The 57,671-nt window shown below is 52.1% G+C and carries 47 protein-coding genes and 1 riboswitch (1 of these 48 running past the window's edge); of the genes, 15 read left to right on the top strand and 32 right to left on the bottom strand.

From position 1 onward, the window contains the following. The 7 genes from ACQ4M4_RS21370 to ACQ4M4_RS21340 all read right to left on the bottom strand — a co-directional run. On the bottom strand, positions 1 to 699 hold the 5' portion of the coding sequence (locus ACQ4M4_RS21370) for a GldG family protein (RefSeq protein ID WP_430686494.1). The gene continues 879 nt to the left of window position 1, outside the view; only the first 699 of its 1,578 coding nucleotides appear in the window; the start codon lies at positions 697 to 699; its stop codon lies off the left edge, out of view. Between the two features lie 88 nt (positions 700 to 787). After that, positions 788 to 1,588 carry an ABC transporter permease gene (locus tag ACQ4M4_RS21365; RefSeq protein WP_430686493.1) on the bottom strand — a complete coding sequence of 267 codons (801 nt, stop codon included), beginning with the start codon at positions 1,586 to 1,588 and terminating at the stop codon, positions 788 to 790. Continuing rightward, positions 1,589 to 2,653, bottom strand: coding sequence for an ABC transporter ATP-binding protein (locus ACQ4M4_RS21360; RefSeq protein WP_430686492.1), 1,065 nt, complete (start codon positions 2,651 to 2,653; stop codon positions 1,589 to 1,591). 901 nt (positions 2,654 to 3,554) lie between these two features. Next, a complete protein-coding gene (locus tag ACQ4M4_RS21355; protein WP_430686491.1) occupies positions 3,555 to 3,848 on the bottom strand; it encodes a WGxxGxxG family protein in 294 nt (97 codons plus the stop codon). A 483-nt stretch (positions 3,849 to 4,331) separates the two neighbouring features. Then, entirely contained in the window at positions 4,332 to 5,099 is a 768-nt protein-coding gene (locus ACQ4M4_RS21350; RefSeq protein ID WP_430686490.1) for a pentapeptide repeat-containing protein, read from the bottom strand. 254 nt (positions 5,100 to 5,353) lie between these two features. Beyond that, positions 5,354 to 5,596, bottom strand: coding sequence for a DUF1049 domain-containing protein (locus ACQ4M4_RS21345; protein ID WP_430686489.1), 243 nt, complete (start codon positions 5,594 to 5,596; stop codon positions 5,354 to 5,356). Positions 5,597 to 5,609: 13 nt separating this feature from the next. Next, positions 5,610 to 6,404: a TerC family protein gene (locus ACQ4M4_RS21340; RefSeq protein WP_430686488.1), complete on the bottom strand. Its 795-nt coding sequence runs from the start codon at positions 6,402 to 6,404 to the stop codon at positions 5,610 to 5,612. Positions 6,405 to 6,741: 337 nt separating this feature from the next. On the opposite strand from ACQ4M4_RS21340, the gene ACQ4M4_RS21335 reads away from it, so the two are divergent. Then, positions 6,742 to 7,776 (top strand): hypothetical protein, encoded by a 1,035-nt coding sequence (locus ACQ4M4_RS21335; protein WP_430686487.1) that lies wholly within the window; start codon positions 6,742 to 6,744, stop codon positions 7,774 to 7,776. Between the two features lie 90 nt (positions 7,777 to 7,866). Here the strand turns inward: ACQ4M4_RS21335 and ACQ4M4_RS21330 are convergent, their stop codons facing one another. Continuing rightward, on the bottom strand, positions 7,867 to 8,691 hold the full coding sequence (locus ACQ4M4_RS21330; protein WP_430686486.1) for a YaaW family protein: 825 nt from the start codon (positions 8,689 to 8,691) through the stop codon (positions 7,867 to 7,869). Between the two features lie 566 nt (positions 8,692 to 9,257). Here ACQ4M4_RS21330 and ACQ4M4_RS21325 point away from each other — a divergent pair. Then, positions 9,258 to 9,404, top strand: a complete 147-nt coding sequence (locus tag ACQ4M4_RS21325) for a hypothetical protein (RefSeq protein ID WP_430686485.1) — start codon at positions 9,258 to 9,260, stop codon at positions 9,402 to 9,404. Between the two features lie 73 nt (positions 9,405 to 9,477). Here ACQ4M4_RS21325 and ACQ4M4_RS21320 read toward each other — a convergent pair whose 3' ends face one another. From ACQ4M4_RS21320 to ACQ4M4_RS21310, 3 genes are all read right to left on the bottom strand, one after another. Continuing rightward, positions 9,478 to 10,812 carry a CO2 hydration protein gene (locus ACQ4M4_RS21320; RefSeq protein ID WP_430686484.1) on the bottom strand — a complete coding sequence of 445 codons (1,335 nt, stop codon included), beginning with the start codon at positions 10,810 to 10,812 and terminating at the stop codon, positions 9,478 to 9,480. Between the two features lie 26 nt (positions 10,813 to 10,838). After that, entirely contained in the window at positions 10,839 to 12,404 is a 1,566-nt protein-coding gene (locus ACQ4M4_RS21315) for an NADH-quinone oxidoreductase subunit M (RefSeq protein WP_430686483.1), read from the bottom strand. A 111-nt stretch (positions 12,405 to 12,515) separates the two neighbouring features. Next, entirely contained in the window at positions 12,516 to 14,351 is a 1,836-nt protein-coding gene (locus tag ACQ4M4_RS21310) for an NAD(P)H-quinone oxidoreductase subunit F (RefSeq protein WP_430686482.1), read from the bottom strand. Between the two features lie 803 nt (positions 14,352 to 15,154). On the opposite strand from ACQ4M4_RS21310, the gene ACQ4M4_RS21305 reads away from it, so the two are divergent. Together ACQ4M4_RS21305 and ACQ4M4_RS21300 are read left to right on the top strand one after the other, a co-directional pair. Then, the gene (locus tag ACQ4M4_RS21305) at positions 15,155 to 16,066 is read left to right on the top strand and encodes a DNA-formamidopyrimidine glycosylase (RefSeq protein WP_430686481.1); all 912 of its coding nucleotides are present in this window, start codon (positions 15,155 to 15,157) and stop codon (positions 16,064 to 16,066) included. A 347-nt stretch (positions 16,067 to 16,413) separates the two neighbouring features. Continuing rightward, positions 16,414 to 18,300 (top strand): hypothetical protein, encoded by a 1,887-nt coding sequence (locus ACQ4M4_RS21300; protein ID WP_430686480.1) that lies wholly within the window; start codon positions 16,414 to 16,416, stop codon positions 18,298 to 18,300. Between the two features lie 216 nt (positions 18,301 to 18,516). On the opposite strand, the gene ACQ4M4_RS21295 is transcribed toward ACQ4M4_RS21300, so the two are convergent. The 6 genes from ACQ4M4_RS21295 to ACQ4M4_RS21270 all read right to left on the bottom strand — a co-directional run bounded on the left by ACQ4M4_RS21295 (position 18,517) and on the right by ACQ4M4_RS21270 (position 23,214). Then, complete coding sequence (locus ACQ4M4_RS21295; RefSeq protein ID WP_430686479.1) at positions 18,517 to 18,711, bottom strand: hypothetical protein; 195 nt, start codon at positions 18,709 to 18,711, stop codon at positions 18,517 to 18,519. 144 nt (positions 18,712 to 18,855) lie between these two features. Next, positions 18,856 to 19,674, bottom strand: coding sequence for a hypothetical protein (locus ACQ4M4_RS21290; RefSeq protein WP_430686478.1), 819 nt, complete (start codon positions 19,672 to 19,674; stop codon positions 18,856 to 18,858). Positions 19,675 to 19,881: 207 nt separating this feature from the next. After that, complete coding sequence (locus tag ACQ4M4_RS21285; protein ID WP_430686477.1) at positions 19,882 to 20,397, bottom strand: hypothetical protein; 516 nt, start codon at positions 20,395 to 20,397, stop codon at positions 19,882 to 19,884. A gap of 294 nt (positions 20,398 to 20,691) precedes the next feature. After that, complete coding sequence (locus ACQ4M4_RS21280) at positions 20,692 to 21,417, bottom strand: hypothetical protein (protein ID WP_430686476.1); 726 nt, start codon at positions 21,415 to 21,417, stop codon at positions 20,692 to 20,694. Positions 21,418 to 21,545: 128 nt separating this feature from the next. Continuing rightward, on the bottom strand, positions 21,546 to 22,370 hold the full coding sequence (locus tag ACQ4M4_RS21275) for a DUF1350 family protein (protein WP_430686475.1): 825 nt from the start codon (positions 22,368 to 22,370) through the stop codon (positions 21,546 to 21,548). A 220-nt stretch (positions 22,371 to 22,590) separates the two neighbouring features. Beyond that, on the bottom strand, positions 22,591 to 23,214 hold the full coding sequence (locus ACQ4M4_RS21270) for a HupE/UreJ family protein (RefSeq protein WP_430686474.1): 624 nt from the start codon (positions 23,212 to 23,214) through the stop codon (positions 22,591 to 22,593). 28 nt (positions 23,215 to 23,242) lie between these two features. Continuing rightward, a riboswitch (cobalamin riboswitch) is annotated at positions 23,243 to 23,393 on the bottom strand. Positions 23,394 to 23,542: 149 nt separating this feature from the next. Between ACQ4M4_RS21270 and ACQ4M4_RS21265 the strand changes: the two genes are divergently transcribed. Next, positions 23,543 to 24,232, top strand: coding sequence for an HNH endonuclease (locus tag ACQ4M4_RS21265; protein WP_430686473.1), 690 nt, complete (start codon positions 23,543 to 23,545; stop codon positions 24,230 to 24,232). A 121-nt stretch (positions 24,233 to 24,353) separates the two neighbouring features. Here ACQ4M4_RS21265 and ACQ4M4_RS21260 read toward each other — a convergent pair whose 3' ends face one another. The 3 genes from ACQ4M4_RS21260 to ACQ4M4_RS21250 form a co-directional block, all read right to left on the bottom strand. Beyond that, a complete protein-coding gene (locus ACQ4M4_RS21260; RefSeq protein WP_430686472.1) occupies positions 24,354 to 26,102 on the bottom strand; it encodes an ABC transporter ATP-binding protein in 1,749 nt (582 codons plus the stop codon). Positions 26,103 to 26,400: 298 nt separating this feature from the next. Beyond that, positions 26,401 to 27,417, bottom strand: coding sequence for a YdcF family protein (locus ACQ4M4_RS21255; protein ID WP_430686471.1), 1,017 nt, complete (start codon positions 27,415 to 27,417; stop codon positions 26,401 to 26,403). Between the two features lie 187 nt (positions 27,418 to 27,604). After that, a complete protein-coding gene (locus tag ACQ4M4_RS21250) occupies positions 27,605 to 28,423 on the bottom strand; it encodes a photosystem II manganese-stabilizing polypeptide (RefSeq protein WP_430686470.1) in 819 nt (272 codons plus the stop codon). 429 nt (positions 28,424 to 28,852) lie between these two features. Between ACQ4M4_RS21250 and ACQ4M4_RS21245 the strand changes: the two genes are divergently transcribed. Both ACQ4M4_RS21245 and clpP read left to right on the top strand, forming a co-directional pair. Beyond that, positions 28,853 to 29,161: a hypothetical protein gene (locus ACQ4M4_RS21245; RefSeq protein WP_430686469.1), complete on the top strand. Its 309-nt coding sequence runs from the start codon at positions 28,853 to 28,855 to the stop codon at positions 29,159 to 29,161. Between the two features lie 347 nt (positions 29,162 to 29,508). Further along, positions 29,509 to 30,123: an ATP-dependent Clp endopeptidase proteolytic subunit ClpP gene (gene clpP, locus ACQ4M4_RS21240; RefSeq protein ID WP_430686468.1), complete on the top strand. Its 615-nt coding sequence runs from the start codon at positions 29,509 to 29,511 to the stop codon at positions 30,121 to 30,123. A 266-nt stretch (positions 30,124 to 30,389) separates the two neighbouring features. Here the strand turns inward: clpP and ACQ4M4_RS21235 are convergent, their stop codons facing one another. From ACQ4M4_RS21235 to ACQ4M4_RS21215, 5 genes are all read right to left on the bottom strand, one after another. After that, positions 30,390 to 31,145 carry a metallophosphoesterase family protein gene (locus ACQ4M4_RS21235; RefSeq protein WP_430686467.1) on the bottom strand — a complete coding sequence of 252 codons (756 nt, stop codon included), beginning with the start codon at positions 31,143 to 31,145 and terminating at the stop codon, positions 30,390 to 30,392. A gap of 588 nt (positions 31,146 to 31,733) precedes the next feature. Further along, the gene (locus tag ACQ4M4_RS21230; RefSeq protein WP_430686466.1) at positions 31,734 to 32,453 is read right to left on the bottom strand and encodes a DUF1995 family protein; all 720 of its coding nucleotides are present in this window, start codon (positions 32,451 to 32,453) and stop codon (positions 31,734 to 31,736) included. Between the two features lie 116 nt (positions 32,454 to 32,569). After that, entirely contained in the window at positions 32,570 to 33,088 is a 519-nt protein-coding gene (locus ACQ4M4_RS21225; protein ID WP_430686465.1) for a hypothetical protein, read from the bottom strand. A 137-nt stretch (positions 33,089 to 33,225) separates the two neighbouring features. After that, the gene (gene nei / locus ACQ4M4_RS21220) at positions 33,226 to 34,071 is read right to left on the bottom strand and encodes an endonuclease VIII (protein WP_430686464.1); all 846 of its coding nucleotides are present in this window, start codon (positions 34,069 to 34,071) and stop codon (positions 33,226 to 33,228) included. Positions 34,072 to 34,096: 25 nt separating this feature from the next. Next, on the bottom strand, positions 34,097 to 34,867 hold the full coding sequence (locus ACQ4M4_RS21215; RefSeq protein ID WP_430686463.1) for an ABC transporter permease: 771 nt from the start codon (positions 34,865 to 34,867) through the stop codon (positions 34,097 to 34,099). Between the two features lie 354 nt (positions 34,868 to 35,221). On the opposite strand from ACQ4M4_RS21215, the gene ACQ4M4_RS21210 reads away from it, so the two are divergent. Together ACQ4M4_RS21210 and ACQ4M4_RS21205 are read left to right on the top strand one after the other, a co-directional pair. Then, complete coding sequence (locus tag ACQ4M4_RS21210; protein ID WP_430686462.1) at positions 35,222 to 36,880, top strand: alpha-amylase family glycosyl hydrolase; 1,659 nt, start codon at positions 35,222 to 35,224, stop codon at positions 36,878 to 36,880. Positions 36,881 to 37,167: 287 nt separating this feature from the next. Beyond that, positions 37,168 to 38,358 carry a PQQ-binding-like beta-propeller repeat protein gene (locus tag ACQ4M4_RS21205; RefSeq protein ID WP_430686461.1) on the top strand — a complete coding sequence of 397 codons (1,191 nt, stop codon included), beginning with the start codon at positions 37,168 to 37,170 and terminating at the stop codon, positions 38,356 to 38,358. 110 nt (positions 38,359 to 38,468) lie between these two features. Here the strand turns inward: ACQ4M4_RS21205 and ACQ4M4_RS21200 are convergent, their stop codons facing one another. After that, the gene (locus ACQ4M4_RS21200; RefSeq protein ID WP_430686460.1) at positions 38,469 to 39,425 is read right to left on the bottom strand and encodes an AEC family transporter; all 957 of its coding nucleotides are present in this window, start codon (positions 39,423 to 39,425) and stop codon (positions 38,469 to 38,471) included. Between the two features lie 462 nt (positions 39,426 to 39,887). Here ACQ4M4_RS21200 and ACQ4M4_RS21195 point away from each other — a divergent pair, with 462 nt between their 5' ends. The 3 genes from ACQ4M4_RS21195 to ACQ4M4_RS21185 all read left to right on the top strand — a co-directional run bounded on the left by ACQ4M4_RS21195 (position 39,888) and on the right by ACQ4M4_RS21185 (position 42,296). Further along, the gene (locus ACQ4M4_RS21195) at positions 39,888 to 40,688 is read left to right on the top strand and encodes a M15 family metallopeptidase (RefSeq protein WP_430686459.1); all 801 of its coding nucleotides are present in this window, start codon (positions 39,888 to 39,890) and stop codon (positions 40,686 to 40,688) included. A gap of 62 nt (positions 40,689 to 40,750) precedes the next feature. Then, the gene (locus ACQ4M4_RS21190) at positions 40,751 to 41,491 is read left to right on the top strand and encodes a hypothetical protein (protein WP_430686458.1); all 741 of its coding nucleotides are present in this window, start codon (positions 40,751 to 40,753) and stop codon (positions 41,489 to 41,491) included. A 118-nt stretch (positions 41,492 to 41,609) separates the two neighbouring features. Continuing rightward, the gene (locus ACQ4M4_RS21185; protein ID WP_430686457.1) at positions 41,610 to 42,296 is read left to right on the top strand and encodes an ATP-dependent Zn protease; all 687 of its coding nucleotides are present in this window, start codon (positions 41,610 to 41,612) and stop codon (positions 42,294 to 42,296) included. 239 nt (positions 42,297 to 42,535) lie between these two features. On the opposite strand, the gene ACQ4M4_RS21180 is transcribed toward ACQ4M4_RS21185, so the two are convergent. Both ACQ4M4_RS21180 and ACQ4M4_RS21175 read right to left on the bottom strand, forming a co-directional pair. Next, positions 42,536 to 42,907 (bottom strand): hypothetical protein, encoded by a 372-nt coding sequence (locus tag ACQ4M4_RS21180; RefSeq protein ID WP_430686456.1) that lies wholly within the window; start codon positions 42,905 to 42,907, stop codon positions 42,536 to 42,538. A 237-nt stretch (positions 42,908 to 43,144) separates the two neighbouring features. Next, positions 43,145 to 43,717, bottom strand: coding sequence for an N-acetyltransferase family protein (locus tag ACQ4M4_RS21175; protein WP_430686455.1), 573 nt, complete (start codon positions 43,715 to 43,717; stop codon positions 43,145 to 43,147). 472 nt (positions 43,718 to 44,189) lie between these two features. Between ACQ4M4_RS21175 and ACQ4M4_RS21170 the strand changes: the two genes are divergently transcribed. After that, a complete protein-coding gene (locus ACQ4M4_RS21170; RefSeq protein WP_430686454.1) occupies positions 44,190 to 44,642 on the top strand; it encodes a DUF1269 domain-containing protein in 453 nt (150 codons plus the stop codon). Between the two features lie 90 nt (positions 44,643 to 44,732). Further along, complete coding sequence (gene polA, locus ACQ4M4_RS21165) at positions 44,733 to 47,642, top strand: DNA polymerase I (RefSeq protein ID WP_430686453.1); 2,910 nt, start codon at positions 44,733 to 44,735, stop codon at positions 47,640 to 47,642. Between the two features lie 300 nt (positions 47,643 to 47,942). Here the strand turns inward: polA and ACQ4M4_RS21160 are convergent, their stop codons facing one another. The 3 genes from ACQ4M4_RS21160 to ACQ4M4_RS21150 form a co-directional block, all read right to left on the bottom strand. Next, positions 47,943 to 49,163 carry a cation:proton antiporter gene (locus ACQ4M4_RS21160; RefSeq protein WP_430686452.1) on the bottom strand — a complete coding sequence of 407 codons (1,221 nt, stop codon included), beginning with the start codon at positions 49,161 to 49,163 and terminating at the stop codon, positions 47,943 to 47,945. A 332-nt stretch (positions 49,164 to 49,495) separates the two neighbouring features. Further along, positions 49,496 to 50,407, bottom strand: coding sequence for an EamA family transporter (locus tag ACQ4M4_RS21155; RefSeq protein ID WP_430686451.1), 912 nt, complete (start codon positions 50,405 to 50,407; stop codon positions 49,496 to 49,498). Positions 50,408 to 51,152: 745 nt separating this feature from the next. Beyond that, the gene (locus tag ACQ4M4_RS21150) at positions 51,153 to 51,401 is read right to left on the bottom strand and encodes a hypothetical protein (RefSeq protein ID WP_430686450.1); all 249 of its coding nucleotides are present in this window, start codon (positions 51,399 to 51,401) and stop codon (positions 51,153 to 51,155) included. A 15-nt stretch (positions 51,402 to 51,416) separates the two neighbouring features. Between ACQ4M4_RS21150 and ACQ4M4_RS21145 the strand changes: the two genes are divergently transcribed. After that, positions 51,417 to 54,137 carry a PAS domain S-box protein gene (locus tag ACQ4M4_RS21145; RefSeq protein WP_430686449.1) on the top strand — a complete coding sequence of 907 codons (2,721 nt, stop codon included), beginning with the start codon at positions 51,417 to 51,419 and terminating at the stop codon, positions 54,135 to 54,137. Here the strand turns inward: ACQ4M4_RS21145 and ACQ4M4_RS21140 are convergent. Further along, positions 54,134 to 57,601 carry a HEAT repeat domain-containing protein gene (locus tag ACQ4M4_RS21140; protein WP_430686448.1) on the bottom strand — a complete coding sequence of 1,156 codons (3,468 nt, stop codon included), beginning with the start codon at positions 57,599 to 57,601 and terminating at the stop codon, positions 54,134 to 54,136. The two genes, ACQ4M4_RS21145 and ACQ4M4_RS21140, sit on opposite strands and share 4 nt — an antisense overlap. Positions 57,602 to 57,671 lie beyond the last annotated feature (70 nt).

Below are 57,671 nucleotides of genomic sequence, written 5' to 3'. Positions count from 1 at the left end.
TTGCCCTGGATCTAGCTGCCGTTCGCCATGCCCCTGAATAAAGTAGACCGCTGCTTGGCGATCGCTCGTAATGTTGGCCAGTGCATTGGTCAGCCGTCGCTCCGACAGGCGCTCCTCCGGCGAGACAGATTGCACCAATTGGCGGCGATCGCCCAATTCCAAATGCACTTCACCAAAGTTTTGCACCCCAAACCGTTGAGCAATGCCAGGTTCTACCTGGGGATCGATATAGCGATAGCGGAACTGTTGCGGATTCCGACGGCGATAGTTCTCCAACAAATCGCGATCCTGATTGTTTGGCGCCGCATCAAACACGTAGAACGTCACAGGCTGCTCCAGCGACTGCACCACTTCCACCGTTTGCGGGGCCAGGGTAAAGACGCGGTTCTCGGTCAGGTCAAACCGATGGTTGAGGCGATCGCCCAACGCATTCGCCAGCAAAAAAATTGCCAGCACCGCAACCGTCGTGATGATGGCATTGGTACGATCCTGTGCCGATCGCTGAGACAGCACCGACTTCAAGCCTTGAGTTTGAGTAAACAGCCACGCCAGCACAATCAGTAAGCCCAAGCCCAGCAGGCTCAGTGGTAGCCAGTTCCATCGACCTAGCACCAACCCCGACGAAATGCCCATCACCAATAGAAATGGGCCTACCCAGTAGAGTGTCTTCCAGGATTTCCAGTGTTGTAGCGCTTTCATAAACAGGGCGAAGGGTACAAAGTGGGGGGCAAGAAAAAAGAGTTCAGCCGTAGACAATGATGAGGTTGGGTCAACCTCAGCTCAACAGTTAAGACCGCTGATAGCGAAACGTCTCAATCGATTGAGCCGTGAGAAAAATGCCGAGGACAATGTAGCTGGCAAACAGCAGCAGAGCGCTGGTATCCAGCTTGCCCTGAATCAAGTTGGTGTAGTGGCGAATTAAGGAAAGGTGGCCAATGGTGGCACCAATCGGCCCTCCAATGCTGTTGACCAGTAGGTCGGCAACCCACAGCAGCAACATCAGCGCAAAGGTCAAAATGGCAGCAAGAATGGTGCTATCCGTGAGCGAGGAAATGAACATGCCGATGGACAGAACACTGGCCGCCATCAACACAAGGCCCAAGTGCCCCAAAAACAAGACTGTATAGGCGGCTGGCGGGGTAGAAGCACTAAAAGCGATCGCCTCGAATGCGATAAATGGCAGGGTAAGCGTGAGAAAGAAAATCACCACTCCCAGCAATTTACCGATGGCTACAGCCCAATTGGTGACAGGCGAGGTCGCAAGGAGTTCTAATGTGCCACGCTTGCGCTCTTCGGCATACAGCCCCATCGATAACATCGGCAGCAAAAACAAAGACAACGAGCCGATTAAATTCAAAAAAATGCTGATGAATTGATAGGGCACATCAATCGGTGGATTGGTAATACCCAACTGGTCACGGGCTGCTACTTGGCTAATGATGCCCTCTGGCCCCAGCAACACCACCACAAAAAAGAAACCACTCAGCAGCCAAAAAATGCCAGCGATCGCATAAGCAAACGGTGAGGCAAAGTAGCTTTGAAGTTCACGGCGAGCGATCGCCACAATGTTATTCCAGACAACCCACATTTACGCTGCTTCTCCCTCAGAATCGGTGGTTTCATTTGGTGGTTCAGATAGTTCGGATAGGGTCGCTTCAGTCTCGGGATGAGATGGGTTGAGCGCTTGACTGGCTTCAGCCTCGACGGGCTTTTCTTCGGTGGTCAACTCTAAAAACACATCTTCCAGGCTAATTTTAATGCGCCGCATTTCGTACAGGCCCAAGCCCGCATTCACCACACATTCGGCGATCGCCTGTCCCGGTTCAGCTCCCGTATCCGACATTACTCGCAGTCGTGTATGGGATTCAGCGCGCTCTGCGGTAGCGACCAGCGGTTCAACCGACTTCACCCCCGAAATGTGTTGCAACAATGGCTCAAGCTGGGTCACATCTCCCCGCACTTCTAGCTCATAACCCGCACCACCAATCAACTGCTCCATCAGCTGGTCGGGCGTATTCGTCGCAACCACTGCCCCTCGGTTGATGATCGCGACTCGGTTACAGGTCATGCTGACCTCGGGCAGGATGTGGGTTGAAAGAATAATTGTGTGATCACCAGCCAAGCTTTTGATTAGGTTGCGAACGTCAATAATTTGTCGGGGATCAAGCCCAACCGTGGGTTCATCCAGAATAATAACTGGCGGATCATGCACAATGGCTTGGGCAATGCCGACTCGCTGTCGAAATCCTTTGGATAGCTTGCGAATCAGCACATTGCGCTTTTCTTGCAGGTTACAACGCTCCATGGCAGAGTTGACCTGGGTTGCGCGATCGCCCGGTGCCACTCCCTTCAGCCGCGCCACAAAATGCAGAAACCCTTCCACCGTCATATCGGTATAGAGCGGTGGGGTTTCGGGCAGGTAGCCAATTCGTTTGCGCACCTCCATAGACTGCTCATGCACATCAAATCCGGCAATGCGGGCCGTACCTTCTGTTGCAGGCAGGTACCCCGTCAAAATGCGCATCGTTGTGGTTTTGCCTGCGCCGTTTGGCCCCAAAAAGCCAAGAATTTCGCCCGGCTCAACCGAAAAGGTCACATCCTTGATGGCAGGTGTGGTGCCATAGGTCTTGCTGAGATGTTCGACTTCAATCATGAGAGCGGTAAGAGGTAAGGAAGATCAAGGGCGATCGCAAACGGGCAGTGCTAGCCAGTAGACCCACAATAGGCTTTTCCAGGCTGTATTTTAGCCAAACCTGCCGATGCTTACCTTACCAATTCTGTGACGTTGATGCGAAATTTGAGTGACAGTTGCTACCCAAAATCAATCACAAAGCCATAAGTCACAACGTTTTCAGCAACTTTCAAAACATGCAGCTCCATGCTCAAGCTCCCAATGTTTTATCTAAAAAATTGCAAAAAAAGAGACGCAAATAGCGTCTCAGGTAGCTCTTCTTGCGAGGAAACATGGAGGTCAATGCGCAGAATGGGGCGATCGCGCAACAACAAAATCAAACTTCATACAAAATGTTCACAAAAAATGAAAGCCCACCGATTGAAAAGTCATGGTCTCAAATCTACTTCAACCGCTAGAAAACAAGCTCATAACCATCCATGAAAATAGAACTGACATAAAGCTAATAGCAGGCTCATCTATTAACATCTACCAAGGCAGTATAGGCAACCATTGAAGATCATCAACAAACCGTGATTGCCCAATCAAAAAGAGAGCGAACCAAGCAAGACTTTGAGCTAAATAAGGATTGGCCTAAGACAAACTCGGCAGACATAAAACACAGATAAATGAACTGATTACAAAAAGACTGTACGCCTTTACCCCAGGAAGATGCAGTAAAAGCGCACAACTCGATCAGTACGTGGGGATACCAAACTCGTTCTAGACAGTCGGTAGCAAAGCAGTCCACGAGTAGCATGTCACCCAACTCACACACAGGTTAGGACTTACGCAGTTGAATGATTTCGAATGATTTTTGGAGCACTTAGTGCTCCAAAAATCATTCAACCCTCTGATTTTCGAAGGTTTGGGCTTGGTGCAATTATCGCAGGGGGCCACTTCCCGTACCTGTGCGAGAAGCACCTTCAGGATCGCGGTAAGCAACTGTTCTACGGTCATCATCATCCCGACCGCGCAAACCAGCCAAGCCCAATAGACCCAGCAAACCTAACCAACCCCAATCAAATCCATCATCGTCTGTTTCAACTTCAGTTTCAGTTACGGTGCCGCCAGGTACGGTGTCCTGAGCTTGAGCCGCAATTCCACCCGACAAAACTGTTAGCGAAAGAGCAAGTGCGCTGGTTCCAACAATTTTTTTCAAGCTTGCATTTTTCATGATTCAATACCTCTTAAAGGACTCTCAGTTCGCATTATTCAAGGATGATGTAGACTGCTCTATCTAAAGGACTAGAAATGGTCTACAAAATCGTTTATGGCTTCACTATATCTACAGTCCGCCATGTCTGAAATCACCCATTAGAAATGGGCAATTATTATGTTTTATGAATAGTTCTCAGAATCAGAAAATCATTTTGAAAAAGGGTTTTTTATAAATCGATTTTCATTGTAAAAGCAGCCTAAAAAGTCCAGGTTTTGTTTCGCCTGATTCAGCGTTGCAGTCTATATTTTTTATTTGGCTTAATCCATAGAAATGGCTCAACCAATATCGATATACCGCTTTGAGGTTCAAACTGAGCATGCAGCTTCGGCATTGAGCTCCTAGTTCTCCACAACTCCGCCCAATCTACAACCTCCAAAAGACAGTTCTTGAACAATTAAGAGTTCATGTCTGTCAAAAGGTAGCGTTGCCAAAGACAGGTTAAATCGATTGGGTGCCCTTCATGCTGCTGGATGGATTGAGAGTACCATCGGGCATAATTGCATCTTTGAGAATGCATTTGCTGAAGTCAGCCCCTTTTACCAAAGCGCCAGCCAGGTTGGCATTGGTCAGGTTGGCACGGCTAAAGTCTACTCCGCTGAGATCGGCTCCTTGTAGGCGTGCACCAACTAGAACGGCGCTCCAGGCGATCGCCCCACTAAGATTGGCCCCGCTGAGGTCGGCACGGGTAAGGTCAGCAGCACTCATATCAGCCCCCCGTAGAGAGGCAGCATTGAGCTTGCTGTGGCGCATTTGACTGCGGCATAGCATGGCTCCATCGAGGGTAGCCCCACCAAACAATGAATGGCTGAGGTTGGCCTGGTGCAAGTCGGCTCCTACCAATACGGCCCCTGTAAGATTGGCATCATCAATTAGGGCTCCGGTTAGGTTCGCTCCGCTCAAGTTAGCAGCAATGAGCTGAGCCCGACTGAGCTTTGCAAGGCACAAGTTGGCACGGCACAGGCTAGAACGAGTGAGGTTGGCCTGATTTAGCTCGGCTTCAAACAGGTTGACGCGATCCAGCACAACTTGCATGAGGCGAGCGTTGTTAAGGATTGCTTTGGCAAATTGGGTTTCGCCGGCGGTCAATCGGCTCAAAAGAGCATCAACCGTGGTGACAACCCCAGCGGGAACGAGAGCATTTTGCTGGGATAGCGGCGCAGAGGAAGCACTAAAAGTTGAAAAATTGTGAGTGCTGCCGTAAGACATTGTCACTGGCTCCTGATGATTCGATTGTCTTCACCATACTGGAGACAGGCGATCGCCCTCATCCTGTAACTGGGTCATCTCAATGGATGATTGTGCAGAGTTACAGGGGATGCAGGTTGTCGTTTAGCGTTCAAGCTTGCGGCTCTTTGCCAGCTTGGGTAATGTTCTAGACATGTGGATGTGTGTGGTAGAAGGGCGGTGAAGCCGCCCTTCTACCACACACATCCAAAACTGTGAAACGCAACCCAGCTTAGTTAAAAGTCGTCTTGGGAGTCGGGTTCATCTAGCTGAGTGGTAGGACGGCGATCGCCCGGTAGAAGAACCGCAGTTCCCACCATGCCCACAGCAGCACTAAAGCCTAACAGCACCCCTACTGGAATGTTAACCGTTTGAACGGTGAGAAATCGCAGGGAAACGGGCCTCGCATTTTGGACAGACACGAGGGCGATCGCACTAACCCAGGTTGCAACAATAAGGGAAGTCAGAAGCCTGATCATAAATTCGGTCGGGTTAATCGGCAGAAATTTCCTGGGTTTGCTTTCCAGCGTCACTGGCGATCGCCGCAGAGTTTTCGGTGGCGTCGCCCATCGCGTCTGCAACCCCAGTGGCGGGTACGGGCTCATCCAGTTCGTTTCGCTTGGAAAAGCCCCACGTAAACAGAATGGCGATCGCGCTAATCATAATCCACTCGGGAGGCACAAACTCGGGCTGAACAACGCGCAGCAACAGCCGCAAGCCCACCAGCCCCACCGTGACATATCCCGCATCTTCGAGATGGGTGTACTCCTTGAGCCAGCGAATAAACAGACCCGCCATCAGCCGTAGGGTAATAATGCCAATCGTGCCACCTGTCAAAATTAGCCATAGCTCATCTGATAGAGCGATTGCCGTGGTGACACTATCTAACGAAAATGCCAGATCGGTAAATGCAATGACCGGAATCGACTGCCACAACGAGGTAAACCGAGGCCCATGGTGGTGGCCTTCGCCATCATTGGAGTCGTCAGAGGTAAAATACTTAAACACCAGCCATAGCAAATAGAACGCGCCTGCTAGTTCAAATTGCCAGTACTTGATCACCCAGGTTGCTGTCACAATCAGCAGCATCCGCAGCAAAAAGGCCACCAGCAATCCCAGGTTTAACGCTTGCTGCTGTTGTTTTGGGGTTTCTAGCCCGCGGGCAATCGCTGCAAGGGCGATCGCATTATCCGCCGACAGCACGGCCTCAAGTGCAATCAACACCAGTAGCAACAACAGCGTATCAACCCCAAGATTGGGTGACCAATCTAGTAATGCATCTAACATGAATCGCCCAGCAAACAGTTGAAAGTGGCATGCAAGCCGCTTTTGTATCAAGCACTTGCAAAATCCTCTCACTCACTTTAACGTGTAATGCTTGTACATGACCCTCGATTGCTCCACAGCATTCCATCGTGGTTGGGGTATGGGTTGCGGCAGGATAGAGATAGAACCTGCGCTAAGCATGACTCAACCGCTGGAACCAAGCTGGTGTGCAGAGCGATCGCAACTCCCTTTTGGCATTGCATCTCTCTGGTTATGACTGGGTTTCTACAGCTTCTCCCTTTCTACAGTTTCTCCAAGCAGCTCCCAACCGCCTAACTGCTATCTCTACATCTTTAATATGGCCTCATTTTCTTCTTTGCTGGCTCAGTTTCGGGCTCAATATCCCGGTGGTTCGCTGGTGTCAGAGCTATCTACCGTACACAATCAGCTGTTTGTGGTGCGAGCCATGGTGCAATTTGGCGGCGTAACGCTGGCTAGTGGCCTCGCCGCAGAAGCCTCTATAGAAGCGGCAGAAGACCACGCTAAAACCCGCGCCCTAGAAGCATTCGGGCTGCATCTGCCTTCCACCCCCACATCGGCTCCTACGGCATCTACGGGCACATCACTGGTCGCAACACCGCTATGGACTCCAGCCCAACCAGCCCCGGCAATTGCCCCTCTCTCTCCACCACCCGCTCCTGAGATGGATGTCAAGCTAGGTGCAACTCGGGTTCCGGTGGAGGTGTCGTTGCCGCCTTTGCCTCACTCATCGGCGATCGCCCCCTTACCAGAACCTCTACCAGAATCCCTGCCAGAGCCAGGGCCAGAGCCAGAGCCAGAGCCCCAAGCCTCCAGCGTTGAATTAACGGCTGACCCCAGTTGGGATGAGCCACTACCCGAGCCCCCTCCCGAACTGGATGATGGGCCAGACTTCCCCGATGAGGAAGATGCACCGATTGTGGCCGACTTCTACAGCCACATTGCCGCTAGCAGTGAGCTGGATGAGTCAGAGCCAGTGGAGGATTTGTCGGCGATCGCCAGCTTAAAGCGAGCCAGCGATTTGCTCCCGGAAGGCACAGCCAACAGCGAAGCCCCAGCAGCCAAAAAGCCCCGGCGCAAGTCCACTGAGTTGGCAAATTCGGCTCCTCTGCCATCCCCTGTGTCAGAGCCCATCGTTGCCGACAGCTTTTCCCCCGCAACGGTTGATTTGTCTAACATCATTGCCGAAACGAGCGTCGAGCTAAAGCGGCTAGGATGGAGCAACAGTCGAGGCCGCGAACACCTGAAGCAAACCTACGGCAAGCGATCGCGCCAGGAACTCAACGAAGCCGAACTCATCGAGTTTTTGGATTATTTGAAGGCGCAACCCTCGCCCGGTGGCTCGCCAATTTAGCACGCTGGCCTGATTGGGAGGTTATCAGAGCTAGCCAACCAGCATCTTGAGTGCGCTGATTGGATCGAGAACTAATTGGATGGTTGTGGATTAAGCCAGTTGGTACATGCCTGCGCGGGTTAGGCGAATTTGCGCGAGGGTGAACACCACCGGAATCACACGGGCGTAGTTTGTGGCGATCGCTCGCCAGCCCAAATCCACAAATAGCCACATCCACAGGGCAGGGCCAACCACCGCAAACACCGATCGCACGGCACCGTATCGAGCAGCACTCACGGCCATGCTGCGCTGCGCTGTTTGCAAGGCAACCTGACTGGCGATCGCCCCCGTTTGTACGGCTTGTCTGGCAACCTGATACTTCGCCGCATGCAGCATAAACTGTCTGGCCATTTGTTGCAGCAGCCAGGGCCGCACTAGCGAGTTAATCGCAACAACACTGCCCCCCTTAAGCAATAGGGCTGCTGGGTCAGTTTGAAACGAGGGGGGCAACTGCTTGGCCAGTTCCGACTGGGAAACAGCCCGCTGTAGCTCTCCGCTAAAGGTTTGCTGCTCGCGAGGCGATAGCTTGCACCAAGCGCGATGCAGCATGTGCAGAAAAATTTCGGCCTCAATGTCGGGCGTGGATAGGCTTTGGGAATAGGGAATTTTGAGGTATCGGCAAACCTGAATCAGCACGTGGCGATAGCTGATTTCGGCGGACTTGCCCCGCAGCACGGTCATGCCATCGGCGGCTAAAAAGCGGAAGCGATCTTCTAAGGCGTCAATCCAGTCGTCGCGGTCTTGGCTTTGCACATCCAAAGGATCGGGAGTACACACGTAATCGAGCGGATTTAACTTACGACGAAACAGTATTTCGGTTAGTAACTCTAGTTCGTCATAGGTCGCGAGTTCCAACGCCGCTCTTAGCTCGTCCACGTTTCAATCCCTCCGTTTTTTATCGCCTAACTGCTTAAAAATCCCTTGAGCACCCTGTGATATCAGTTCGCTATGGGGCAATTTTTAACAAATCAAATCAAAACAAATTATGAAAGCAGTCTACTGCAAAGCCTCCCTATTGATAGCAATTCTTTGGGCAAATCGACACGAGATTTTTCTGCGGCACCAATCCTTGTCGCGCCAATTGCACCGAACGATGGGCGATCGCCGCCATTACTCTCACGAAAAATTTATAGGAATTACGCACTTCATATGAAAACCAGGGGGTTGAATGATTTTTCGGACGCTAAGTGCCCCAAAAATCATTCAACTGCATAAGCCCTGGCTCATTCAACGTCTCTGCACCATAGCAGCTGAACCAACAGGTGCAGCCGTTGATTAAGCCTTCTGCACGAATGGCTGTTTAAAGCATAAATTGTTGCGCATTGGAGCCGCGCAACAATTTATACATGAGGACTATTGCATCAACAAACTTCCTCAATAAAAACCTCAATAAAAAAGAGTAGAGAAGCCTCCATGGTGTTGGGTTTCTCTACTCCGTGGGGATGATGAGTGTGAAAAATATGGAAACGGCTGATGCCAATTCGGAAGCCAATTCGATGGATACCATTCAACCTGAATTAGGCTCTACAAGAGCGTATCTCAGGTGGCAAACCTATGCGGCGATCGCACTGGTTGAAGATTGGCGCTGAAGATTGATACAGTTCGCGTACCAATCACATGTCGTTGTTGAATAGACAACCATAGAATGACGACAAATTAAGATTAGCGATAATCCTGAGATTGAATTTCGCGAATCCGAGACTCAGTCCGCTTGAACCGATCAAGCTGCGATTCAAAAAACTGACGGTTAGCGAGCAAATGTTGCGGATTTGGATCATCTAGGGGATACAGAAGCGCCGTTCGCAAGGCCTGGATCACGGCGGAGGTAACGCAATACATCGACCGCTGGAATGTCACAGCTAGCTGCACCAGCATGTCATCTTCACCCCGGCAGTACTGTTGGTAGTACTCTTCCAGGTAAGGCGGCAAGAAGCGCAGCATATCTTGAGCTAGCAGCGTGGGCGGAATCCCCGCCGTGCCGACAGGAAATTTATCTGCATACAGCACCCCATAGTGAAAATCCTTTTGATCTTCGGGCACTTGCTTGGCCTGAGCATTGTAAGACTTGGTGCCTCGGAAGGGAGCGGTGCGGTAAAACACAGCTTCCACATAGGGCAGAGCAGCCTCGTATAGCCAGGTAAAGCCCTTGGATTTGGGAATCAGCTCAAAACACTCGTCGCCAACGTATACATGGTGATAAATGGGCCGTCCGGCGATCGCAAAAATGCCATTCACCAGGAAATTCATGGCCTCGGGAACGCTGGTAAGTTTGCCCTCATCGTACAGATCCGACATCTCGAAGAAGACCGGAGCCATCACTTCCCAGAACAAGCCCAGGTTGGCGTAGTAGGAGGATTGGCGGCACTGCTCGTAGAACATATCAGGGAACAGTTTGTACATTCCCAGCATGACCGGATTGCGCTTGAAGTAGGCCCGAATAGCGCGATCGCAGTTTTGCTTGTACTCGTCAGTATCCAAAAAGGCATCGAACTTACCGTAGCCCATATCCCGACCGTGCCACAGCATGGCGCGCATGCACTCCTCGGCAAACTCCATGTTGATGCGATCGTGATACCAGTGGTGCAGCAATCGCGGCAGTTTGCGCTTCAGTTCGCCCTTTTCCATAAATTCCACCAGCTCGGGATGGGCCGAGGCCCCGCCTCGCCAAATCCGCAGGTCGGCGGTGTCCCCAGCATAGTGGTTGGGCAGATCCATGTACTCCTTTGGAATGAAGTACTTGAAGAAGGGCAGCGGCTGCAGAAAAACGCGCTCACCAATGTAGAGCAGATCCCGCCAGTAAAAGTCCATGGGCACCGCATACGCCTTGTAGATGCCAATGATCTGCATCAGGTTTTCGGGCGTGTCGGGCAGCATTGCACCGCCCGCCTCTAGCCGATGAATGATGTGGGCAAACTCATGAGTGGAAGGCGGCAACTTTTCCGCAGCCATGGAGGCTGGGCGATCGCTCGTGGAAAGTGGGGTCATGAAGGTGGTCATGGGGATTCTCCAGGCGTTGCTTAGGTTTACGGTTGGGTTGGAGTATTGAGTTGGGCGATCGCAGGTTCTGGCATGACAAACGGCTTGAGTGCAGGAGCCGATGCGGGTACGATATCAGCCGTTGTTTCCATCGAAGGCACCGCCGCCACCATCACCTTGGTTGTGGATTCACTCCAACGCACGAGCCAGGTGGGTTGCAGGCCCAAGAAAAGAACAATACCGGCCAACACCAGAGCTGGAGCCTTTTCAGCCACCGAAACATTGGGATAGTAAGCCGTTTTGTTATCGAGCTTGCCAAAGCAGGTGCGGTTGAGCAGGATCACAAAGTACACCGCCGTTAAGCCGGTTCCTACCACGGCTAGCAGCGTTTGCACCGGAAACACCGCATAGCTACCCTGAAAGATCAAGAACTCCGCCACAAACCCAGCCAGCCCAGGAATGCCAGCACTGGCCATGGCACCTACTACCAGCAGCGAACTCACCGCAGGAAGGCCCCGTACCGGGTTCATTAAGCCATTGAGCACATCCAAATCACGAGTGCCCACCTTCTCTTCGATCAAACCCACCAGGTTGAACAAAATCGCCAGAATCAATCCATGGGCCACCATTTGAGAGACCGCTCCCACCATGGCCAACGGAGTCAAAGCAGCCCCACCCAAAAGGATGTACCCCATATGGCCGATGGAGCTGTAGGCCACCATGCGCTTGATATCCTTTTGAGCGATCGCCCCCAATGCGCCATACATAATGCTAATTGCCGCCCAAATGGCCAGCCAGGGAGCCAGTTTGCCCCACGCATCGGGAAATAGGCCCAAACCAAACCGAAAAATGCCATAGGCTCCCAACTTTGCAAGCAGTCCACCCAACAGAATTGTGACTGGAGCGGAGGCTTCTACATAGGTATCCGGTAGCCAAGTGTGAAACGGCACCAGGGGAATTTTGATACCAAACCCCACCAGCAGCAGTCCCAGCAGCACGAGTTGCAGGCTCATGGGCAGCGCTTGGCCCAACAGCGCTTCGTACCCAAAGGTCGATGCACCTGACAACCAAACCAATCCCAGAAATGCAACCAGCACCAACGCACCCGAAACGGCAGTGTAAATCAGAAACTTCGTTGCCGCGTAGCTGCGCTTGGCTCCTCCCCAAATCGAAATCAGCAGGTAAAACGGAATCAGCTCCAGTTCATAGAACAAGAAGAACAGCAGCAGGTTCTGCGCCAAAAACGCTCCGGCAATGCCACCGCTAGCCAACAGCACCAGGGAATAAAACATTCGTGGCCGTTCTAACGTGGCGCTACTGCTAAAAATGGCAATCAGCGTCAGCAAACCATTCAGCACCAGCAGCGAAATCGACAGGCCATCAGCCCCAAGCTGATAGTTCAAACCCAGCCATTCCAGCCACGGCATGTTTTCTTCAAACTGGAAGCCAGGATTGGTGAGATCAAACTGGGCAATGAGCCAGAGCGACAGTACGAAGGAAATGGTGCTGGCGATCGCCGCCATACTGCGCACTTGCTTGGCCGAAAACTGGCTGGGTACCAGTGCGATCGCCCCCGCCGCCGCAATTGGAATCCATATGAGCAAACTCAGCATCACAAACCCCACTTAGATGAACAGACGATGAATAGACAAGGAATCCAAATCAGGACTGCTGTTTTCATACAGACATGGTTTAGACCTGTCACGGTTTAGGCCTATCACGGTTTAGAACTGTGACCAGCCGAGCGTGACCGCAAACACTACCACGCCCACAACAATGGTCAAAAAGTAGAATTGTCCCTTGCCTGAGTTGCTGTACTTCAACGTTTCGCCACTAAAAATGGATGCAAGCCCAACAAAGTTCACCAAGCCGTCTACAATGTAGCGATCGCACCAGTCGGTAAACCGCGAGATGATATCCACACTGCCCACCACGCTAGAGCGGTACAGGTTGGGGGTGTAAAAGTCGTAGGCAAACAGATCTTGCAGCCCTTTCCAGGGAAGCTGAATCGGCTTGGAAATGAAGTTACCGATATAGACCACCGCTCCCAGACTCAGGCCAAAGATACTAGACCACGTGAGCAATAAAGCCAGGTCGGTATTGAGGCTGGCCCACTCTGGCAGCAACGACAAGCGTTGCAGGGCAATGGGCAAGTGCAGCACCAACGCGGCTCCAAAGGTCATGGGTAAGGTAATAGGCCACAAATTTTCGGGCGATCGCACCGTCATCTGCTTGGTAGAACCTGCAAACACCAAACCAAACACCCGCACTACGGCAAAGGCCGCCAAGGCATTGATTACCAACAGCACGCCCACTAGCACCGGGTGAGAACTCCACATACCATCGGCCAGCATCAGCATGGACCAAAATCCACCTAAGGGAGGCAAGCCAATCAGACCCAATGCGCCAGCGACAAAGGATAAGCCCGTAACCGGACGACGGCTCCACAACCCGCCAAGCTGGGTCAAATCCTGGGTAACGTTATTCAGCACGATGGACCCGCTAGACATGACCAATGCCGCCATGGCGATCGCATGGGTAAGCACAATCCACAAAGCCGCCGTAGTATTGCCTGTACCAACGGCAATGAACGTTAAGCCCATGTAAGCGCTGACAAGATAGGAAAGCGATCGCTTGATATCAATTTGCGCAATGGAGATGAGCGTACCGCCAAGAGCCGTAACCGAACCAATGGCGATCGCCACCGTCATTGCCGTGGGCGACAGCGCCAACACAGGCTCCAATTTCACCAGAACCCAAGCCCCGGTTGCCACCACAACCGAATTTCGCAGAACCGTACTGGGAAGAGGCCCTTCCATAGCCTCATCCAGCCACAAATGCAATGGAAACTGAGCGCATTTGCCCATTGGCCCAGCCAGCAGCGCCAGCGCCACCAGCGTCATCAATGTGGGATTGACATCTGCAGTAGCAGCCCACTCCGTAAGCTTGACAAAGTCCCACGTCCCCGCCAAGGGATACAGAGCCAATACCCCCATCAATAGGAATAAGTCGCCCACTCGCTTCGTCAAAAACGCATCTCGAGCGCCAGTCACCACAAGAGACTGGTTCAGCCAAAAACCCACCAGTAGATAGGTTCCCAAGGTCAAAATTTCGAGAATAACGTAAGCAAAAAACAGCGAGTCGCAAAGCACCAACCCGCACATACCTGCTTCAAAGAAGGCCAGCAGTGAATAGAAGCGTGCCCAGCCCCAATCTGCCTCCAAATACCCAACGGCATAGACCTGTGCCAACAAATTCAATCCGGTCACCAGCACCATAGCACCTACGGTCAGTGCCGATATCTCAATGGGAATCGACAGATCCAACCCCGCCACCTGAAGCCAAGGCACCGTTTGGTGTAGAGCTGGCTGATGCCACAGTGCAACCAGCGCCAGCAAGGAGTGAATGAAGGCGGTGAGCGTGGTCACGATATTGACATACCCAGCAGGCCGAGGCCCCGTACGCCGAGTAATGGATGGAAACCACAGAGCCGACAGCAGCATCCCAATCAACGGGTAGATTGGAACCAGCCAGGCCGTTTGGACAAAAAGTGGAGGCATGGACGAACATCCTTAACGAATGATAGTGACATCAAAGCAACAGCAAGCCTCGAACCCGTTTCAGACCGAAACTAGAGACTGCCACACCGCCCTGAGGCCAGAACAGCGCAGGGCAACGGATGAATGGGGTTTTCTGACTGCAGCTTCTCGAGCAAGCATAGACGCTGACTCACAACAGAAGCCCTGGTGAAATCGCAGCAGAAAAAAAAGATAGATAAACAGACTCAGCAATCATTTATTGCCTGGAGCCATGCATTGAATCCATAGAAGTGTTCTACAGCTTCAATAAACTTGATAGCTTTCAATCTATCTGTTCACGTATCATAATCGATAAAAATCGATGGCACTAGGGTATTAAATTTGCTTTTTCTTATCGTTTGGCTTGATTTTGTCTATCAATAAGTATCTATGCTTACTGTTTTAGAAGTTGCGTAGTTGGGTGATTTGTGTAAGGCCAATTTACAACTCACCATTCAGAAGATCCATCCAAACCACCTCCAAAATATAAGGATAGGCCTTTCGCGCTTCAGACGAAAAACCAGGGGGTTAATGATTTTTGAGCGGTTAGCGCTCAAAAATCCATTCGACTGCGTAAGTCCTGAGCAACCCAGATCCTGTACATTGTGCGTGGGTTATGTGGAGTAGAGATGGCAGTTGCATTCTCAATGGTGGAGTGCTCAGGTTACCTGGGGTCACGCTAGATTAGGAGTACGGGCGATCGCACTAGGTTTTGTGTGGGTCCCTGTTGCCTGAGGGAATGACTCCTGAGGGGGTGACGGCTGTTGTGTTAGTTGTTTTTGTGGGTGTCGCTGCCTGTGCCCGAACTGCCCGAAGTTGAAACTGTACGTCTGGGATTAAACCAAGTCACGTTAAACCAAGTGATTGAAGGCGGCGATGTGCTGCTAGAACGGACGGTGGCTTATCCAGACTCGGCGATCGCATTTTTGGCCGAGCTACAGGGTCGAGCGATCAGCCAGTGGCATCGCCGCGGCAAATATTTACTGGCCGAGCTACAGGAAGGGTCAGCATCCACTCATGCAGACGCTGAGACCAAGCCGGAATTTACGCGATTGGGGCCTTCGGCAGCAGGATATTTGGGCGTGCATTTGCGGATGACCGGGCAACTGTTGTGGGTGCCCCAGTCTGATCCGTTGCAAAAACATGCACGGGTGCGCTTCTTTTTGGGCCAAGGGCAAGAGCTGCGGTTTGTAGACCAGCGCACCTTTGGTCAAATGTGGTACGTGCCGCCCGGTATCGCTCCCGAAGTGGTGATGACGGGGTTGTCACGCTTGGGTCCAGAACCGTTATCTCCTGAGTTTTCGGTACCATATTTTGCTGAAAAGTTGCGCGATCGCCAGCGGCCAATTAAAAATGCGCTGCTGGATCAGGCATTGGTAGCCGGGATTGGCAATATTTATGCAGACGAGGCGCTGTTTTTGAGCGGTCTGCGTCCGACGACCCTGTGTGCCAAGCTCAAGCCCAAGCAAATTGCCCAGTTGCACGGAGCGATTCGGCAGGTGTTGCATGCGGCGATCGCCGCTCGAGGGACAACCTTTAGCGACTTTCGAGACGTGGCTGGCATTAACGGCAACTATGGCGGCATAGCCTGGGTGTACGACCGCGAAGGCCAGCCCTGCCGCACCTGTGGCGGCGAAATTCAACGGTTAAAAATAGCAGGACGCTCGGCCCATTTTTGCCTCATTTGCCAGCGATAAGCCACCCATACAATCTCGGTTGACTGTTGGGGCATGGGGTTTTGCAATTGAGGTGTTTAACCCTGTTGCAGGGAGTGAAGACCGTTGGGTGATGGTGCTCTCTCACGCTAGACTAGTTGCGCCGTTTACTTGCCAGGTAATGTTCTAGACATGTGGATGTGTGTGGTAGAAGGGCAGCTCCACCACCCTTCTACCACACACATCCACAACTGTGAAACACAACCACTTGCCAGGACCTGCGTGAGATTTTTGGGTGATGTTGTAGCCACAAGGCTCATGAACATGGCCCAACTGCATAAGTTCTAACCTGTATCGAGCGATCGCATTTGCGGTTTTGTTGCTTCATCATGGCGTTGACCCGTGCCCCAAGGCTGCTTCGGCTGACTCTCAACTTTTGGAACAATCCTTCGCAAAGCCTAATTTGCCTCACCATTTTGGTGGTTTGCAGCCTGGTGTATGGCTTGAATGGTAAGGCCATTGGGGCACACGAAACGCTGCCTAATGCGATCGCGGCTTTGAACTGGCTTGAAACGGGTGCTTTACACTTTGATGCCCTGCGCGATTCTTACTTATACAGTGCGTCTGGTAGCACACCCGCCTTTTTGGTCGAAGCACCCAATGGTCATCTCACATCAGCCTATCCCATTGGTACAGCCATCATCAGTTTTCCAATCTATCTGGTGCTGTGGGGTGGACTGCACCTGTGGGAATTGTTGCAGTTTTTGGTGACGGACTCGGTGGAAAGTCGGTTGAATTTGCTAGATCCAGCGGCCCGTCCGTTGATAGATGCCTTTGAGAAAACGGCGGCGATCGCGATCGGGGCCTTGAGCGTCATGCTGTTTTACCTGGCTGCGCGGCTCAAGTTTTCACCCAGCGTTTCGCTGCTATCCACCTTCATTTTTGCGTTTTGCACCAATACATGGATGACAGGGTCGCAGGGATTGTGGCCTCAGGGTGCGGCCAATTTGGTAGTTCTGGCGTTAATTCTGAGCTTGCTCAAGGCCAACGTCACCGTTAAGGGGCGGCGCAAACGGTTGCTGGTGGTGGTCGGCATTTTGGCGGGACTGCTACCGGGCATTTTGCCCTCTAGTACGGGATATGCGGTGGCGGCGATCGCTTACGCCATCCTGGCCTTTCGGTGGGAGGCGCTGTGCGTGCTGTTGGGGTTGCCATCGCTTTTGCTGGCATTGGGCTGGAATTCCTACTTTTTTGGCTGGAGCATGGAGGCGGTATGGCTGGGAGCGGCAGCCCAGGAGGCAGGCCAGTTCGCGTGGCCTGGGTTGGAATCGTTTCTCACTGCTTTCGTTGGTCTTATCATTAGCCCCAGCCGAGGTCTGCTGATGTTCTCGCCAATTGTATGGCTGGCAATTCCAGGGGCATGTCTGGCCTATCAACGGCGGGCACGACGGGATGAACTGTTGCTCACGCTGATGGGCGGAGCCGCGTTGCTTCGGCTGTTGCAGTTGTGCCTCAGCTCAGACTGGACGGCAGGATGGAGCTATGGCCCTCGCCTAGTGGCCGATACAATGCCCATTTTGGGGTTGCTGGTTCCCTACACGGTGCAGTTTGGGGTGGAGCATTGGTTTCGGTTTAACCGTCGTACACAGCGATCGCTCTCGGTTGGGTTGAGTGTCCTGATAGTGCTGTCGGTGTTTCCGCAGCTCGTTGGCGCATTTGGGGCCAACAATTGGAATGGGATTCCCGTTTACGATGCGGCGCGGGTGTGGCAATGGCGCGATACCCAAGTGGGTCGCCATGCGCGGCGTGTGTACTACGAAATGACGCAAGCCATTCCCAACAAGCCGCTATATGTACAGGCGTTTGGTGGGGTTGTACTGTCGCTGCGTCAAGCCAATGGCCTGCCCTTCTACCAAAACCGAATTGTTGCGTCGCCCAACGAGCGTTTGCCACTGCGGGCTAGAGTGTACAACATTGGAGAAATTGGCTGGTTTGGCTATGAAACCGGACTGGACTGGGGTTTGGCGATCGCCAAAGGCGAGTTCTTCCTTCCCGACCAGCCTGGAGTTCCGGTTGAAAACCCACAATACCTGTATGTATCGGGCAACCATGCCCCTGGCGAAACTGCCGAAGCCATCGGCACCATCCACGTTCCCCAAGAACCCGGCACCTATCGGCTCCGCTTCATTATGGTCGTCAACGAAGCCACCGAATTTTCCAGACGGGCTATTCCTTTTAATCTAGATGTTGTGGTTCAGCCAATTCCAGTTGAATAAACTGGGCGATCGCAAAACCCTAGTAAGCTACAGTGCTGCCACGACACTGGCGCTCTGTCGGTCACCTCTAGGCCAAAATTTTGGTCAGGTGTTGGGCGATCGCACTTGATAAACGGGGTTTGGATTTTGTATGAATTAGTTCTAATGAAGGAATTGCTTCGAGGCTAAATCCCAAAATGAAGAATGTAATTGCTCTAGGCGATCGTTAATATTCGTTTATTCTTTATTGAGCACTTGGTGTAAGCATTCTATCCAGTCATGCCACACTGCTGGGTCAGCTGTTCCACCACCCTCTAAAATTATTAACTGTCCTAGTAAAACTGCTACATCATCAGATTTGGTGCGTTCGTAGAATTGCTCTAGGAATAACACCATTGCTTCAAAAGCTTGATCCTCCGTAAGATTCCTCATAGAAAGCTCCTCATCCTGTCTTGATTGCTTAATCTGAAAAGGAGGTCATCCACACCGCATCCTAATAGATTGGCGATCGCCCTCATGGATTGAGTACGATTGCACTTGACTTTCATAACAATTGCTACTTAGGCAATCGTAACTTTAATTTAAAGGTTTATTAACTAAATAACTAGAACAAGGAATCTTATTCTGTAGATACTTGTCCCCACACAGTTGCTTTGCAAAGGCCGCTCCATGTCGTCCATAAATCATTTGTAGCTGTGCTTCTGCCCACTTCAATACTTCTAGACGCTCTGCAACATTCAGTCTTTCAGCAATAACCTGCAAAGCTCTAAGAGTCATTCCTTTCCAGATTGCTTGGCTAAGTAATGTTGCCTCAAGACACTTGTCTAGCCTTTCATAGGGTATTTGCTCGCAAGGAGGAGGGGGTGCAGCATCCTTCATAGTTTGTCTAATTTGTAATACTGCGCCAAACTCTACTAAATTTTGAATTTCTGGCAGGAAAGGCACTAATACTAAAGGTGGATGTACCTGGCAAAGATTCCTCTCTGAAGACTCAGAAGGAAATGCACGATTCAATGCTGATCTCCACCTCTTCATGGCTAGGGTAGATTCTTGGCAGAAGAAATGAAATCGTACCCACTTTTCTAGATCAATTGAAACCCTTTGATCAGCAAGGCTCGCTAGGCTATGAAATGCTTCTACTATTGTTTGCCTTACGCAGTTGCCATACTCACCATCTATTAACTGACCATCTCTCACATAATCTGCACTTCTAGGATGGATAATCCTTGTATCAATTGAAGTATAAATTGATCTCCACACTTCAGGATGTTCTAGTAGAAACTCTGGCAGAAGTGTAAACGGCAGAAATGGCTTCGCCCAATCTAGTGTTGGTAGAGAGAGCGCCTGAAGCCACTCCGTACCTGCCATGTCATTCCACTCAGAATCAAATTCCATAGGTTTTTCTCTCTTCCATGCAAAATGAGTAAACATTAATTATTTTGATTCACATTTTTTAGTTAGGAAAGGCTCATGAAAAACAAGAGTATTACTATAGTGAAGTGTTAAACCAGTGCGATCGCTGGTCAGCTAGAGTTTGCTTCTGATAACCGCTGAAAGCTGCCTAGAGGCGATCGCGTTTTTATGGAGGAATAACTTTTCTTCTCATCTTCCTAAAATTCTCAAATCGCACTGGCTGAAGAACTTTGACTTGATAATACGATCACAAATAGCCCTGGCAAATTCAAATTCCTTTAATTCTGATATTTTTCTTGAATTCGAGAATCTGCCGGTTGTTTGAGACACTAATGATAATTCACCCTGAAAATTTATAAATTCTTTCTCAGTTACGTAAAAGAGCGCACTTCCTCCTAATTCTGGAGAATTTAAAGGGATTAATTCTTCTTGTCCTGTTAAAAAATCATTCGGTGTTACAGTGTAAAAAGATGCTGCTACAGCAGCTATCCGAGCTTCAACTTGACTGAGTATGTTTTTAGTAATAGAGATGGTGGAAATCGACTCGGATGTTACTTGTTTAATTTCAGGTACAAAAGCTATTTCAATATGATGATTCAGAATAACTTCATAAATTCCTTTAAAAAAATGAGCACGCTTTTCATCTTCTTCCCACGGTCTATACTGAACGTTTACAGGAAAGTCATATCTTGGTATTGGCTTCATATTACTGTACTCAGTTTTGCGTAGACGGGGTACAACGGTCCGGCTGATCATCGATACCTACGGCCTGTTTCAATTAGATATGCGCACAATTTTTCCCGAATGGATTCCGTTGTAACAACGAGCAGGGCGAGATATCTCGAAGTTGATTCCCAAACGTTTTTTATAATCCATTTTCAGCTTTTCCTGCTGAATTGGCTGCACTGTGAACTGTGTTTATCCAAACAAACAAGCCAAAAAATGAGCTCTGGAAGCAGAGCTCAATTACGAATTTCGAACTACGAATTACGAATTCCCCTAGGATTCTGGTGTGCAGGCGTCACTCAAACACACAATTAAAACCGACTGAATGGTTGCATCGTCCCGATATTGCTGGGTTTCGTTGTATTCCTCGGTGGCTCCACTGTAGATTCCAGCCGGATTAGCACTGCCATTTCCAGTGGCAAAGGCAATACCTGGAGACGGTTGCCGTTCAAACCGAGCATATTCCCGAGCTTCGTTGGCCAAGCTGTAGGAGAGGGTGGCTTTGCCATAGGCGGCTTCGGCTTCGGCCAGGGTAGAGCCTACCCCAATCCCCTCTGGAGTTTTGTAAGCAGAATTGTCGGTAAATAAGCCCTGAATGGTGTCGGTGTCGGAAAACGTTTCGCCTGCCAGGTACAGGACGTGAAATTGCACTTCGCCATTTTGCCGAACGGCGATCGCATCAAAATCCACAATAAAGGGCGAGGTCACAACAAATTCGGCATCGGGTAGCGCCTGTTTGAGTTCGCCCAAGGTCATGCCCAGCTGTGCCGCGCCAATGCCATCGGCAGAGAGTTGAGGTGGAGCGGGAGTGGGCGCTTCTGCTACTGGGCTGGGCGACTCGGTAGATGGCTCGGTGGGGGTGGCAGTGGCTGAGGCTACCGGTTCGGGATTGTCGCTGCCGCCGTTAGCGGGCGGAGTTGTGTTGCAGCCAACGGTAAGCAGCAGAGTGCCTAGCACCAGACTGACGTGAATAGGAGCGATCGCACGTTTGAACACCATACTTTTCCTAATACCTGACAGAGTGGTGGTTGCAAAACAACCTCCAAAGCTTAGACGAAAACAACCAGAGTGGGTGCCAATTAGTGGAAATTTTGCGCCATTTTTCACTTCCCGGCTTGCAGGCAGCATTACAGAACCGATAGCGGATTGAGCCATGCTTTGAGCGTATGCCGCAGTTGGTTGAGGTCGCGGGTGGCCTCTTGCCGCACAAACTGACCGATCGCATCAAACGGAGAAAAGTTGCTTCCAGCCTGCCATTTAATGTCTTGCCCTAGCGGAGTCAGGTGGTTGCCTTTCAAAATTTGCACCGTGGTCAGTTCGGGGAACCGAGGCATCAACACATCGTGCAGCGGTCTCGTTTGGTCAATATCATCGTTGGTGAACTTAACCAGCAGGTTGCGCTTCACAGTGTACTGTTCGCCAATTAGCCGAAAGGTTTCTTCCGGCGACGGGGTAAACTCCACATCCATACGGGCCAAATCGGGCGCTAGCTGAAGAAACTGCGACGTGAACTGCGAAAACTGCGAACCAAACTGATACACCTGCTCGGCAAAGGGAATGGCCCGTCGCGCCGAGTAGTTATTAAACGAGATGAGAATATTACCAGCCCGCTCTTGCTGAAATTGGCTGCCAATCAGCAAATGCAGCTTGCTGCCCATGCTGTGGCCAATGCCATACACCGGAATGTATTCCTGCCGAAACACGCGATGCTCTAAATAATCGTAGGCGCGGTTGAAGGAGCGCAACACGTCGCGGGCGATCGCGCGATGGTCTAGCGTGTTCACAAAGGGGGTGGCAACGACGGCATATCCCTCGTCTGCCAGAGATTCCAGCAGGGTGCGATAGGTCAATTGCGGCGCGGTTGCCACAAACGCCCCACCCAAGAAGTGAAGAATAGCCTCCGGTCGAGATGGAGTTAAAACCCAGTTGCCTGCAATGTCTCGCCAGTCCATAAATGCGTGCCCAGAAAGACCAAAAAAGAGACGCTGATTGCAGCCCTTACCCTAAATCCCTCTCCCAAGCTTGGGAGAGGGACATTGACTCTTGCCCCCCTTCTCCCAAAATTGGGAGAAGGGGCTGGGGGATGAGGGCCAAGATGAGGGCCAAATTGCAAAACTAGGATTGTTCCCCCGATTGCAGCGCTTCTCTTATCCTAACGAGCTTGAGGCAAAATCATCCGGCGATCGCCATTGCCAAAAATGCCGCTCCCATCGCCGAAATCACCAGTGCCGGAATACGCATGGGTTGATGCAGCTTCACCCGATGCTGCAATGCTCGACCCAACGCCAAGGCACCCAGGGCGATCGCATACTGAATCAGCGTAAAGCCCAGCAGGTAACCCCCAATGGGCGCTTGCTCCGCGCCAATAACCGTTTCGCCATAGGCATAGCCGTGAAAAACTCCGGCGATCGCACCCACAATGAGCACCAGCATTGGCGATACCTCGCGCTTTAGCAGCAGCACACCCAAAGCCAGCACTGACAGCGCCACCCAAATTTCCAGCCCAGCGACATTCACCGACGAGAGATGCAGGCCAGTTCCAGCGATCGCCGCTAGCAAAAAGCCCAACGGCACCCACCAGCCGCCCACCCGCAGCGAGGCCAACAAGCCCAGCGCCACAACAAACGCCAAGTGATCCAACCCCACAACGGGATGGCCCACTCCCGACAAAAATCCTTCAACAAACGTTTGGGGCGTCATGCCACCAAAAGGATGGTGCGCCAATGCCGGAGCCGCCAGCAAGCAGCTCGTAGCGATCGCACCCATACCCAACACACGCACATTACGCGTTGCCATAAACTCTGAACCTCGCAGATAACGTTGGCAGTTTCCTTCTCCATCGGCGAGCATCCTGGCTTAAGAAAAATCTTTTCTTTCACAGTTGCGGGACAGCGGCAGACTCACACTGCACTTTCCTCGACCGCACGGCCTCCAAGGGCTGACTTCCCCTTGAAACCAATGGAGCCACGCCATCATATCACTGCAACGTAAATCCAAGGGCATCTGTTCACCATTGTTAGCTGTTTCTTTTGAAATCTATAAACCTACTAGATGAACAGCCAAGATATGTTTCTGAGGCGGGAATACTATTTTCAACTTTGTTATTGTAAGGAACTGCTGAAGTATGGCGAATGAAATCATTTCTTACTTGGAAATGTGCCAGCGAGAGGGAACTAACCTTCAGCGTGGTATGAACTATGGCCTTGGCGGTACTCATTCAGTGATTTTGATGTCACTACGGTCTAACGCACCTTACCGGGATCGACTAGATGATGATGGGTCTGTACTTATTTATGAAGGGCACGATGAACCGAGAAGATCCCTGGCTCAAGACCCTAAAAAGCTTGATCAGCCACAATTTAGGCCAAAAGGTCGTTTAACTCAAAATGGCTACTTTCATGGAGCTGCACAATCTTATAAAAGAGGTGAGCGATTACCTGAACGAGTGCGAGTTTACGAGAAGATTCTTAGTGGTGTGTGGTCATATAACGGCGTCTTTCACTTGGTTGATTCATGGCAGGAACCAGATGAGCATCGACAAGTTTTTAAGTTTAAATTGATAGCTGTTGAGGGAGAAGAAGATTTACAGCAATCTACATCGCCCTCTGCTGAGCGGCGGAGAATAATTCCTTCGGCGGTTAAGTTGGCTGTGTGGAAACGTGATGAAGGTAAATGCGTTGTTTGCAAGGCATCTGATGAACTGCATTTTGATCATGTAATTCCATTTTCTCGAGGTGGGACTTCTGTAACAGCAGAGAATGTGCAATTGTTATGCACTCGACACAATCTTGAGAAGAGCAACAAGATTGTGTAGTTCAGTTAGTTAAGACGCCATTGCAGTAAACAGATAAAGCCCTGTCGAGCTGGGTCGAAACTGGCTGTTCAATTGAAGAAGAACATGCTTCAACTAGAAAAATAAGTTGGCATAATCTATCTTATTTCAAAACTTCTTCGAGTTTGTGCTGTTCCCAGAGTTCCTCGTAGAGGCCGGGTTGGGCAACGAGTTCGTCGTGGGTGCCAGCTTGGACGATGCGGCCTTTGTCGAGGACTAGGATGCGATCGGCGATCGCCGCTGCCGCCATTTGGTGGGTGATAAACAAAACCGTTTTGCGGCGGGTGCCTTCCTTCAGGTTTTGCAAAATTTGCGTGGCGGTTTGGTTGTCCACGCTGGAGAGCGAGTCATCCAGAATGAGGATGGGCGCATCCACCAGCAAAGCGCGGGATAAAGCGGTACGCTGCCGTTGACCACCCGATAGCGTAATGCCACGCTCTCCCACAATCGTTTTGTACTGTTGGGGAAAATTGAGAATTTCGGGGTGGATTTGGGCTTGCTTGGCGGCAATTTCCACCTCATCTTGCTCGGCTACGGGGTCGCCGTAGCGAATGTTGTTCTTAATCGTTGTGCTGAACAGGAAGCTTTCTTGCGGGACGTAGGCGATCGCCATTCTCAGGTCTCGCAGCCGAATTTGCGTAATATCGATGCCATCCAAAAATAGTTGGTTAGGGCCAATCTCCAGCAGGCGAGGAATAGCATTGGCCAACGTGGACTTACCCGAACCGATGGGGCCAACAATTGCAACCGTTTCCCCCGGCTTTACCGTAAACTCAACCTGCTCCAATGCGGGAGTTTTCGCATCGGGATAGGTAAAGTTCAGGTTGTGGGCGCTCAGCCAGCCGCGTACATCTTCCTGGGGCAATGGCATGGCATTGGGCGCATCGTGAATTTGTGGCTCTACGCTGAGAATGTACTCCACCCGATCAATACTCACCTCGCCCCTCTGATAGGCCGTAATGGTAAAACCGAGCAGCGCAGTTGGAAAGACCAATCGTTCCACATACAAGAGCAGTGCAATAAAGTCGCCAATGCTAATGCTGCCATCGGCGATCGCACCCGCACCCAACCACAGCAGCACCAGTAGGCTAATGCTCGCCAACCCACCCAACAGCGGAAACAGCATGTTTCGAGTTCGGGCCAGCGTTAGGTTAGCGCCGTACAGGTTGCGATTCAGATCTCGAAAAGCATCCCGTTCGTTCTCCTCCTGTGCATAGATTTTGATCAACGACATGCCGCTCATGTCTTCCTGAATCAAATCGCTTAGCTCAGAAGTGCGCTGCTGAACATCCAACTGCTCTTGCCGCAACCGATTGCTGAAGAGATGCACCAGCGAAAACATGACGGGATAAATGGCGATCGCCGCCAAGGTTAGCGGTGTGCTAATTCCCAACATGACTGGTAGCGTTAGCGCATAGGCAAAAATTGTGTTGGCCAAACTCAACACCGCAAAGCCCAGCAACCGTCGAATATTGTCCACATCGCTCGTCGCACGGCTAATCAGGTCTCCTGCTGTATTCGCCGAAAAATAGGATGGCTCCAGCGTTAGCAAGTGGTTAAAGATTTGCTGCTTCAGGTCGTATTCCACCATGCGACCCACACCAAACAGCCAAATGCGAGAGGCCATGCGCACCAGCCACATCACCGCCGCCAACAGCATCACCATGGATGCCACCCATACCACGCGATCGTAGCTAAAGGTTTGCTGTAGCTCGTCAATCCCCGATCGCAACAGCAGGGGAATGTACACTCCAATAAAGTTCACCACGAGCAAAGAGCCAATTCCCAACACCATCTTGAGCCAGTGCGGGCGCAAATACTCGCCTAAAATTTCAAACTTTGATCGGGCCATAGCCAATATGGGGGAGGAATGAGTGGGCAATGTTTATGATGAACACTTAGATAATCCTATCGAGGATCGAGGTCATCGGGGGGTGAATGTGCAGCAGCACAGAACGATCCACCATCCCCCACTGAGAGGAGACCCACTAGAACTGACAATTTCTAACAGATCGGGCAGATCGAGCGATCGCGCCTAGACTCCGCTCAACAGTCTCTCTAACAACCTCTCTAACGAGCAACCGTAAACGCAGAGCAGACCCGATCATCCGTCAAGCCGTCAACTCAGGGCGCAATCATCTACTGTTTCACTAAATTGGGGCGACAAGCCACCCCCGCAAGAAGTAATACACCGAGGTCAGATACTCATCAACCACGCGTGTTGTGAGCGCCAGCGCATCCACATTGGGAATGATGTCAGACACGCGGGCCAGCAATCGGCCACCGTCCTCAAGCTGAAAGGCAAATTGATCCGTTGGTTGAGGAATCGCCCGAATGCCCAAATAGGCAAACGTTGATACACTGCGGCTCAGGCTGAGAGAGGGGGTAACCAACACGATCGCATCAGTTTCTCGACGAAAGCCCTGAAACTCCAGCAATCGGCTAACGGCCACCGCACTACTGTACAAATCCGTTCCTTCGGCCTCGATCAAAATGCGATCGTTGGGGACGCCCGCTTCAGTGAGGAGCGCGCGAATGGTTTGCTCTGCCATGGCCTCGTCGTTCGTAGCGCCCATACTTGGCCCCACTCCCACCACCACAAATGGGTTGGTCACGGGCGCATACTCGGCATACAGGCGCGAGGCATACAGCAGGCGCGAGGCCAACACATTGGCAAAGCCATCCTGCGTATTGCTGACCTGGACTCGGCTACGAAACGATGGGTCGGATGGGTTAATGCCGTCGCCAGTGACCACGATCGCCCGAATTTGATTAGCAGCGATCGCATTTTGATACGCAATTGGCGCGGTTAAAGATTGTTCGGCCTGTAGCGTCAGCCAATAGGCCACAATTGGCATACTCGACAGCAGCAAAATCAGAAGAGCCGCCAACACCTGGTTTGCTGCAATTTTTTTGGTGCCATCCTTTAGGGCACTCAGCAATAAGAAAATGACCAACCCCAACGGCTTGAGCGGCAATGACAAAATGCCCCATACCGACGAAACCGTGCGGCTGGTGGGATCGACAAATGCCAACACCACAAAGGCTAAAACAATCAGGCCGCCCAACCAAGTGAGATAAACCCTGGGAATAAACCGATTGAAGACGTACCACAGGATCGCCACAATCAGTAGCCAGAGCAAAATTCGGGTTAATACTTCAAACATGACAGCATCCCTCGTGGGGTTTGCTCAGGACGGCACTACCCATTCTGGAGTAAGTCCGCACAAACGTACCAACTTCTCGGCAAAATTTGGCAAAAAAAGAGGGTGGTTGCCCACCCCCTCACATCATTCAGTTCCTAAACAGAGAAATAGAGCGATCGTGCGATCGCCATTCCACATCGTAACTAGCTTAAGCAGGCTCAACCCGAGCGTAGAAACGGCCTTGAATCCGCACATCCACAGCTTCTTTACCACCCATATCAGTATCGGAGGGCTGGATGCTCTCAAAGCTGCCCGAAATTTCGCCCGTGGTGCTGTCAACCTTGGTCACCTGGAGGGAGATTTCGCCCTGTCCCGTTACAAACTGCTTCTTGTTCTCTTTTTGCAGTTCATCCTCATCAGCCTGAGGCAGTGCAACCGCAGAGTCATACCCCGTGGTCAAACCACGGCCCTTAGGATCGAGGAAGTTTGACGTACGGTAGGAAGGCACTTTGAACTTGCCAATAAAGTCGGTAGAAGTGTTCACACCGTCAACACCAGGAGCCGTGCTAGCAACCAACTCTTTAATGGTGAACAAGAAAGGAACCTCTTCGCCACCAGGCAGCAAGACGGTCGTAGCTTGGAAATCAAATCCATCCTCTTCGGTAAAGACCAGGCTATGGTCAGGCCCATAGGAAATTTTGCCACTTACTTGGTCAATCGTAGAGGTGTAGCGAGTCAAGGGACGACCCGTTACGAACTGTGAAGATTGGCGCTTGCTGCTTGGCTCAGTCTTCACCGCGTAAGACAGAGGCTCTAGACATAGGCCTACCATGCGGTAGGTTTCTCCATCTCCAATGGGAATGCTGCCACGCTTGGTTTCCACCACTTCGGGACAGCTATTGGCCAGTCCGGTTCCTCGAATTTGCTCGTAGGTAAGGGGGCCATTTGAGTCAGGTCCTGAACTGCAAGCTGTAAGCGCACTCATACAGAGTGCAACAAATGCAATGATTAGAGCGCGATACCTCATGGTCAACCTCGAATATCTCCAACCTGGATTTATGTGTAAGTCTGGATTTTTTATGAATTTGAGCTATTCAGCATTCTACAAGACCTTGGGCGCATCTTTTGTCGGATAACTCATTCGTGAATTATTAAAAGAAGTTGTCACATTTAACAAAATGTTGCAATACGCAATGCACGATATTTACGATTTGACGGTGTCATGTTTAGCCGCACCTGTCTTCACAATTCGCTATGGTCTGAGTAGCAAAATCAACAAACTTGAGTTGATAGGGTGAATTTACCTGTAAAATCGCGTACTTCAGGGCTAACTCCTCGTTTAAATTTAAGCAATGTTTTGCTTTGCGGCTCGCATTGGGTGCATAAACGATGGGATTGGTTACACATGAAATTACTGTTTGGATGAGGTAAAGACGTTTGTATGGGCGAGAATGACATGGCACCCAAAGCACCAACCCAAGAAAATGAGGCGATCGCCCATTTAGTTCGCACCACAGCCGAGCAGCATCGAGGCGACACCTTGGCGTTGTTAGGGTTGCTGCGTCTCCTCGAATCACTCCATCGAGAAATTCGCGATTCCTACTTTCAAGACACCTTACCCAAGAACCGCCAAGACCTATACAGTCTGCTGCGAGATATTGAAGCTGAGGGTGGATGGCCTTACATTAGCCGGATGCGCCTTAAAGAAATCTTGGTGTATCTGCTAGAAGAAGAACAGTCCTCAAATAATAATATTCAGTCTTAAATCCTGAGTCTTCGCCAACAGGATTCAAGACTCAGCCTTACTCAGCCTGAAATATCTTCAGCCTGAACTGTTGGCGATCTTGCACTGGCTGGTAGCCGTAGAGTCGGGTGTGTTCGCTATACCTTAACGTTCGTTCTGGGTAAGTCGAAGCATCCAGTTTTGCGTGCCCAATCCACACAAAAAAATAAGCGTTTCCCAGGGTTGTGCGTCGTCAATCCTGGGAAACGCCATTAACAAAACCTGACGTTGCCCTCAAGGCATCTGCTCAAAATTCGAGCAAACCCGACCGTGTGCCCCTGCAAATTAGTAGAATGGGAGAAATTGGATTCTCCATCTTCAGTAGCTACATGATTCCTACCGTTATTGAGCAGTCAGGCCGTGGCGAACGCGCCTTTGATATTTACTCGCGCCTTCTGCGGGAACGTATCGTTTTTCTAGGAACTCAAGTTGACTCCGATCTAGCCAACTTAATTGTGGCTCAGCTGCTATTCCTCGAAGCAGAAGACCCCGAAAAAGACATTTACCTCTACATCAACTCTCCGGGTGGTTCGGTAACGGCAGGCATGGGCATCTTTGACACCATGAGCCACATTCGACCCGATGTGTGCACCATTTGTGTTGGCTTGGCCGCTAGCATGGGCGCATTTTTGCTGAGTGCAGGTGCCAAAGGCAAGCGCATGAGCCTACCCCACTCTCGGATTATGATTCACCAACCTCTGGGTGGCGCGCAGGGCCAAGCGACAGATATTGAAATTCAGGCTCGCGAAATTTTGTACCACAAGCAAAACCTGAACCAGTGGCTATCTAAGCACACTGGCCAGCCGCTAGAGAAGATTGAACAAGATACTGAGCGGGACTTCTTTATGTCGGCCCATGAAGCGGTTGAGTACGGCCTGATCGATCAGGTGATTGACAAGCACTCGGTTGGCAGCCGTCCTTCTCCTGCTGCGATCGCCTCCTAAGTCAAACCTGAGTTTTGGACAAGCAACAATGGGCACTTCTGAAGTTTGCGCGACGCGCAAACTTCAGAAACGCTCTTAACCGAAACTGACGTTCATCAAACCATTCGGCTGGCAGCTCATTTTTGTGGTTTGGCGTTGATAACCGCAATTCGCAATTCAAAAACGGGTGGATCACTGAGTGATCCACCCGTTTTTGTGCTCTGCTCTGGTGGTCTGAAACCCGCGATAAGCGTGGGATAAGCCATCAGCGCTACAGCCCAAAGTGCTTACAACTCCAGGAGTTGGCGATGGCGCGGCACAATTTGGCTGGGGTTAATTTCGGTGACGGCCTCGGTCAGCGGCATGACCCTAACGGTGTTGTGGTCGTAAACGTTGGCCTGGTAGACTTGGCGTGTGGTGTAGTCGAGAGCCGTTAGCCAGCCGCTGCGGGGATGATAGGCTCCTGTATCGATATCGAGCCAGCCGCAGCCCTGGGCGATCGCCCCGGGTGGCACCTTGGGCAAGGTAAACGTAATGGTATGCCCCGTAATAATGGTTTTGTTGGCAAAGTAGGGCCGAGTTGTGCTGTGAAACTCATCCCGAATCCAACAAAACTCTTGGGTGGTATGCTGAGCAACCGATAGTTTGGGACTCATCCCAGCATGCACAAGCCACACGTCATCTAAGTCGAGGTGGGTTGGCAGAGTGCGAAACCAATCTAGATGCTCAAACAAGAGATCTTCGTTTTTGTCGTAGCTGGCGACGGTGGTTTGGCCACCGCTGTAGAGCCACGCTTGCAATGCCTGCTGAGAAATTTGCCCTTTGGGAAAGGCGTCGAGCAGCATTTGCTCATGGTTGCCCAACACGCAACCATAGCCACTCTTCAGCACAAATTCGACAACGGCAGAGCTTTTGGGGCCACGGTCGATTAAATCGCCGACGAAGTAGACGCGATCGCCTGAATTGGGGGCGATCGCCTCCATCAGCGCCATTAGCCCGTCATAATGCCCGTGAACATCTCCGACAAATATGCGACGACCCACTACGCAAATTCAACCTTTAGTTACAACGGTAGAAGACTGGAAACGATGAGCGGCTGCGATCGCATGCGGATCAAGCCTTGTAAGATCACAGTGCATAGGTATCCCTACACGGTGTATCGAACCAAATGCTGACATTTTGGAAAGATCAACCAGTTGGGGGATAAAGCAGAATCGATAGACCTATTGATCTCATTATGCCCATGCGATTTGGAAGGATCGCATCAACGGCGTAAAGGTTGCACCAAGAAACCTTAAAGTTTGCTCAACGCTGCACTCAAACTAAAGGATGTAATGCGTAGAATCTCGGGATTCGTAGTGATTTTTCCCCAATTACAGGAAATTTTTCCCAAATTACAGAAAATATGGAGCCTGATGAAAGATTGGGGAAAGCGCAACTCGACTTTCGCCAATAAGCACAAATCTGACGAGTGGCCCATCAGGTTTGCAGAAATGCAGTGCTATTGCCCTCAAATGGCTTAGTTTGACTGGCATTGGGTCAAACAGGCGACGGTAGGTTTCCCAAATTTGCTACCGATTCGATATCGCCAAAAACGCAACTTCGATCGCAAAGGCTGCTTCGTTGGCAAATTACTGGCTGAGGGCGCGCAAAAAGTCTTGCAGGCTGGAGAGAATGCCGCGACGGGGTGCGACTAATGATGGAGCGTCAGGATCAACGCCATTGGCGCGCATGAGGATGCGATCGAGGTCATCGCCCACGGGCTTTTGGGGCGTTTCGGACACCATTTCAAAGCCGTTCTCGCGCTCGACCCAGACTTGCCAGGGTGAGGGATAGGCACGATATACCACTGCTCCATCCAACGGACGCATGAAGTAGCACGACTCGATGGTGCTGAGGAAGCGATCGCGCAATCTTCGTCCGGCATAGCCAATGCCAATAGTGGCCACGTCTTCCAATCGGGGATTGAGCAGCACACAGGGGCGATCGCCCGCTTCGGTGCAGAGTTCTTCCACTTTTTCCACTTCGATGGAAGAGGGAGCCACAAACAGAAATAGTTTCTCCTCCGGCTGAATGACGGCCTTGAGTTCGCCAATGCCGCGTAGCGAGTAGGGTTTGTCGCCCCAGTCGCGCCGAGCCAGCGCCGCCGAGCCCGGATCGGCAAAAAAGACCCGCAGTTCCGTTCCCATGTCCTCAAATGCGCCCACAAACTGCTGGGCCACGGGCAATGGCTTGAGTTCTGGGAAATTCAGTTCTACTTGCAGACGAGTGAGTCCATCGGCGATCGCCGCTTGAGTAGCTTGCTGAGCCTGAGTAATGGCTTCTTCGAGAGAGTTGGGAAGTGAGGTCATGGTGATATCAAGATTGAACAAACGTGCAGTTGTTAAATAAACGAGCGGCTTGTAAACAATTTGCTAAAAGCCGAAGCCAGCTCGCATCACGAACGCCGCAGTCGGGCGATCGCAACCTAAACTTGCTCAGGTTCAACGTAGCCCTGAATATTTTCGGGATCAAACTGTTTGATGATGCGGGTGGCTTTGTTGGTGAGATTGGCCGCACCTTCGACCACGATGATGTATTTGCCCTGACTGAGCCGATTGCGGTAGGGCAATGCATCGCCACTGCCCGCAGACAGACCCACGCCACCACCCACAAAAAAGCTGCCCATGGCACCAGCGATCGCCCCAAACACCCCACCCAGCAGGTGATTGCCCAGCGCGCCAATTTCTGGCACTAGCATGAACTGCGTAGACACGTTGAACGCATAGCCGCCAAGGAACCCAAACGGCACCAGCCAAAACGACATCAGCTTGGCCATTTTGCGAGCCGACTTTTTGGGATCGAGAAAGCCGTACTCGTCGGCACTTTTGTAGCCTTTGCCCAACAGACTCACCTGCTCCATGGGCACACCTTCGCTTTCCAGCGCAGAGTAGGCGGCTTCGGCCTGCATCCGATCCGACAAAACGGCAACAAGATAGTTATTCATACAGCGTCTTCATGACAGCGTTTTATTATCGTGGGAATCGTGGAAACTTCTCCCATTAAATTATGCGACGCGTCGGGCACACTCGCCCTGCCAAATTCCCCAATTTGGGCTGATTTTCTATTCCAATTCCAGGCTATTCACTTATCAATCAATGACAAACCAGGCAGCGGTTGGCACACCGGACAGTAGTAGAGGCGGCGACCTGCCAACATTTCCTTGCGAATGGGGGTGCTGCACTGGTAGCAGGGTTTGCCTTCTCGGCCAAACACGTGGTGGCGATACTGACTGCGGCGATCGCCCCTTGCCTTCAGCTCCTCTACCCGTGCCAGATCATTCGTAATGCCGCCCGTTTGGTAAGACTGTCGGGTAATGGCGATCGCCGCCTTAGCTAAAGCCAAAATTTGCTCTGGGCTGCAATCGACCGGGCGCAATGTGGGATGCACTCCCGCCACAAACAGCACCTCGCTCCGCAAATAATTGCCCAAACCACACAAAAAGCCCTGATCCAGCAGCAGCGACGGCAATCTTCGACGGGCAAATCGTTTGTCCAAAAATCGGGCGGCGACCGTTGCCTCATCCACCACCAGATCCAGCACATCTGGCCCAATGCGTTGCAAAAACGGATGCGTCGCCAATGCATCATTCGGCAGCACGTCAATATCCGATGCGCTGTACAGCAGGGCCGATTGCTTTGGCGTGTGAATGGCCAAACGAAGCTGGCGTTTGGTGGTGGGCAGACTGCCTGCCTTCCGCACCATCCAAATGCCATACAGCTGATTGTGGCTATAAATGTTCAGTTCATTCTCAAACCGAATCAGCATGGCTTTGCCGTAGGTTTGCACAGCAAAGATGCGATCGCTCTGCAACGTTGCTTCGTAGGGCTTGAGCCGATCAAAGGCAAAGAACACCTCAATTAAGGGTTGATGGGCGATCGCCCGTTCAATGGCATCGGCAGCGCGTCGAATTTCGGGGCCTTCGGGCATAGGGGTTCAGATTCAGCCAACTCGATCAATATCCAGCCAACTTACCGCGACGCTTGGTTTCGCGCTCGGCCACACGAAACAGACTCAGCCCCACCAGCAAATACACCCCACCATTCAGGAATGCCAACAGCAGCGGAGCGAGCTGCAAGCCATCGTTGCGAGCCATTACGTCGCGCAGTAGACCCGCGCCGGGTGTCATGGGCAGCAGCGACGACAGCAGGCGCACCGGGCCGGGTAGCGTTTCTGTGGGCACAGATAGCAAAAACAGCAGCGCAAACTGCACAATGCCCAACAGCTGCTGCACCTGCTTGAGGAGCAGCGACATGGCCCCCATGGCAAACGCAAGACCGTACGCGCCTAAAATCACCGTGGCAAAGGGCAGCAGCAGCAATGGTGTAAAAGCCAAGCGGGTACCCGTCAGGCTAATGATAATGAGCAAGATGACGGTAATGATGGTGAGCTGAATGGTGAGACTGGCGATCGCTCGGGTTAAAAACAACCGGGGTGCCCGATAGGGCGACAAAAATAGCTGCTCCAGCGTGCCCGTTTGGGCCTCGCGCTGAAGGCCACCCGCAATATCGCTCATGATAAACAGCGACAGCGTCCACAGCAGGTAACCCACAATGATCGTTTCCAGGCGATCGCCTTCCGAAGCTCCAGCCCCAGCCAAATAGTTGGCGCTGAGAAACAGTCCATAAAACACAACAGTGGTAATGATGATCCCAGCGATCGCCTCTGAGGCATAGCGCAACAGCTGAATCCAACTCCGTCGTAACTCTGCCAAAAACAATTCCATCAAACCACTCCTAAACCAGCCCCAGGAACACCCTGCGCACACTGAACAATCGACGAACTGATAACCAATCACCCAAAAATCTTGGATGAACGATGGGGTTTCCTCTCCACCCACCTTGAATCCAATTCATCTAAAAACGCGTTTGGCTTGAGCCTCAGGATTGCCGTCTGAATGACAGCTCCAGGTCAAGTTGCGATCGCCCTCTACCCCTATCATTCTCACACAACTGACGCGAACCTACCTCTTGGGAAATAGGCGGGCTCTAGTGGCCTATCTCTGGGGATCGATGCCAAGAACCGACACCTCACAGAAGATAAAGCTACTCCAATTTTTGTGTAGAGAAATTCTTTTTATATGGCAAGCCCGATTGAATTTAGCTTGTTTGCCCCCTACAACAATGCAGTCTCTCTCGTCGGCGATTTTTCCGATTGGGACGAAATTTCGATGCAAAAAGGAGAGGATGGCTTCTTTCGTACCACGGTAGATTTGGACGATGGGGTCTACCAGTACAAGTTTCGAGTGCAGAGCAAGAGCTGGTTTGTTGAGCCGGATCAGTGGCTCGAAATTACCGACCCTTACGCAACTGATGTTGATAATGAAAGCCAAAATGGCGTCGTTCGAGTCAAAGATGGCGATCGCATCGTTGATACCTATGTGTGGCAGCACGATGACAAGCCCCTACCGAGCGATCGCGAGCTCGTCATTTACGAAATGCACGTGGGCGACTTCTCGGGTGGGGAAGACGATCCCTACGCTCGAGGCAAATACAAGCACGTGGTTGAAAAGCTGGACTACCTGTGCGAACTGGGGGTTAACGCCGTTGAGCTGATGCCCGTCAAAGAATATCCCGGGGATCATAGCTGGGGCTACAACCCGCGCTACTTCTTCGCATCCGAGTCCTCCTATGGCAACACCGAGGGGCTCAAGCACCTCATCGATGAGTGCCACGCTCGCGGCATTCGCGTGATTATGGATGGCGTTTACAACCATTCCGAAGCGGAGTGCCCGCTGACGCAAATTGACCACGACTACTGGTATCATCACGAACCCCGCGACCCTGACAACAACTGGGGACCAGAGTTTAACTATGAGCACTACGACGAGAATTTAGAAACCTATCCGGCTCGACGGTTTATTGGCGACGCCATTCGCTATTGGGTTAGCGAGTTCCACATTGATGGCATTCGGTTTGATGCGGCTCGCCAAATCGCCAACTACGACTTCATGCATTGGATTGTGAATGAAGCCAAGGACGCGGCTGGCCCCAAGCCCTTTTACAACATTGCCGAGCACATTCCCGAAACCACCGACATCACCAATATGGATGGCCCGATGGATGGCTGCTGGCATGAAAGCTTTATGCATATCATGCTGGATCACATTAGCGGCTCTACGTTTGATCTGGATCAGTTAAAGGATGCGCTCGATGCCAAACGGCAGGGCTTTATGGGCTCAACCAATGTGGTGAACTATCTCACCAACCACGACCACGATCATGTGATGGCCTCGTTGGGCGATCGCGAAATCTTTGATGAGGATGCGTTTCGCCGGGTGCGATTGGGTGCGGCCCTGCTGATGACAGCCGTCGGCGTGCCCCTAATCTGGATGGGCGAAGAGTTTGGTGAGTATAAAGCAAAAACCATTGAGCAAGCCAAAATTGACTGGACTTTGCTAGAGCATGACAACAACCGCAACCTATTTGAGTACTACAAGGGGCTGATTGCCCTGCGGAAGCAAAACCACGCGCTCTATACCGAAAACATTGACTTCTTCCATGAAGATCCAGAAAGCAAGGTGCTGGCCTATGGTCGATGGAATGAGGAAGGGTCACGGGTGGTTGTGATTGCCAATTTCTCTGACCAATACTATGCCGGCTACCGCGTCGAAAACTTTCCCGAAAACGGAACCTGGCACGAATGGACAGCGGATTACGATATTGAATCTGGCGACAACAATATGGTGATTGACCTGCCAGAGTACGAAGCCAAAGTGCTGGTGTGGCAACAGGCATAAGTGCAAATCGCGCTAACCGTAACCCTTAAATCCGCGTTCGGATCCCCAATTGGCCTCCGAACGTGGGTTCCTGCTGAAAGGCAATCGCTCTTGCTGCGATCGCCCCTGGTTTTGTGGTTGCCTCAGCTGTCGTTGACCTGATCCAGGTGAGCGGCGTTTCGTGATCATTATTTACATAAAGATCTGCCAAAACTTGCAGGACTTTGCATCAAGGGAGTCAGTCTTATTGCAAAATTGCGGAAAGCTAAGGCAACAGTTGGCGATCGCCCCGCAAGGGTGCCTGCATCATGGCGTCTACATTCATCACAACTCAAACGGTTTTGGCCCAAGCTCCGCGTTGGTTCACCCTGTTGAGCCTGTTGTGCGCCACGGGGTGTGGCCCCATCTCGCGGGCTTCTGTTCCCTTTCATCCCAAAGAGCTGCAAACCATTTATGCACACACTGCGTCATCGGCACCCGCTATCGCCCACAATACGCTGTACTTTGGCGGTGAGACAGAGGAATTTGTGCCGACCCTCTTTGCCGTTGATCAAGACACGGGGCAGATCCGCTGGCAATTTTCCCTGTCTGGCGCTGGAGAGGTTAGCCACATACCCACGATCGCCAACGGGATTTTGTATGTGGGCGTTATCCACCATTCCGACCCTGCAATTTATGCGCTCAACGCCCAAACCGGACAACTGCAGTGGCAGATTCCGGTTGCAAGCAACGTTTTGTCGCCCGTTATCGTTGGGGATGGCATGGCCTATTTTCGAGAACTGCATGGATATTTGCGTGCAAGAGATGCCAGTACAGGCGAGCAACGCTGGATGTTTCCCGCCGAGGGGTCGCTGAAGCTGTCTCGGAATGGCGAAGCATTGCACGAGCGATCGCAAGAAGTCATGTCCAATCCAGCTGTGGCAGAGGGGCTGGTGTATGTGGGAACTCGCACTGGGCTTGAAGCGCTGGATGCCAAGACGGGCAAACGAGTGTGGCGATTTGCTACGCAAAACTGGGTGGAGACGGCACCCCTATTGCACAACGGTCGCGTCTACATCGGCAGTGGATCGGACGATCGCAGCCAGGGATTTCTGTATGGCTTAAGTGCCAAAACAGGCGCGTTGGAATGGGACTATGCGATCGCAGGAGGAATCGTGGACTCAGAGCTGGCGATCGCCCACGGCCTCATCTTCTTTGGTGGCAATAGCCCCCATCTACACGCGGTAGAGTTGGCAACTCAACAGGAAAAATGGCGCTTTCCAACGCGAATTTCCACCCATGATGCAGTCCCGTTCGTGCAGGGTGATAGTGTCGTGTTTGCCGTTGAGGAAGTGGTGTATGCGCTGGACGCCCAAACCGGAACCCTCCGCTGGAGCTACAAAGAGTGCCTGAACTGCAACGGCTACACCCCCCACATTCAAGGCCCAACCCTCGATAATGGATCGCTTTATTACCTGCTGCGCGACAAAATTTACCAGTTTCAGGCCGATGATCCGTGAATGGTCTGGGCGATCGCCCAAATCGTTCGAACCAGTTTTTTGAATACCCTTGTGGCATGAGGTCTTGCCAGCACCATCCCTGATTGGCCTAGCGAGGGCGATCGCTTCCGCTAGATGGGAAACAGCCACAGCCACAGCGGCAACGTCAGCAACAAGCCCGCCGAGCCCAGAGCCAGGGCGGTCACCGTCAGGTCGCGATCGAGCCGATAGGCTTCTCCAATCACCAGCGTGGCAAATGCGGGCGGCATCGCCATTTGCAAGACCAAAACCAGCCGAGGTGCGCCACTTAACCCCAAGGCGGTGAGCCCCAAACCCAACACCAGCGGAATCATCACCATTTTGATGCTGAGGGTGAGGGAAGCGAGCTTGAGGTTGCGCCACGATCGCAACTGACTGAGCCGCATGCCAATAAGCACTAACGACAGCGCGACACTGCCCCAGGCTCCCTGCCGCAGCACCACTTCCACCCCCCAGGGCAAAGGCTGCGATCGCAACGCCAGCCCTGCCCCAAAGCTCCACAGCGTGGGGTTAATGGCAAACGCCATGAGGGGATGGTGCAGTCGGTGGGTGCCCCGGCCAAAGCGACTCGCCAGCACCACCCCCAATCCATAAGCGCCCAAAGTCGTGCCCAACATGTCGTAAAACAGCGCCCAGCCAAAGTTGGCCGCTCCCACCAGCGCCAGCGTGACTGGATAGCCCAAATATCCGGTATTGCCCACCATAGCCGCCAGCAAAAAGCTGCCCTGGGTTTCTGTTTGGTGCAGTTTTGACGGGGGATCAATGGGAGGAGCCAGCGTGTGGGTTTGTTGGTAAATGTAGATCCAGGCGATCGCCCCACCCAGCAAAATCGCCACCCACGCCACCGCAGGCGCCAGCCACACCGCCCCCGACAGATCGGCCTGTCGCAAAAAGCCCATCACACTAACGGGCACCCCAACCCAAAACAAAAATTGCCCTAATCGGTTGCACCAGCGCTGCGGCAGCAGGTGGCCCAGCGCCAACCCCAGCAGCACCCAGCCTAACAGCGGAACGTAAAGCAAAAGGAGGCGATGCGCAAGCGGTGCCATGGACCCAGTCACTCAATGACAAATACACAAAACGAGCCTCAAGCACCTATTTCCAGGTCACGTTGGTCTCAGGCTCAAGGTTGGTGTGGACGGGCTGCAAAATTTAGAGTGGAGCAGCACCCACTTCCCCATCATTCCTCAAAATTACAGCTGATGCATGGGGTGGAGTGGGGAGTGCAAAACACCCACTCACCAGAAAAATCCTTTTGCGCTGGCGGCCTGACGTACCCCCAAAAATTCTGATTGGGAACAAAGCGCTATAGTAGGTGTTGGATTTTGGCAAATGAAATTTGGCGGAAGCCCGGTGCGTCTTTTTAGGTTGAAGCATTTCGCAGTAGGTCAAGTTTGATTGGAGCGATTGCCCCAATTGCAGGCCACTTCAGGTAATCTAGGACTGCTAACAGAAGGTGAGCCTACCCACAAGCCACCAGCGCGATAGAACACGGCAACAGGAGTAAGTGAGTGAGCGACACGAATTTATCGAAAGAAACCACTCCAATTTCAACCCAAACGTTTGATGATATTCCCGTTGCGCGGCGTGAGCATGATGACTCTGAAACAATGCAGCGGCGCAATCGCGCCAAACGGCGGTATTGGCTGTGGGGCACCATTGGGTTTGCGATCGCCATTCTGGTCGGGGCCTTCACCAGCTTTTTGCAGCCAACCTTGTCTTCTACCGATGCAGTAACTCCAGCAACAACGGGGTTGCAGTCGGCAGTGACCTGGTCAACCCCCAATGCGCCAGCCGAAACACTACTCAACCACTATCCCTACGACGAAGCCGCCGTATCAAGCTTAAAGTCGGTGGTGGCCGATGGCAGTATTCGCCTGCGGGCCACCGCTGCCGACAAGTATCTTGAAATGGCCGAAGCCGCCCGGCGAGATGGAGTAAGGCTTTCAGCGCTATCGGGATTTCGCACCTTGCAAGAGCAAAACAGTTTGTTCTTTGATGTAAAGGCAGAACGAGGACAGCGCCCCACAGAGCGCGCCACCGTCAGCGCTCCTCCGGGCTATAGCGAACACCACACCGGCTATGCCATCGATATTGGCGATGCCACGCGATCGGCAACCCACTTGGAAATTACGTTTGAATCAACACCCGCGTTTCGGTGGTTGCAGCGCAACGCGGCCCGGTTTGGCTTTGAGATGTCATTTCCCAAGGACAATCCCCAAAATGTGAGCTACGAGCCCTGGCACTGGCGATTTGTAGGCGATCGCGACAGTCTAGAAACCTTTTACAAAGCGCGGCAAAGTGCGCCCTAGGTACCTGTGGGCTATATCGGATTGCCGTATTTTTGTTGTGCCGTGGGTGACTGGCCGCAATTATGACCATTGGGGAAATTGTTACTGCTGCGATCGCCATCTTTAGCGTGGTGCTGGGATTGTATGGGCAAATGCGTACGGCTCGGTTGGAGGATCGGCTGGAGCAGCAGCGCGAAGCCAAATCGCGCGAGGCCAAAGTTGCTGAAATTATGGCCCGCTATCGCGAACCGCTGTTGCGATCAGCATTTGATCTGCAAAGTCGCTTGTTCAACATTGTGGAGTTTGACCTGTTACAACGCTTCTACAACAAGAGCGAAGCCCGCAAGCAATATGCCATTTACAGCACCCTGTTTGTGGTGGCAGAGTATTTGGGCTGGGTCGAAATTTTGCGGCGCGAGGTGCAGTTTTTGGATGTGGGGGACGTAGCCGCCAATCGCACCCTCAACCAGCTGATCCACACCATTACTGACTTGTTTTTGCGGAGTAGGATGAGTCAGCCATTTCGGCTGTTTCGCGCGGAACAGCGAGCAATTGGCGAAATCATGCTCGTGCCGAGTCCAGGCGAGGGCACCACATGGGATTGCATTGGCTATGCCACGTTTGTCCAAAAGTTGAGCCATCCAGAATTTCGCCAGTGGTTTGCTTCGCTAGAGGCGGACATGGATGCGTTGGTGGAGAATCCCGACGACAATGAACGTCTGGCGCTGTTGCAACATGCCCTCATCGACCTGATTGATTTTCTTGATGCAACCTATACCCGCATTTCGGCAGACCAGCGGCAGAAGGTTAAACTAAGGACATAAAGCGAACCCGATTGGGGATGGCGAGGGATTGTTGCGATCGCAACAACGCCCCAAATCTATTCCCGCAGCAACTCAAATTCGCTTGCGCCTCGTCACGTTTGTTTATTTTTCGGATGCGATGAATCAAGTCTCGTTCAATCTCCTTGCCATTTCCATCTTTACGGTTGTGATGGCAACCCTGCTGGGGCCGTTGATTCATCTATCGCCCGTGGTGCCTGCGCTAGCAGTGGCAGGTGCAATGACCCTAGCCGCCTTCGATACCTTGGGCTGGCAAAACCGAGGCAGTACGCTGCTGCTCGATGCGATCGCTCGCTTTTCGCCCGAACATCGCGATCGCGTGCTGCATCACGAAGCGGGGCACTTTTTTGTGGCTCATATGCTGGGCATTCCCATTACGGGCTATACGTTGAGCGCCTGGGAAGCGTTTCGCCAACAGCAGTTTGGCGCAGGTGGGGTCAGCTTCGACACCTCCAAGCTAGAGGCCGAAGTCTCGACGGGGCAAATTGCAGCCCAACGGGTTGATCAGTACTGCCAGGTGTGGATGGCGGGAATTGCCGCTGAGCAGCTGGTGTATGGCAATGCCGAAGGGGGCGAGGGCGATCGCGACCAAATTCGCTTGTTGTGGACGGCCCTAAAGCGCCCCCTAGCTGAAGCCGAACTCAAGCAGCGCTGGGCAGCACTGCAAGCCAAAACGCTGCTAGAAACCAACCGAGACAGGTACGAAGCCTTAGTTGAGCAAATGCGGCAAAAGGCTCCTGTCGAAGCGTGTAAAGCCGTGTTGGATCAGTCGGTTCAGGTCAGTTAGCGTTCTTGCAGACTTGCGGAATCTGCGATCGCACCGTCCCTCTCTGCCATCTGCCCAGGTTACAAACAGGCCGAACAGGCTGCACGATTATGTCAATTCAAAACCGTTGCCTATCTCCTGTTATGCCCGCATGTGATTCGCCTATACGTGATTCGTCGAACTAGCAGAACCTGAAAAAAGAAGCCCTTGCGAAATAACGCAGGGGCTTCTTTTTACGCTCTAAAAGCTGCAAGGGAGAATCAACCGAAGGAGTCAAGATCCAGCGCTTGAGAGCCACCTTTTTCGAGCTGGCGCAATACCTGAGCCAACTGAGTCCAAATCAACAGGCCAATGAACAGGGTGAGAGGAAGGGCGATCGCATAACCCAGCCACGTAGGAAACCCAAAAATTTCCAGACCAGCCGCCAAAAAGAAGCACACTCCACCGCAAATTCCCAAAAAGGGCATGAGTAGCTGCATTCCCTTCAGGTTTGCCAGAGTGCGGGTTGAGCGATTTTTGGACCAGTCGCTGACGGCAAGCTTGAGGGTGGCTTCAAACGCTAAGCCAGAGGTAATGCCAGCTAGCAAGCCAGCAATCAGCAAAATGTAGGGAGGGGAGTAATAGAGGTACACGATCGCTCCTCGGGTATCGGCAGTTTTACATATCTTTAATATTCTCGCGTGAGACGGGCCTAAATGGATAGGGCAGCGATGAAATTGACTGTCAGCTGCTTGATTTGACCAATCCTGAGGGCGATCGCCATTGTCGATTTGCTCAAAACCCTACAGGACTGACACAAGGCCACCAAATCTAGGGACAATTGGGTTGAGGGTTTGGGTATGCCGTACCCGATCCCCAGCCACAATTGCCTAAATCTTGCCCGGTTGCGATTGATCCAAAACCAGCAAGGCACTGGCATAGTTCTGAAAATTGAGGAACGTATCGCGAGCGAACGTGCCAACATTTCGAAAGCCTTGCTTTTCGTGAAAGGCCAGCGATCGCTCATTGAGAACAGGCCGAGTCACCACAAATGCAGAAAAACAGGCCCCTGGAAACCGCTGATATAGGGAGCGATACAGCTGTTGGGCAATACCTTTTCCCTGATGCTGATTGTGAATGCCTAACGTGTTGATATAGATGTGGCGATCGCTCAAAATTTGGTCAATCCAAGATTGATTTGCCCAAGTGACCTGCTGAATGAATTCCTCGGTGATGTGAGGTCGAGAGATGGACACAAGTCCCAGTACATGACTCTGCGAATCGAGAGCGACAAAGTATTGGGTTGCTTTAGCCAATTGCTGTGCAATGTCTTCAGGACTTATTTTGGCAATCAAAAATCTATTCTGTTTAACTTTCGCTGCATCGTACACATGGGAATTGTGAATCTCGCTAATCGCTTCAAAGTGTTCAGTACTCGCTTCAACAATTTTGAACTCTTGCATAATTAAATAGCGGCGTGCTATTCCAGGCTCTCAGTGGTTGTCATCATGGTATTTAGTAATCACGAATATGACTTAGATTTCAACTAAAAAATCCCATCTTTTGCTGGCTTTAGGATGAAGTTAAGCATGAATATGTTGCATTGCGATCGCATTCTTCGCTTTATGGCCAGTCATGATTCAGTTCCATGACATTTCCTGTGGAGTAGGCTTGCTCTCTCTATCTTTTGCAGTGGGATGAAGCCATCAACGCATCATCAAAAAACCTGAATTTATATTTAGAAGCCTCTAAATATAAGCTTATATTTAGAACTGTGCTCTCAGTCGCAATCAAGGTTCCTTTATTTCCTGAGTTGACAAAACTTAGGGCAAACGATGTCCCTGATAGGAACCTTAACCCCAGCTTTACCAAAGGGCGATCGCGAAAGTGCTAGGCTGCATGGCAAGACGATTGAAACGTATGATAGGCAGCGGGATGAGCGAACTCGTAATCGTAGGATTTGACGGCAAATTTGAAGCGGATCATACCTTGTTAGAACTGCTCAAGTTGGAGCATGATCATCTTTTAGAATTGGAAGATGCCGTGGTCGTGGTGAAAAATGCCGACGGTCAAATTCGGGTTAAGGCCTATCACGATTTGGTGGAACCCGTTCCCGAATTGGGCAATGAGTTGTGGGGCGGCATCATTAGTGCGGTGGTGTTTCATCGCGAATTAAATGTGTCCCATGGGGTTTTTGACCCCAGTTTTTTAACGAGTGTTGAAGAGTCATTACAACCCAATTCTTCGGCCTTGTTTGTGCTGGTGCGATCGCTCAAACCAGAATCGGTATTAGCGGCACTTGCTGGAACGGGCGGTACCGTTTTGCGCACCACCCTCAGCAAAGATGACCAGCAAAAGCTTCAAGATGCGTTGCGGGCCACGGTCTAGCAAGCGCCGGGGCAGCGACGGGCTACCGCTTCAGGATGGCAGCGGAAAAGCTAAAGTATAAAGGCGAATTGATTTGCTTTGGCGTTTCCCATGTCTCCTTTGTTGATTCTCGTTGATGGTCATTCTCTCGCGTTTCGCTCGTACTTTGCCCATGCCAAGGGGCAAGAGGGTGGTTTGCGCACATCGACTGGTATTCCAACCAGCGCCACCTATGGCTTTATTAAGTCGCTGTTGGATACGATGACCCACGAAAATCCACAGTACATGGCGATCGCCTTTGACCCCGAAGAGCGCACGTTTCGCCATGAGCAAGACAGCACCTACAAAGCAGGGCGCCCTGATGCGCCCGAGGATTTTTTGCCGGACTTGGCAAACTTGCAAGAGGTACTGCTGGCACTCAATTTAAACATCTACACGGTGCCCGGTTACGAAGCAGATGACGTGATTGGCACGTTAGCCCGCCGAGCCAGCGCCGAGGGCTACCGGGTGAAAATTCTGACGGGCGATCGCGACATGTTTCAACTGGTGGATGCTGATGTGGAGGCCGACCAGGGGGTGAGTGTGCTCTACCTCAGTACTAATCCCTATCGCCGCACCTCAACGCTCAAGGAGTACGGCCCCGCCGAGGTGAAGGAAAAAATGGGGGTAATGCCCAATCAGGTTGTGGACTACAAAGCCTTGTGCGGCGACAGTTCCGATAATATTCCTGGTGTCAAGGGAATTGGAGACAAAACAGCAGTGGACTTGCTGACCCGCTTCCAATCCCTCGACCAAATCTATGCCCATTTGGATGCGATTGAGAAAAAAGCAGTTCGCACAAAATTAGAGGCTGGACAAGAAGATGCGCTGCGATCGCAATATCTCGCCCAAATTCACTTGGATGTGCCCGTAACCGCCAAGTTGGAGGAGTGTAAGCTCACCGGATTTGACGAAGCTGCTGTTCGGGAGTGGTTTGAAAAGCTAGAGTTTCAGCAGTTTTTGCGACAGTTGCCCAAGTTGCGCGATCGCTTCAACGGGATTGCAGCCCCAGCGCCCGCGCCCCCCCAGACCCAGCCCGACGCATCATCCCACCTGGCGGAAGAAGAGGGCGACCTCTGGTTCTTTAGCGCCGAAGATACGGACAATGCCGTTCCTCGCCAGTCGCTCACGCTCACACCCCAAATTATTGACACCTCTGAAAAGCTAACCGCACTGGTGGCCACACTGCTGCAATGTACCGATGCGGAAACGCCCGTCGGATGGGATACCGAAACCACTTCGCTGGAGCCCCGCGATGCCGAACTGGTAGGGATTGGCTGCTGCTGGGGTTCGGGAGATACAGACACGGCCTACATTCCCATCGGCCACGCTCAGGGCACAAATTTGGAAAAATCCATAGTGCTGGATGCGCTACGTCCGATTTTGGAAAGCGCAAAATATCCCAAAGTATTGCAAAATGCCAAGTTTGACCGATTGGTGCTGCGCTGTCAAGGAATTCGCCTAACGGGTGTGGTGATGGATACCATGATTGCCAGCTATGTGCTCGATCCCGATAAGCGCCACAATCTTAGCGATTTGGGCTTGCGCTACCTGGGGATTGAGGCGGAAACCTATACTGATTTGGTGAAGAAGGGCGAAACCTTTGCAGATGTGGCGATCGCCCGAGCTGCTATGTACTGTGGCACCGATGCCTATACGGCCTTTCATTTGGTGCCCCTGCTGCGGGCCGAACTGGAACAAGTGCCCAAAATTTACGAGTTGCTGGTCGGTGTGGAGCTACCGCTGGAGCCAGTATTGGCAGACATGGAATACACAGGTGTTCGGATTGATGTGGAGTATTTGCGCCACTTCTCCAAAACGTTGGAAACTGACCTGCACGAAATTGAGACAAAAGCCTATGCGGTTTCAGGAACAACGTTTAATCTGGGTTCACCTAAGCAACTGAGTGACTTGCTATTTGAAACGTTAAAGCTGGATAAACGCAAGTCGAAGAAGCGGGCAACAGGCTATTCAACGGATGCTGCCACGTTGGAAAAACTGGAAGGGGATCATCCCGTCATTGATTGCATTCAGGACTATCGCAACCTGGCAAAATTAAAATCCACCTATGTGGATGCGTTGCCTGCGCTGGTACGGCCCGATACGCACCGGGTGCATACCGATTTCAACCAGGCGATTACGGCAACGGGGCGTCTGTCGTCGTCCAATCCCAATTTGCAAAATATTCCGATTCGCACTGAGTTTAGCCGTCAAATTCGCAAAGCGTTTATTCCACGAGAAGGGTGGCTGTTGGTTGCAGCGGACTATTCGCAAATTGAGCTGCGGATTTTGGCGCATCTGAGTCAAGAGCCGATTTTGATTGAAACCTATCAAAACAATGAGGATGTGCATGCGTTGACGGCACGGCTTTTGTTTGAAAAAGATGTGGTTTCGTCGGATGAACGTCGCTTGGCTAAAACGATCAACTTTGGTGTGATCTACGGCATGGGTGCGCAGCGGTTTGCGCGGGAGTCGGGCTTTAGCAATGCGGATGCAAAAATGTTTATCGATCGGTTCTACGAACGGTATGCCAAAGTATTCGCGTACTTGCAACAAATGCAGCGTGAGGCGATCGCCAATGGATTCGTGGAAACGATTTTGGGTCGTCGTCGCTACTTTAATTTCAACAGTGAGCAGTTGAAATCTTTGTTGGGTAATCGGCCTGACGAGATTGACTTAGCGAAGGTGAAGGTGCGTGACCAATATGATGCCCAATCGCTTCGGGCGGCGGCGAATGCACCGATTCAAGGATCAAGTGCAGACATCATTAAAATTGCGATGATCCAACTTCATGAGTTGCTGCAAAACCATCAGGCAAATCTGTTGTTGCAGGTGCATGATGAACTGGTGTTTGAAATTCATCCAGATGAGTGGGATGCCCTCAAGCCAAAGATCAAAACAGTGATGGAGTCGGCAGTCCAGTTAAGTGTGCCGCTGAAGGTGGAGATGAATGCTGGCGCGAATTGGATGGATGCGAAGTGATGGTCGTGTTTCAAATGTGTGGTTATTGGTTATGGAAGGGGTGCGATGCACCCCTTCCATAACCAATAACCACACGTCTAGAATATCACCGCAGCTTCTGGTGTTTGGATGGGGGATGTTGGGGGTGGTGGTTGGGATGACAGATTGTGCTTGGGGGCGCGTCGCCCCCCAAACCCCCTGACTGGGAGAGACGGCAGCCCGTCCCTCCCAGACCCTCCCTCGGCAAAGGGGATATCGGTGAGTAGTGTTGGGCCGCTTCGCATCGGTGGAGGTGGGATCAGGTTTGGGAGTGGGCAGAGCTCATATTTTGGCGTGGCGGCGGGTGTACCAGTTTACGAGGGGGGTGGTGCTAATGCCGTGGAGGGTGACAGATAAGGTGACGGTGGTGAAGGTGATCCAGGCGATCGCTTCTCCCAGGTTATCTTGTAAGCCATGGCCGAGGGCATAGGCTAGATAGTAGAGCGAGCCTACGCCGCGAATGCCAAACCATCCGTAGAGCCAGCGAGTCGAGGGCCGCAATGACATGCGCACGGTGCTAATCCACGCGCCGAGTGGACGAATGATAAACAGCAGCGGTAAGGCAATGAGCAAGGCTGCTGGCGCAAATCGCAGAATGGGCTCAACGCGTAACATGGTGCCCAGAAGTAAGATAATGCCGACTTCGGTGAGCTTTTCGGTGCGCTCCATAAAATGGAGACGAGCAGCGGCTTTTTCTGAGTCTAGCCCTTGATATTGTGTAGCCATGGCCACGACAAATACTGCCAAAAACCCGTAACCATTAACCAATTCGGCGATCGCATAGGTAATGAGAATGGTTGCCAGTCCAACGAAATCCTCCATGAGGTGATCGACCTTGCGTCGCACAAAAAAGAAGTTTTCAATCCGCTGTAAGCCATAGGCGACCACGATTCCCACAACCAATCCGGCGGCGATCGCCCAGATCAAATCAACAATCGCCCATTCCACAAACCAGTTTTGCCAATTGCTATCGTCTATCCAATGCAGCCCAAAATACACGAACGGAAAGGCCAAAGCATCATTTAAGCCTCCTTCAGAAGTCAGGCCAAACCGCAGTTCGTCGCTATCGTTTGGGTCAATAAGTTGAACCTCAGATGCCAGGACGGGATCCGTGGGAGCCAAAATTGCCCCCAACAGCACAGCTCCCCCCCACTCCCACTGCAACAGCCAATGGGCGATCGCCGCCACCCCAAAAATGGAAATCGGCATCAGAAACCCAATCAACCGAATTGTCGATTTCCATAGCCAGGGTCGCAGTGGGCGGTTCATTTTGAGCCCGCAGCTAAACAGCGACACAAGCACGACAAATTCCGTTAAACGCTCTAAAAAGTTCGTATCAGGCCGATCTTGAATCAGATTCACCCCATACGGGCTGAGCGCAATTCCAACAATTAAATAAATGAGGGCATAGGACAGCGGTAACCGCTCAATCCAACCCGACCCCAGCGATACGGCAAATAACAAAATGCCAATCACCAACAAATCAAGAATATAAATATCCACAAATCACTACCTCAACACCATTAAAAACGAGAACCTAAAACCCTGTACCGCCCGCTGTGCAGGCAACACAGAGTTTTAGGATGCACGTTTAATGATGACTGCTTGCTGAATTAACTGTTCAATATGCCAAAACCTTTCCCTACTCTAAATAAAAAAACTCAAGCCTTTAGTCGAGCTAAAGACAGATCTTTGCTGGACTTGTGATTGAGGCTGGTTGTTTAGGGGTGAGGCAGTTGGATGATTTCTTGTGACGGAATGTACCAGAACGATAGCCAAAGCGTCGCAAACATTCGGATTCGGTACGAGGTTTGTAATGTCTATCGTTCTATGACTCACCGTTCATGATTGGCTTGCGTTGCGGTTTGAAATTGCAACAGGGTTACGGCAATCAGCACAAGACCACCCCCCAATAATTGCACGAGGCTCAACGACTGGCTGAGCCAGATCCAAGCGAAGAGAGCGGCCAGAACTGGTTCTAAGCTGGCAGCGATCGCCCCTCTTTCTGCGCTCACCTGTTGAATGCCCCAACACATTAGGCTAAAGGGAATCAGCGTGCCACCAATGCCCACGAACCCAATGCCCAACAGAGTTTTGGTGGCAAACAAGTGAATGGGAAATCCCTGCACCATATGGAACGCGACCCAAAACAAGCTGGATACCAAAAATCCGCGAAACATGACCCCTGCTGCCCCCAGGCGATCGACCAGCGATTCACTCAGCAGAGCATAGGAGGCAAAAAATAGGGCGCTCAAGCCGGCGGCAAATAACCCCAAAACATCTAGCTGAATCTGCTGGTTGCCCATGCCCGACACAAATGCCACACCCACCAACGCCGCTAGCACAGCAACAATCGTAGCCGAGGTAGGAGGACGGCGAAGGCGTAGCGCTGTCCACACCACAACCATGGCAGGAGCCGTGTACTGAATCACGATCGCCACCGCTACCGAAAGCCGCGCGATCGCCACATAATAGCTTGCGGTAACCAGGGCCAGCGATAGTCCCAAAGCCAACACCCGACCGTTGAACCAGGTGCGCACAGGTTGGCGAAATTGGCCTGCCAATCCCAACCCCAGCACGGCAACCACCACCCGAGCCATGGCTAGCTCAAAGGGGGCCACTCCTGCATCAAACAAGCTGCGGGCGACAATGGCCGCGATCGCCCACAATGCCGCTGCCAGTGCGATCGCCCCAAAGCCAGCCACCCGCAACCGAGGCGAACCCACCAACGAATGATTCAAGGTCATGTTTTCTATCGTGATTCAATCAGGACTGACGCATCTGTGCTGTGGATAGAGTGATTCATATCCACAGCGCAAACCCGCTAAATTTGGCGGGCTTGCGTCAGCCCTGCCAATGTTTCTCAGTGTGAGGGACTGAGTTTTATCATGAATTCGTGCGATCGGGTGAATGTCTTTGTGAAGGAGTACGGTTTGGGGAGTACAGTTTGACTTGGAGATGGCTTGGAGCAACGACAGAGCAAAACCCTGGGTCAAGGAGTGGAAAGGAAGCAGGAACGCTGGCTCTGTGATGCCATCCCGTGCTCCACAAAACCGGAGGAAATGGGAGAACGCGAGCTAAAGTTTACTGCTTTTTTTGATTTGTCAATCGCTCTTTCTCCATAGATTCTGCTCAATTGGCTGAATAAAATTTGCAGCGTATTACAAATATGTGAATCCGTTTAACCAGAACTCACATTTTATGACGAACAAGCTTATCCCGTTCTCTGTCCGCCCTTGCGGGAAATAGAATAGCGCCAGATCTCGCGATCGCGATCGCCACAGTAAATGACAGTTTGAGTTCATCGTTTCACGCCCAATTGATCTCGCATCACAGCGGTCTAATTCCATCAGATTCTCAGCAAAGTTTTCCCGCCTTCAAAAAATATTTAGGTCTTATGTTTCTACTAAGGTTTTTTTCGGGAATCTTGAAGTAAATCCTCTCTTAAAAACCAGTCTTGAAACTTGTAGACAATACAACAGATTGTTCTGCCTACGGGGGTAGCCCACCGGAACAGGCCACAGAAACAGGCCACAGGAATGGGTAACCTTCGCTCTGGCAGCTTTGCGAAGGGGCTGAGTCACCAATCTGTGCGGCGCTGGCAGTGAAAAAATTGCGAACCCGATTCGGGTTGCCCAAACCCACGCGATCGCCCTCTGTGGGGCACGGCTGGGCGATCGCTGACCTATCAGCACTCACCCGATCAACGCTAGAAACCTCAACATCATGCCCAGGATTCATTCATAGGTTCAGTTCATGAGAGCAGCATTTCCCAATAATGAAAACCAGCGGCTAGCCAAGCTCAAAAGCTATGGCGTTCTCGATACGGTAGCCGAAACCGCCTATAACGATTTAGCGCTGCTAGCCTCGTACATTTGCAACACCCCAATCGCCCTGGTGAGCCTGGTCGATGCCGACCGCCAATGGTTCAAAGCATCGGTTGGGGTGGATGTCTGCGAAACATCGCGCGACTCGTCGTTTTGCGCCCATGCAATTTTGCAGCACGATGTGTTTATCGTTCCCGATGCCTGGGAAGATGCCCGCTTTGTTAATAATCCCCTTGTGACGGGTGAGCCTTACCTGCGCTTTTATGCAGGGGTGCCGTTGTTCACCCAGGAGGGGTTTGGGTTGGGAACGCTGTGTGTGATCGACACCCAGCCGCGATCGCTCTCCCCAGAACAAATATCGGCCCTAAAAGCATTAGCACGGCAGGTGATGAACCAGCTGGAGCTGCACATTCAACAGCAAAAGTTGGTGCAGGAAATTGCCGAAACCCAGCGACTTGAAGCCGAACGGCAGCGAGTCACCACCCATTTGCAAAAGGAACAGGAACAACTGAAGGCCATTCTCGATACCCTAAGTGATGGCATTGTGGCCTGCGACGAAACGGGGCATTTGATGCTGTTTAACCGCGCCACTCAGGAGTTTCATGGCTTGTCCAAAACTGCGCTACCGCCAGATGACTGGGCCGAACACTACGACCTGTACTTGGGCGATGGCATCACCCCTATGCCAACAGAGGATATTCCCCTATTTCGGGCGTTTCGGGGGGAGGTGGTGCATGAGGCCGAAATGGTGATTGCGCCCAAGCAGGGACGAGTGCGTACGTTGTTGGCGAGTGGTCGCGCTTTTTTTGATGCGGATGGCAAGAAGCTGGGTGCAGTAGTCGCCATGCACGATATTAGCGATCGCAAACAAGCCGAAGCAGAGCGCGATCGCATGGAAGCCGCCCTGCGCCAAAGTGAAGCGCGGTTTCAACGCTTGGCCGAAAATTTGCCCGGTATGATTTATCGGTTCTATGCCGATGCCGAGGGCAATCCGGGGCTGTCGTACATTAACGCCTCGTGCAAAACGCTGTACGAAGTTGAACCAGAGGAGGCCATCCAGAATGTGCATCTCATTCTGGACTGCGTGCATCCCGACGATAAGGAATCGTTCCACACCTCGATTGAAGTATCGCGGCAAACTCTACAACCCTGGGACTGGATTGGGCGCTTTATCATGCCATCGGGCAAGCTGAAGTGGCTGCATGGTCTGTCGCAACCGGAACGTCAGCCGGATGGTTCAACGATTTGGGACGGGTTGCAGCTGGATGTGAGCGATCGCAAACAGGCCGAAATGGATCGCCAAACCGCACTGCAAGAAGCGGCCTATCAGTCGCGCTTGTTGCGAACGGTGCTGGACTCTACCGAAGACTGGATTTTCGCCAAAGATCGCGAGTTTCGATACATCTTGGCGAACCGGAGCTATGCCAGGGCGATCGCCCAAACCCCAGACGACATGTTAGGAAAAACCGACTCGGAGTTGGGCTTTTCGGCAGAGATGATCGAGGGCGATCCCGAAAAGGGTATTCGCGGATTTCGATCGGATGATCGGGCAGCCCTGGCTGGAAAGTTGGTTCACAATCCCTACGATGTGGCGTCGCTCTCCGATGGCTCTATGCGCGTGTTCGACACGCACAAAGCGCCATTATACGATGCGGCGGGCGAGGTGTTTGCGGTGTTGGGCGTTAGCCGAGACATTACCGAGCGCCATCTCACCCAAGAAGCCCTACAGGCCTCAGAAACGCAGCTGAAGGAAAAAGCCGAGGAGCTAGAGCGCACGCTGCAAGAGCTACAGCGCACCCAGACCCAAATGATTCAGGCGGAAAAAATGTCGGGGTTGGGTCAACTGGTGGCGGGAATTGCCCACGAAATCAACAATCCGGTGAACTTTATTCACGGCAACATTATGCCGACCGAACAGTACACGCGGGATTTGTTGAATTTGCTTATGCTCTATCAGGAACAAGTGCCCAACCCTTCGCCAGGGTTGCGGGCGGCGGTGGAGGAGGTTGACCCAGAGTTCATTCAGTCCGATTTGCCCAAGCTGCTAAGGTCAATGCGCATGGGCACAGAGCGCATTCGCGAAATTGTGCGATCGCTCCGCAACTTTGCCCGGTTGGATGAGGCAGAAATGAAGGATGTGGATTTGCATGAGGGCATCGACAATACGTTAGTCATTTTGGCGAGCCGTCTTAAGCCAGGGGCCAATCATCCTGGCATTGAGGTGATTAAGGAATATGGGGATTTACCTCTGGTGGAATGCTATGCCGGACAGCTAAATCAGGTGTTTATGAATGTGCTATTGAATGCGATTGATGCGTTGGAGGAACGCGATCGCCATCGCACGCTACAACAGATGAATGAACAGTCCAGGTATATCCAAATTCGCACATCGTTGATGGGAAATGACTGGGTCCGCATTGCGATCGCCGACAATGGCCTGGGCATGACCGACGAGGTAAAGAGCCAGATCTTCAATCCCTTTTTCACCACCAAAGAGGTGGGCAAGGGAACAGGTATGGGAATGGCCATTAGCTACCAGGTGGTGAGCGAACGGCACCAGGGCAGGCTGGACTGTGTTTCCACCCCAGGAGAAGGCTCAGAATTTGTCATCCAAATTCCCATCCGCCAACAGGTGCGCAGCGTAGCCTAGCCCTGCATTTGTTGCAGTTGCAGTGACTTGAGTGACTCGGCAGCCCATTCCCGAAACTGCTCATCGGGGTCATGGGCGGCTCTATCCTGCAACAGCTCTCGCGTTGTGGGATGGCTGGGATAGTGCTCAACTAATGCCTGTAACGCCACTTGGCGCGGATTATCCTGGAAACGGTATTTCCGCCCAAACGGATCATCAAGTGTACAACGGCACAGCAATTCAAATACATCTGGGTCGTCTTTCCATCCCCGAGCTAACTCCTGCACAGCAGCTTGGCGCACTGCCCAATCGTCATCGGATTGGGCACGAGTTTTGAGCCAGGGTAGCGTGTCTGGGTCGTCTTTCCATCCCCGAGCTAACTCCTGCACGGCAGCTTGGCGCACTGCCCAATGGTCATCGGATTGGGCACGGCTTTTGAGCCAGGGTAGCGTGTCTGGGTCGTCTTTCCATCCCCGAGCTAACTCCTGCACGGCAGCTTGACGCACTGCCGAATCGTTATCAGATAGGGCACGGCTTTTGAGCATGGGCAGCGTGTCCGGGTCGTCTTTCCATCCCCGAGCCAACTCCTGCACGGCAGCTTGACGCACTGCCGAATCGTTATCAGATAGGGCACGGCTTTTGAGCCAGGGTAGCGTGTCCGGGTCGTCTTTCCACCCACGAGCTAACTCCTGCACGGCAGCTTGGCGCACTGCCGAATTGTCATCGGATTGGGCACGAGTTTTGAGCCAGGGTAGCGTGTCCGGGTCATCTTTCCACCCACGAGCTAACTCCTGCACGGCAGCTTGGCGCACTGCCGAATCGTCATCGGATTGGGCACGAGTTTTGAAGATGGATAGCATGTCCGGGTCATCTTTCCACTCACGAGCTAATTCTTGCACGGCAGTTTGGCGCACTGCCCAATCGTCATCGGATTGGGCACGAGTTTTGAGCATGGGTAGCGTGTCCGGGTCGTCTTTCCACCCACGAGCTAACTCCTGCACAGCAGCAAGGCGCACAGCCCAATGGTCATCGGATTGGGCACGGGTTTTGAGCATGGGTAGGGTGTCCGGGTCGTCTTTCCAGAATTGGGCGATCGCCTCCACGGCTGATTCCGGCAAATATGAACTGCGATCTAACTCAAGGCATTGCTTAAGCCAACGTAGGGTTGCGGGTTGGTCTTTGCCCAGCAGAGCAACGGAGCGCAGAATGGCCTGGGCAGCAGCATTGTTAAATCTAGGGGAAGACTCACGCTCGGTAGTCTGTTGCAATTGCTGCATCAGGGCTTGAGCGATAGTTGCAGTCACGGAGGGTGAACGCACTTCTTGCAAGCACTCGGCGGCTAGTAGCAAATTTCCAATTCCGCCCGGTTTCAGCCGATTCCTTTCATCCAAAAACTGTTGCGGTTCAACCTTCTGCTCCATCAAGAACTGGACAATTTCCACCATAAATTTGGGATCAATCATCCCGGCAATCAGGCGTAGAACCTCGTGCCAGGATTCGTCTTGCCAGTGGGCACCAAAGGTTTGGTCGCGCAGTTGGTCAAAGCTGAGGGTTTGGGTTTCTTTGAACTCCCACACAAACGCCCACGCCGCAAAATATTCCAAAAAGGTGCGATGCACAAAGGCGTAGGTCTCCGCTCCCAAAAAGCACAGAATAAAGTTGCGCTTGCGCAATTGCTCAATCATGCGGCGGGCGGTTTCGCGGGGGTGGGCAATCTCGTTGGTTTTTAGATACGCCATCAAAATTCGCTCCAGGTCTTCGGCGCGGATGGTGTTTCCGGCCAAGCCCTTGTCGCCCGCCTGCATGTGAAAGGCCACCTGCCGCAGCATGGCCTGCTTGTCTCGGTAATCTAGGGTAATGGGGTCTAGCCCCTGTTCTATCAGGTCGCGCTCCACATCCCACTGGTGCAGCAGCACCCGCGATGCCTGGTTGTACAGTTCGGGGCGGTCTCGCGGCAACTCCTGGTTCCGGTTCAAAATCGCCATCATCGTTAGCAGCAGCGGGTTTCCGGCCAGCTCCCGAATAGCCTTGGAGTCGGTAATGGCGCGTTGCAGTCGATCGCGCTTGCGTGCCTTGTCCGCCTCATCCCGAAAGGTTTCGTCATGCCACCGCACAATAAAGGCGTGGATTTGCTCCACCGTCAGGTCTTGCAGCATGTAGTGGATAAATCCGGCATCGCGCAAGGGTTGCGCCTTGTAGCCCAGCCACCTCGAGGTCACGATGGTTTGCACCGTTGGGTAAGTGTTGGTGAACCGATGAATTTCCGTGGTAATCGTATTCCGCACCGCCGGATCAAACACCTCATCCAACCCATCAAATAGGGCAATGGCGTGCCCCTGCTGCAACACTTCATGCAGCCGCCGTTGGTTCAGATGGCAGGCCACCCCTCCCCGATCCAAAAATTCCAACAGGCTATTGCATCGCCCTTCCTGTTTATCACGGGCATACAGCCGCAGCTCAATCATCAGCGGCAGCGGTCGGGTCGCTAGTTCGCGCACTTCGCGGATCGGCTGCTGCGCCCATTGCAGCGCCAGGTATTGCAACAAAGTGGATTTTCCCGACCCCGGATCGCCCAGTATCACCACCAGCTTTTCCCGTGGGGTTTGGTGGGTGCCGTTGGTGGCGGTATCGCCCACCACCTCCAGCACAGGCTGCATGGGTTGGCTATGGTAACTGCGGTGGTAGTCGTGCAGGTAGGATTCTTCCAATAGCTCGGCAGCGTCTAGCTCTCCCTGGGCCACCAGTTGCCGCAGTCGCTCTTTGGGGATTTCGTACAGCTTGGGGTTAAATTCCTGGCAGGTGCGCACATCCTGCGGAATGAACATGCGCCACAGCTTGAGTTCGTTGTAGGCATAGCCTGTGGTGTCCAGCGATTCTAGCTTCAGGTTGCCGTAGCGCTCAGTCAAGCTTTCCTGATACTGCCGCAGGTCAAAGTCTGCCGGAATGCCCACCAGTTCCTCAACCCCTCGCCGGATGGCTTCCTGATTGTGCAGCTTTAGCAGTTCCTTCAGTTCAGGTGAACTTTTGACAATGCCTTTGACTTCGCGCAGGTATTGCTTTGTCACCTGCTCCATATCAAACCCATCGGGCAATGGCTTGAGCCGTAGCTCGGCCCATCGAGTCTCCAGCACTCCAGGATCAACATCTCGACAATCTGGGTCAAAGGCTTTGCCCAGCAGCGGCTTCACCTGATCATCGTGAATAAACGTTTTGATTGGTTTTTCGTAAAAATCCCGAATTTCGGCACGGGAAATATCGGCATATTCCAGCTCGTCTTCAACCAACACCAAAAACGCTTTGAGCGCTTGCCCAACCGCTTTTTGCGCGGGTTCCTGGCTGGCCAACCCCACCGCATCGGAAATGCAGCCTTGCAAAAAATCGGTGACATAGCCTTCAAAGCCGTCCTTGACTAAAGGCAGCAAAATATCTTTGGCCACGTATCCACCGAGTTCAATACCCAAGGCGGCAAACCATTCCAGCGCCATCGCGTCACCCCACTACTGCGATTTCTGGTCGTGTTTCAAATGTGTGGTTGTTTTTTTGGGGGGGGGGTGG

It is taken from the genome of Leptolyngbya sp. AN02str (assembly GCF_050565595.1).
GTDB lineage: Bacteria > Cyanobacteriota > Cyanobacteriia > Elainellales > Elainellaceae > Kaiparowitsia.
Note: the sequence above shows the minus strand (reverse complement) of the source record. Positions and strands in the feature narration are given on the sequence as shown.

What these genes read in the sequence shown, in the direction of transcription:
- ACQ4M4_RS21365 (WP_430686493.1), bottom strand. Translation starts at nt 1,588, where the DNA reads ATGTGGGTTGTCTGGAATAACATTGTGGCGATCGCTCGCCGTGAACTT.
- ACQ4M4_RS21360 (WP_430686492.1), bottom strand. Translation starts at nt 2,653, where the DNA reads ATGATTGAAGTCGAACATCTCAGCAAGACCTATGGCACCACACCTGCC.
- ACQ4M4_RS21355 (WP_430686491.1), bottom strand. Translation starts at nt 3,848, where the DNA reads ATGAAAAATGCAAGCTTGAAAAAAATTGTTGGAACCAGCGCACTTGCT.
- ACQ4M4_RS21350 (WP_430686490.1), bottom strand. Translation starts at nt 5,099, where the DNA reads ATGTCTTACGGCAGCACTCACAATTTTTCAACTTTTAGTGCTTCCTCT.
- ACQ4M4_RS21345 (WP_430686489.1), bottom strand. Translation starts at nt 5,596, where the DNA reads ATGATCAGGCTTCTGACTTCCCTTATTGTTGCAACCTGGGTTAGTGCG.
- ACQ4M4_RS21340 (WP_430686488.1), bottom strand. Translation starts at nt 6,404, where the DNA reads ATGTTAGATGCATTACTAGATTGGTCACCCAATCTTGGGGTTGATACG.
- ACQ4M4_RS21335 (WP_430686487.1), top strand. Translation starts at nt 6,742, where the DNA reads ATGGCCTCATTTTCTTCTTTGCTGGCTCAGTTTCGGGCTCAATATCCC.
- ACQ4M4_RS21325 (WP_430686485.1), top strand. Translation starts at nt 9,258, where the DNA reads ATGATGAGTGTGAAAAATATGGAAACGGCTGATGCCAATTCGGAAGCC.
- ACQ4M4_RS21320 (WP_430686484.1), bottom strand. Translation starts at nt 10,812, where the DNA reads ATGACCACCTTCATGACCCCACTTTCCACGAGCGATCGCCCAGCCTCC.
- ACQ4M4_RS21315 (WP_430686483.1), bottom strand. Translation starts at nt 12,404, where the DNA reads ATGCTGAGTTTGCTCATATGGATTCCAATTGCGGCGGCGGGGGCGATC.
- ACQ4M4_RS21310 (WP_430686482.1), bottom strand. Translation starts at nt 14,351, where the DNA reads ATGCCTCCACTTTTTGTCCAAACGGCCTGGCTGGTTCCAATCTACCCG.
- ACQ4M4_RS21300 (WP_430686480.1), top strand. Translation starts at nt 16,414, where the DNA reads ATGGCGTTGACCCGTGCCCCAAGGCTGCTTCGGCTGACTCTCAACTTT.
- ACQ4M4_RS21295 (WP_430686479.1), bottom strand. Translation starts at nt 18,711, where the DNA reads ATGAGGAATCTTACGGAGGATCAAGCTTTTGAAGCAATGGTGTTATTC.
- ACQ4M4_RS21290 (WP_430686478.1), bottom strand. Translation starts at nt 19,674, where the DNA reads ATGGAATTTGATTCTGAGTGGAATGACATGGCAGGTACGGAGTGGCTT.
- ACQ4M4_RS21285 (WP_430686477.1), bottom strand. Translation starts at nt 20,397, where the DNA reads ATGAAGCCAATACCAAGATATGACTTTCCTGTAAACGTTCAGTATAGA.
- ACQ4M4_RS21280 (WP_430686476.1), bottom strand. Translation starts at nt 21,417, where the DNA reads ATGGTGTTCAAACGTGCGATCGCTCCTATTCACGTCAGTCTGGTGCTA.
- ACQ4M4_RS21275 (WP_430686475.1), bottom strand. Translation starts at nt 22,370, where the DNA reads ATGGACTGGCGAGACATTGCAGGCAACTGGGTTTTAACTCCATCTCGA.
- ACQ4M4_RS21270 (WP_430686474.1), bottom strand. Translation starts at nt 23,214, where the DNA reads ATGGCAACGCGTAATGTGCGTGTGTTGGGTATGGGTGCGATCGCTACG.
- ACQ4M4_RS21265 (WP_430686473.1), top strand. Translation starts at nt 23,543, where the DNA reads ATGGCGAATGAAATCATTTCTTACTTGGAAATGTGCCAGCGAGAGGGA.
- ACQ4M4_RS21260 (WP_430686472.1), bottom strand. Translation starts at nt 26,102, where the DNA reads ATGGCCCGATCAAAGTTTGAAATTTTAGGCGAGTATTTGCGCCCGCAC.
- ACQ4M4_RS21255 (WP_430686471.1), bottom strand. Translation starts at nt 27,417, where the DNA reads ATGTTTGAAGTATTAACCCGAATTTTGCTCTGGCTACTGATTGTGGCG.
- ACQ4M4_RS21250 (WP_430686470.1), bottom strand. Translation starts at nt 28,423, where the DNA reads ATGAGGTATCGCGCTCTAATCATTGCATTTGTTGCACTCTGTATGAGT.
- ACQ4M4_RS21245 (WP_430686469.1), top strand. Translation starts at nt 28,853, where the DNA reads ATGGCACCCAAAGCACCAACCCAAGAAAATGAGGCGATCGCCCATTTA.
- clpP (WP_430686468.1), top strand. Translation starts at nt 29,509, where the DNA reads ATGATTCCTACCGTTATTGAGCAGTCAGGCCGTGGCGAACGCGCCTTT.
- ACQ4M4_RS21230 (WP_430686466.1), bottom strand. Translation starts at nt 32,453, where the DNA reads ATGACCTCACTTCCCAACTCTCTCGAAGAAGCCATTACTCAGGCTCAG.
- ACQ4M4_RS21225 (WP_430686465.1), bottom strand. Translation starts at nt 33,088, where the DNA reads ATGAATAACTATCTTGTTGCCGTTTTGTCGGATCGGATGCAGGCCGAA.
- nei (WP_430686464.1), bottom strand. Translation starts at nt 34,071, where the DNA reads ATGCCCGAAGGCCCCGAAATTCGACGCGCTGCCGATGCCATTGAACGG.
- ACQ4M4_RS21215 (WP_430686463.1), bottom strand. Translation starts at nt 34,867, where the DNA reads ATGGAATTGTTTTTGGCAGAGTTACGACGGAGTTGGATTCAGCTGTTG.
- ACQ4M4_RS21210 (WP_430686462.1), top strand. Translation starts at nt 35,222, where the DNA reads ATGGCAAGCCCGATTGAATTTAGCTTGTTTGCCCCCTACAACAATGCA.
- ACQ4M4_RS21205 (WP_430686461.1), top strand. Translation starts at nt 37,168, where the DNA reads ATGGCGTCTACATTCATCACAACTCAAACGGTTTTGGCCCAAGCTCCG.
- ACQ4M4_RS21200 (WP_430686460.1), bottom strand. Translation starts at nt 39,425, where the DNA reads ATGGCACCGCTTGCGCATCGCCTCCTTTTGCTTTACGTTCCGCTGTTA.
- ACQ4M4_RS21190 (WP_430686458.1), top strand. Translation starts at nt 40,751, where the DNA reads ATGACCATTGGGGAAATTGTTACTGCTGCGATCGCCATCTTTAGCGTG.
- ACQ4M4_RS21185 (WP_430686457.1), top strand. Translation starts at nt 41,610, where the DNA reads ATGAATCAAGTCTCGTTCAATCTCCTTGCCATTTCCATCTTTACGGTT.
- ACQ4M4_RS21175 (WP_430686455.1), bottom strand. Translation starts at nt 43,717, where the DNA reads ATGCAAGAGTTCAAAATTGTTGAAGCGAGTACTGAACACTTTGAAGCG.
- ACQ4M4_RS21170 (WP_430686454.1), top strand. Translation starts at nt 44,190, where the DNA reads ATGAGCGAACTCGTAATCGTAGGATTTGACGGCAAATTTGAAGCGGAT.
- polA (WP_430686453.1), top strand. Translation starts at nt 44,733, where the DNA reads ATGTCTCCTTTGTTGATTCTCGTTGATGGTCATTCTCTCGCGTTTCGC.
- ACQ4M4_RS21155 (WP_430686451.1), bottom strand. Translation starts at nt 50,407, where the DNA reads ATGACCTTGAATCATTCGTTGGTGGGTTCGCCTCGGTTGCGGGTGGCT.
- ACQ4M4_RS21150 (WP_430686450.1), bottom strand. Translation starts at nt 51,401, where the DNA reads ATGAATCCTGGGCATGATGTTGAGGTTTCTAGCGTTGATCGGGTGAGT.
- ACQ4M4_RS21145 (WP_430686449.1), top strand. Translation starts at nt 51,417, where the DNA reads ATGAGAGCAGCATTTCCCAATAATGAAAACCAGCGGCTAGCCAAGCTC.
- ACQ4M4_RS21140 (WP_430686448.1), bottom strand. Translation starts at nt 57,601, where the DNA reads ATGGCGCTGGAATGGTTTGCCGCCTTGGGTATTGAACTCGGTGGATAC.